Source organism: Flavobacterium sp. CFBP9031, assembly GCF_034044945.1.
In the GTDB taxonomy this organism is placed as follows: Bacteria; Bacteroidota; Bacteroidia; order Flavobacteriales; family Flavobacteriaceae; genus Flavobacterium.
In genome coordinates this window covers 287,690-345,360 of the sequence record NZ_JAXCWF010000001.1, presented here as the reverse complement: position 1 = coordinate 345,360, position 57,671 = coordinate 287,690, and the positions used below count along the sequence as shown (strand labels likewise).

Genomic DNA, 57,671 nt, shown 5'->3' with positions numbered 1-57,671 from the left:
TGTAAAAAATGAATTCACTAAAGCAGATTTGTCTAAGATTGAAATCACAGAAAATGTTCCAGTAAACTTATTGGAAAATGTTAAGATGAGATACTTCACAAGAAAATTTATTATAGCAAGTAATGACAAAGCTTTGTTATTTGTGAATGGAACTTTTGTGAAAGAATTGAAATCAGGGACACATTATTTCTGGAATAACGCCATTACAATCGAAGTGAAAACGGTTGATACTAGACAGCAACAATTGGAAATTTCTGGTCAGGAGTTGTTGACTAAAGATAAAGCAGGATTAAGAATTAACTTTTTTGTGAGATATCAAGTGGTTGATATTATGAAAGCTTTGACTGAAAATAAAGATTTTGAAAAACAATTGTATGTCGCAATGCAACTGGCTTTAAGAGCTTTTGTTGGCGGATTAACTCTAGATGAATTATTGTCAAAGAAGGATGCGATTGCCGATGCTATTTTAGAAGAAGCAAAAACTAAGATCAAAGATTTAGGTTTAGCAATTTCTGATGCTGGAATAAGAGATGTAATTCTTCCAGGAGATATGAAAGAAATCATGAATCAGGTTTTGGTTGCTGAGAAAAAAGCGCAGGCCAATAGCATTATGAGAAGAGAAGAAACTGCAGCAACAAGAAGTTTGCTTAACACAGCAAAGCTGATGGAAGAAAACGAAATGTTGTGGAAGTTGAAAGAGATGGAGTACGTTGAAAAAATCGCTGATAAAATTGGTGAAATCACCATTTCTGGCGGCGGAAACGTAATTGGTCAATTAAAAGAAATCTTCGTAAAGTAAAAGAACCATTAGCAGTAAATGTTGATCGTTTAAGTTTAATAATAAAAATTTAAGGATGAATCAAGAAATAGGATTTGCGTCGGGCCATAAAGGTCAAACGGATACAGTGGAGTTAAGTGAATCTTCGTTTGCCTCAATTAAAGGAGCAGATTTAGAATGCATTAGCCTATGGAATGAAAAGGTAAATTTTCGGGAAACCCTATATATCATTTAGAGATATTTCTCTAGTAAAGCAAGCGTGCTTTTAAACTTTGTGATATTGGATTTCCCAGAAAAGCCTTTGATTTCCTGAGATTTCCAAGAATTGCAAAAGAAAAATATCATGCAAAACAATACACTAGAAAAATATAAAAAAGCAATTAGAAATAAATACGAGATAGAAAAAGGCGGCAAATACTTTGATTATTTGTACAAGCCTTCTCGTGGAAAACTTCGTGATTTGTGCTGGCTTATTTTCGAAAATAACCCAACTCAAGATGATTTGAATGTTTTTAAAAACCTATTAGGGCTAGATTTCGATCATGCGAAAAAGAACAAGTTTAAGGAAAAGAAAGACAAGTTCAGACCTATCGAAACTTTCTTAAAAGGAGAAACAGATCCATCCAATATTGATGCTATAAATATGGCAGCTATTTTGGTTGATTTTGAGCCACGTCCTTTCAAAAAGTTTTATGAAACTTCTAAAAAAGAAGAGATAAAACCAGTTAAAAAGCTTGAGAAAGCTAAAGCTGTTTTTGAAAAGAAGAATGCTGTAAAAAAAGAAAAGTCTGAAAAAAAGTCTAAGAAAAGAAGTTTCTTTCTAGATTTTAAAAGCATGTTTTTCTGATAAAAACAGAGAAAACACAACAGAAACCATCAGTATAAAATTGGTGGTTTCAAATTAAAAAATTAATGAATCAAAAAATATTTTTTACGTCTGATCATCATTTTGGTCATACGAATATAATTAGGTTTAGTGAACGACCTTTTGCCTCGGTAGAGGAGATGGATCAGGAACTCATTAAACGTTGGAATGAAAAGGTGAGTCCGAGAGATATTGTCTATCACTTAGGTGATATTTCTTTGGCGAGACCAGAACGAACAAAAGAAATTTTAGATCAATTAAATGGTTCTATTTTTCTCGTAAAAGGCAATCACGATAAATCGGCGTTGAGTTACGCTAAACGATTTGAGTGGATTAAAGATTATTATGAATTAAGTGTTGAAGATGGAGATGCACCAAACGGAAGGCAGAAAATAATCTTGTTTCACTATGCAATGAAAGTTTGGAGAAGTTCATTTAGAGGAACATGGCACTTATACGGTCACTCTCACGGTCATTTATTTGATGATGAAACTTCTCGCTCGTTTGATGTTGGTGTTGATTGCCACAATTATGAACCTCTTTCTTATGATGAGGTAAAGGCCCGCATTTTAGCGAAAGCTTGGAAAGCTCCTTTTGGAGATAGGGAATTGTAAATTTTAAAAAAAATTAAAAAAATGAAAACTACAGATAAAATTATTATTATCGATTTAGAAGCCACATGCTGGCAAGGCGCGGTCCCGAGCGGGCAGCAAAATGAAATTATAGAAATTGGTTTGGCTGTGTTGGACACAGAAACGGGAGCAATTTCTAAGAATAAAGGGATATTGGTAAAGCCGCAACGCTCAACCGTTAGTTTGTTTTGTACAGAATTGACCACCATTACTCAGGATTTACTTGATAAGAGCGGAGTTAGTTTCGAAGATGCTATTAATGAGCTTATCGACGAATATAATCCCGATTTCTACACTTGGGCAAGTTACGGTCAGTACGATTTGAATATGCTGAAAAAACAATGTAAATCGTTTGGTGTTTCCTATCCAATGGGAGAGGAGCATATCAATGTAAAAGAGCATTTTGCCGAAAAGTTTGGCTTGGTTAAACCAACAGGAATGAATGGTGCGCTTGCATTGCTGAATATTCCGTTAGAAGGAACACATCACCGCGGAATTGACGATGCCAAAAACATCGCAAAGATTTTGAATTGGTGCCTTAAAAATTAGAATTTAATTTGTTAATAATAGCTATCAAAATGCATGGTTGATAGCTGTAGAAGGAAACTGCAGTTGTTGCAGCTGTAGTTTCACTTTCTTGTTAAAAACAATTGCAAAAGCTAAAACGAATATTTGCGCAAAGGTTCGGATTTAATAATATATTTGTTAATGTACAATTTTTCGTATGAGACGGAAGATTGTTCTATTAAGAAATAAAATCCGATTCAGAAAGGTATAATTATAATACTATGGAAAAAATAAAAACGCCTTTTTTGGATACTATTTATCATCTCAGAACCATTGAACAGGTTATTTTGTATGATAAACTAATTACAATAGCCCAAACAGAGGAAAAAGAAGCCGTTTTGTTTCTGGAAACAGAATATGAAAAGGAAATTTTAGAATATCCAGGAACTGCCCCCGACTTTAATGGAGAAGCTGCTTTATGGTCTGCCAGAACGTTATATTTGGCCACGCAACTTTTATTGCACAGAGAGCATAAAATGAGTGATGTAAAAGAACTTTTACCTTTTTATAAAGGCACAATAGATGCTTCGGCAATTATTTCATCAGATCTTTGTCTGCGTTTTTTACCTCAGATTATAACAGAAATTAGGAAGATTGATCCAGAAGATTTGATTATTGATATTTTAGAAAAACATTTAATTCAATTTCATTATTCTGCTATTGGGTCTGATCTGGATTCGGAAAATGTAAATTTTGAGATAATCGCAGAAAATGATTGTTTACTGCAACTTTATATTGACCGAGTGGTGCAAAGAAAATCTATAAAATGGGCACAGTCTGATTTTATAAAAAAACAATTGGAAATAGGGTTTGGAGACTACCAAAAGCTATTCTGGGCTCAACTTTAAAAACAAACGAATTATTAAAAAATAGAAGTAAAATAATGAATGCTACAGCTAAATTAAATGCCGTTTTAAAACATATCAAAGAAACTTTTGTTGGTAAAAATGAAATTATCGATCTATTAGGAATTGGATTACTGGCACGAGAAAATGCTTTTTTGCTTGGACCTCCGGGAACTGCAAAAAGCGCCATTGTCAGATCGCTTTCTAAAGGAATCGAGGGCGACAAAAATTTTGAATATCTGTTGACCCGTTTTACAGAACCTAATGAGATTTTTGGACCTTTTGATATTCGAAAACTAAAAGAAGGAGAATTGATTACCAATACTGACGGTATGATGCCTGAAGCTTCTATGGTTTTCCTAGATGAGATTTTTAACGCCAATTCGGCTATCCTGAACAGTTTGTTGATGGCGCTTAACGAAAAAATCTTTCGCCGTGGTAAAGAAACTAAAAAATTGCCAGCATTGATGTTTGTAGGTGCAAGTAACCTTATGCCAGAAGATGAATCGTTAAACGCTTTGCTTGACCGTTTTTTGATTCGTATCAAATGTGATTATGTAGAACCAGATTTATTGCATCAGGTATTGCTTGCTGGATGGAAACTGGAAAGCTCGGTGACTGAAGAAGTGCCAACTATTTCGGCAGATGAGGTTCGCGAATTGCAAAAACTTTGTCGTCAGGTAGATTTGAGTGCTACACGAAACGAATATGTAGATATTATTCATAGTCTTCGAAATACTGGCATCAAAGTTTCTGACCGACGTGCCGTAAAACTTCAGAACCTTGTTGCAGCAAGTGCGCTAATGTGCGGAAGAAAAGAATCAATTGTGTCAGATTTTTGGGTGTTGAAATATATCTGGGATAACGAAGAGCAAATTGAAATTCTGGAAGGAATCATTAATAAAATTATCGAAAAAGATACTTCTACAGAAGCCCACCCGCAAGCGATGTACAATAAGACGCCGGATGCTGAAAGTGTAATGAAAGAAGTAAATTATCTGATCGAGAAATGGCAGGATGATAGCCTTTCTTTTGAAGAGCAAAACGTGATCAAAGATAAATTGAGATATATTCAAACCCGCTGCGATTGGATCAAAGATGCAGAAAAGAAAAAATACATTCAGGAACATATAGAATCTTTGTGGCAAAAAATTCTTCAAACTATTTAACATGTACTTTTTAGAAATTAATAAAGAGCATAAAGATTTTCTTGGTGCAATACGACATTGGGAAAATCTCAAGATAGCTTTTGAGACCAATACAATCTGGATAAAAGAGTTCACGGACGATCAAATAGGCTCCACTGAACTTCTACAGATTCCGTATACCAAAATATATGAGTTAAAAGAAAATTTGTTGTTCGAAAAAGGAAAACAATTACCTACCAAAAAACTGCCTTCGGGTTTATTATGGTCGCCGGTTTTGAGAGGTTTGCCTATTTCACTGCCAAATTTCAATCATAATTTTTTCGGTATAAGTGATACACTGCAGATTGCATTAAAACGATCGGAAGATGTAAAAGAAGCATACGCTTTATTGGTAGAATATCAGGAACTGAAATCCTATATCGAATTTGCACCAAAATTTAGACTTGAACCTTTGCAATGGGTTGTAATCAATAATAAAGCATTGATTATCGGGAAGCCTTTATTGCCTTTAAAAGGAAATACATTTTGGTCTAAGAATGATTTTTTAATCCCTACAGGGTATGATTTTGAATGGCCTGTTTTGACCCAAACACTTAAGGATAAATTAAATCCTTTCGATAAAAATATAATACTATGGAATAAGGATAATAGTTATTCTTCTATTCCCAAACAAAATGTAAAACCACTATCAATTAGTTCATTTCGCTTAACTTTTTCATAAATTAAAAATGGAATTTCAAAGATATTTTCAATCGTTTACAGACTATTTTTGGGAATGGGAAAATCAGGTATTTTCTCCAGATAGCGTATTTGAGACGATCTCAATTCCGAATGGACAAACTATCGGTTATGAGAAATTTGTCTTTGAAATTTTAGAAGCGCTTTCTGATAGTAATTTTCCACCATTCGGAACTCTTTTATTAGCCATTACTGCTACCAATAATGATAGTAAAGAAGCTATTGACAGAATTCAGGAGTGGGCAAAAGGCATAGAAATAACCAAATCATTTCCTATAGAACATTCGTTTAGATTAGGCGCCAGTATTGGTTTTATGAGACAGCTTTCAGCTTTGCCAGATGAATATAAAACTGGTGAAAAAAGGATGAAAATGTTTCAGACTATTTTTGATGGATGTCATAACAGAATTTCTACTGAAAAGGCCAAAAAGATTCTCGAGGAATACAAAGATAAAAGACATCATTTGGTGCGAGCTGGTGTAAAAGAGCCCTTTAATGATGCCAATTTTATAAAAGATTTTAGAACTCTGGCTTTACTAAAAAAGAATTTTCCAACTGTGGAGTCCATTTTGCATGCCATGGAAAATAATCCGCATGAGGATTTAAAGGAGAAGCTGCAAGAGGAAATTTTAGAAGAGGAAAATCTTATCGATGCAGCAACTTTTGTGGAACAACTTATAAATGATGATCGTACGTTTCATGTAGGAAGTCTTATCAAACGACTTTGGTCGGGGCTTCATATTCCGTTGCACCACAATCACCCAAGCGAACAGCCTTTGGGAGGAATCTCTGATTTGACAAACAAAGGTAACTTTGATAAACTGGTCATCTCTGAATTTGCGTATGACGATGACGTTTTTATGTCCAGAATAGCCAATAACGAAGCGCTTTATATTCAAAGAGAAGTTCCACCAGAAGCAGATAAGTTCGAACGTATTTTGATTATCGACAGCTCATTAAAAAATTGGGGGAATCCTAAGATTCTGTCTTTTGCTTCGGCAATTACGATTGCTAGACATCCGAAAACCGATATTAAGTGCAGAGTTTTTATAGCAGGTCAGGATTTTAAAGAAGTTCCATTAGGTAATGTTCATGATGTAATTGAGGCGTTGAGCGAGCTTAGCGGTAAACTGGATTGTTCGCAAGGACTTGAATCATTTTTTCAGCAAAATAAAATTAGCAGTAAAAATCAGGAAGTATTTCTTTTTTCCTCAGAAGACAGTTTGAAACTGACGGCAATGAAAAATGTGATAAGTACTTATTATACTGAGATTAAGTATGTTTTTGAAATGGAGATAGAAGGCATCAAAGTCTATAAAAATCAGAATAAAGGCAGAAAAATGCTTCAGCATATTATAATGCCACTGGATGAACTGTGGGAAAAAGAAAAGCGAGATTCTCCACGCCGTAAGTATTCAGAAACAGACTTAGATAATATACCGCTTTTATTTCCATTAGAAAGAAGCTATCAGAATATCTTTTATTATGGTACCGACTTTTATACCTATCTAAACGGAAATTTATTCTGGTTTGTCAGTAATGAGTTCAACAAAGGATTTAAAAGAATAGATTCAAATCTTCCTTTTGACAAAGGAGAATTTGCTATAAAAACCAATGGCAAAGGCGAGAGATTTCTGTTGTGTTATGTAAGCGATTCGATACCAAAAATTAGTATTTATAATATTGATAAACAGGAGTTAAAAAGTAATTTGGTTTCTAATGAAGAATTTAATGATTTAAAAGTTAATGTTTTTGGATATAAGAATGAGTTTTATTTGACTGATGGTACAAGCTATTGGCGTGTCGATGATGGTTTAATAAAAATGAAATCTGAGTTTAGTAATTTGATTAATGATGCTTTTGTGAACTATAGCATGAAACAAAATTCTTTTGTTAGGGATTTTATGAATAGTAAGTTCAAATACAGCGTCATAAAAAAACTAAAAGGATTGTCAATTGTAAATGATAGTATTGAAATTAACGGATTTAACTTTACGCACTTAGAGTTTTCTAAGAGAGGTTATTATTCTACTGACTGGAAACACCCAGCAATACAATTTTACGAAAAAGTAAATCTTATTTTGAAAAATAGGGGAGCATCAGCTATTAATCTTGTTAAAATAATAAAACAAAATACAGGTAAATCTTTACTTGAAAGTAAAGCTGTTGTAGATGAGGATTTTGGAGTTGTTTTAAATGATGTAACAAGACAGGAGGCTGAAGTATTGAAGAATACTATAGAAAGTAACGGTGCTGTTTGTTATATAGAAACCTTGTGTTTTGAGTCTAAGGACGGAAGTAGAGTAACTAATAAGGATGGAATTCTAATATTTGAAAGCAGTAAGGAGGACATCTCCAAATTTTATATTCCTTTTATTGTAAACGGCAGAACAATTATGGCCTCCGAAAGTGAATATTCTGGTAACGATTATTTTATAACAGATTCTTTTCTGACGAGTGTAAAGGAGAAAGATTTTTTGGAAAAATATCTGGATCCGTTTATAAAAAATGTAAGACAAAATGGAACTTAAACTTAGCATAAATTCTAAAAATACATTTCCTAAAGGAGGTGTTTTCATAAAAAGCAGATTGCCGAAAGTATGGCTTCAGGAAATTCAGAATATGGGATTAGCATTCCATTTGGTCAAAACTTTCCCAGTTCCTGCCGTAAGGGCAAATGAGTTGTTTGGATGTATGTTGGTTTTTGATCAGAGTCTGATTAAAACGGATCGTATCGGAAAGAATTATTTCTGCCAATTGATAGAAAATAAATTATTTATTCCCGAAAATACAATTGTGACCCCTCAGCTAACAAAGGCTGAGTGGCACAATTTGTTTTCAGAGCACTATCATTTCATGCATCCAGATATTGGATTAGTAGAGTTAAAGGAAGAAGTTTCGTGGATCGATTTAATTGAAGTGCCAGTTTTAAAAGAAATCGATATACTGGAACCTTCCAAAACAGTTCATATTCCGCAGTATATATCATCATTACGTTACGAAGCAAATACAGAAGATATTCTAGAAGCGCTTGAAAAGCCATTTTCACAAGAAGATTTACCAGATGAATTACCATTTGATATGGAGGAATTAATGAAGGGAAATCAAAAGGAAATGGATAAGTTTTTGGCCTTTCTTGATAAAAATCCTGAAATGGCTTTACAATTGGCTATTCCTCTAGATACTTTAGGAACTGCTAGAGGAGGATTTGATGGAAAATTTTCTTTTGAAGGAAATGGCTCAGGTTTCTCTGGAGGTCGCTCTTTTTCAGGAGGAAGCAGAAATAAAATGAATGAATCTGAATTTGATGGTAAGCCTTTTTTAATTGTTTTTAAGATAATTTTTGTACTCATCATTCTATTTAATCTGAAGAGTTGCAATTTCAGCAATACAAACCTGGGAACTAATTCGTCTCTAGCTTTGATTGTGATTGTGTTTGCAATTGGACTAATAATAGCACTGGCACTTTTGAATAGCAGTTCTTCGAGTTCTTCTTATAGTTATTCACCACCACGTCAGCCATCGCAATCTGGAGGAGGAGGCTCGGCTCTGATAGATTCGGAGCGTTTTTCTACAATACAAAGCAGATATGAAAAAATGGCTGAAGAATTTAAAGAAAAGAAAGATTATGCAAAGGCAGCCCATGTGTATATGAAACTGCTTAAAAATCATTACAAAGCTGCAGATGTTTTGGAAGAAGGGGAGTTGTACAGTGAAGCAGCAGCAGTCCATCTTAAATATTGTAATAATAAAAACAAAGCGGCGGAGTGTTATGAAAAAGGACATGTATACAAACAAGCAATTGAATTATACAGAGAACTCAATCAAAACGAAAAAGTGGGAGATTTGTATACGATTCTAAAAGACAAACCGGAAGCCGATAAGTTTTATGGTAAAGTGATAGATGACTATAAAGTAAATAACCAATACTTAAAAGCATCTTTTATTTATAAAAATAAAATTAAGAATATAAATGGAGCACAAGAGGTATTGATAACGGGATGGAGAAATAATAAAGATGCATTCAATTGTCTGAATAATTATTTTGCAAATATTGAATCGACAGAAAAATTATCTGGAGTCATAACCTCAATTTATGAATCGGATGTTTCGGCGGAGAATTCAGATTTGTTTTTGCAAGCCATGAAACATGAGTTTAAAAAGCATGAGGATTTAGAAGAAATTACTAAAAATATTGCTTACGAGATTGTAGCCGATAAGATTATGATTAAACCTGATATAGCCTCAGAGTTGGTTGCTTTTAATGAAAAAAACAAATCAATGCTTAAAGATGTTATGAAATATAAATTAAAAGGAAGAAAGTAAATCTAAATCTAAATAAAATGGGTATATCATTCAATTGATTATGCCCATTTTTATTTTGAATCATTCAAATCCATTCTCCAGCAGCATTGTAATCATCTGGAAGATAAGTAAGATATTGAACCATTCTTGGGCTTTCTCCTCTGTTAGGTGTTGCGCAGTGTGGCAATGTATTGTGCCAGATTATAAAATCGCCTGCATCTCCTGTAATTGGTTTTGGTTGTAACGTTTTTAAAGCTTTTTCTCTTGGATTTTCATGTGGTTCAAGTTCGTCGAGCCATTCATCGATTTGATTGTGAAAACCTGGAACGCAATGGAAAGCTCCATCATTTTCTCTGCATTCAGTTAAATAAAATAACCCTTGAAGACCATAAGTAAGCGGTTTTTTTAAGCTCATATCCCAATGAAGCGGACTTCCAAGAAAGGTGAAATGATCTGTTTCGGGCGGATTAAAACTTACTTTATCTATAGTTTTGTAGATATTTGTAGTTCCATAAAGCTGTTCGTAAGCCTTTTTTACTCTTGGCGAAAAGCGATTACGATTTAAAGTTTCATGATCCGAAAAATTAAGCATAAGTCCTTTTTGTTCTTCGTGACGCTTGTACCAGCTTTCTTTTTCATTCGGATTCATTTTTAAATATTCCCAAATGGCTTTTTGTGTGGCTTTGCAATCTTCTTTTGAAATAGCATTTTTAACCACAACATAACCGTTCCGATTCCAAAATTCAAGATCCTGCTTAGACAAGACATTTACAGTTAAATCCTCAATTTCTTGATCAGTATTTCTTTTTCTATTATTAATCCATGTTTTGAAAGTTTCAAAATCTGGTTTTTCAGAATATAGAAAATACAAAGTATCTTCCATGCCAATGCCTAATTGATATAGTGTTTTAATCTGGTTATCCCAATTGGTATGGTCTGAATTCGCATTTTTGGAATCTAAAGTACGTTTCCATAATTGTTCGAGAACTGTCCAAGGCATATTATTTTGTTTTAGATAAAAGAAAACCTAAAAATACGCGATTTATAGTTTGGTATTTAAAGTAAAAATACCCTTTTTGTAATAGTAAAAAAGGCTATCTCAATGAGACAGCCTTTTCACTTTGGTTATATTATCTTGATTTATTAATTGTTTCCGTAGATTTTTGCATAAAGATCTTTGTAAATTTCTTTGATGATTTTACGTTTCAATTTTAGAGTAGGAGTAAGCTGTCCGCCGTCAATTGACCATACATCTGGTGTAAGTTCAAAACGTTTTACTTGTTCCCAATGTCCGAATTTTTTGTTGATTCCTTCTACTTCTTCATCGATTCTTTTGATAACATCTGCATTAGCGCTGATTTCTGCATCAGAACTTCCTAAAGTAATTTTATGGATTTTTGCCCATTCTTTTACAAATTCAAAGTTTGGCTGAATAAAAGCACCTGGCATTTTTTCGCCTTCACCAATAACCATTATCTGTTCAATAAAACGAGATTGTTTCATGGCATTTTCGATCATTTGCGGAGCAATATATTTACCCCCAGAAGTCTTGAACATTTCTTTTTTACGATCGGTAATTTTTAAGAAACCTTCGCTGTCAATTTCTCCTATATCTCCCGTATGAAAATAACCGTCAATTACAGCTTCAGCCGTTTTCTCAGGATCTTTATAATAGCCTAACATTACGTTTGGCCCTTTTAATAAAATCTCTCCGTCCTCAGCGATTTTAACTTCTACGTTACGAATCGGCTTTCCAACAGTTCCAATTTTAAATCCTTTGTTTCTTTGGTCGTTTACAGCAATTACCGGAGAAGTTTCCGTTAAACCGTAACCTTCCATTACCGGAATTTCTGCTGCAGCAAAAACTCTTGTCAAACGCGGCTGTAAGGCAGCACTTCCAGAAACCATTAAATCTAAGTTTCCTCCCAAACCTTCTTTCCATTTACTGAAAATTAGTTTACGTGCAATCTTTAATTGGAATTCATACCAAGCACCATTTGCTCCGTATGGTTCATATCTTAAACCTAAATCGATAGCCCAGAAAAACAGTTTTTTCTTGATACCAGTTAATTCAGCTCCTTTCGCATAAATTTTATCGTAAACTTTTTCTAAAAGTCTTGGTACAGCTGTAATTACAGTTGGACGGACCTCTTTTAAGTTATCGCTGATTTTATCAATAGATTCTCCAAAATAAACCGATACACCATAATATTGATAGATATACAAAATCATTCTTTCAAAAATATGACAGATAGGCAAGAAGCTTAATGCGGTGCTTTTTCCTGGATCAAATGGGATTCTTGGTGAGCTGTCTAAAACATTTGACACAATATTTTTGTGCGAAAGCATAACTCCTTTAGGTCTTCCTGTTGTTCCAGAAGTATAAATAATAGTAGCTAAATCATCTGTTTGAATACTGTCTTTTTTAGCTTCAACTTCGCTTTGATTGCTATCATCTTCGCCTAAAACCAATAAGTCTGACCAATGTTTACAGCTATTAATTTCATTAAAAGAATATACTTCTTTCAATGTTGGCACATTGGCTTTAATTGCATTTACTTTTTGTAACACTTCATCATCAGAAACAAAACAGTAAATACTGCCACTGTGGTTTAAAATATATTCGTAATCTTCTTCTGCAATAGTGGGATAAATTGGAACATTTTGCGCACCAGTCTGCAAAATACCAATGTCCATTATATTCCACTCGGTACGGTTATTTGAACTAATTAAAGCAATTTTATCATCTTTCTGAACGCCCATACGCAATAATGCTCTCGAAATAGCATTTGCTTTTGCAATATATTCTTCACTGGATGTTTTTTCCCAGACTCCATTTTTTTTGGTTGCGAGAGCAACTGGAAGGTTGTAAGTTTCTTGTTGATAATAGGGAAAATCAAAAAGGCGTGTGATTGAAACCATGTTTAATATATTGAATTTTATTGCAAATTAAATAAAATTTGGGTATGATTTTCAGTTTTATAAAATTTAATGGGAAAATTTATAAAGACTATTAAAAATCAACGAAAACGTTTTCTTTTTCGCCGTTAAATTTCTAAAAAATCAAGAAAAATTTAATTTGAAGACGTTTTTTAAAGGCTATTGTACGTTATAATCTTCGTATACTTTTACTCTTTCGCCCATTAAAAACATTTTTTTCTTAGCAAAATGAATAGAGAATTGAGAATAATACCATTCATTACTGTCATTTGGTCTGTACCAGAATGTGTAAGAAGCACTATTGAATCCTTCTTTAAAAACAGGAACACCTTCTTCAGTACATTCAATTCCCCAATTTATTTTTTGTTTGCTTAAATCTTCAGCTTGAATAAAACCGGTTCCGTCTGGATTTAAAACCGTAATAGGCTCTTTTTGGTTTAAAGGAGCATAAGTTCCAGGCACTGGATAGCCAATTGTAGTAGTAATATAACGCTCTTTTGAATTATGGGTAATCTGATCAACTTGAACTTGCGAATGCGATTGAAAGGCAGTAAAAAATAGTGTTACCACTAATAAATGTAATAATTTCATTCTATGTAGGATTAAGTGTTTTTGGGCTTAAGAAATCTGTCGAGCTAATTTCTTTTGGCGAATATAATCCAATTTTTTAATAGAATTATTGCTTGAAAATACAAGAATGAAATTTTTACATTTTTATCATTTTAGGTCCGTTTTTATTCTGTTGAAAACTGATTTTCTAGTAGTTTTTCTTTAAAATCAGATCTAAACGTATATGCAAATGTAACCATCAAAGCTCTTGTGTCAGATTTTGAAGTTCTGCTGTTTTTAAATAATAAGGTATTGTTTTTATAACCGCTTTCTAAAGTGTCAAATATATCGGTTACAACCAAACCTAAACGGGCATTTCCTTTTCCTAATTTCTGTTGAAATCCCATATCAACATTATAAATCGGAATTCTTTTTCCTTGGGGAGTGGCAACGGCCGAATTATAGTTTCCGATAATCTGAAGTTTTCCGCCTTTCCAAGGAACAAAGTTGTTAATCACTTTTCCGTACCAGCTGAAGGCACTGCTTACAATATCATCGGCCTGCGGTAAATTGTCAGCATTGATGTTTTGCTGAAAAGCGGTTAAACTAATATTAGCATCATAAAAACCAACTGGTTTAAGAGTGAAAATGGTTTCTAAACCATAAGTAACCGTGCTTCCAATGTTTTGGGGCTGAAGTAAAACCACTCCATTGTCCAAAAGTTGTGCATATTGTCTAATTGCGTCAGTTGCATTTCTGTAAAAAGCATTGGTCGAAAAAGAGTAGTTTTTCCAGTTTTTATTATAACTCATTTCGGCAATATGAATGATTTCGGGTTTTAAATACGGATTTCCTCCATGCGGATTTAACGCATCGGTAATGTCAATAAACGGATTTAAATCATCCAGATCAGGGCGGTTAATTCGTTTGCTATATCCTAACTTTATAAATTCATCTGGTTTTAAATTCAATTGTAAGGAAGCTGACGGAAAGAGTTTTAAGTAATTGTTGCTAAATCGGTCGCTATTGTTTTGTGTTGCCCCAGTATTGGAAACATTTTCTGCACGCAAACCTAAATTGTATTTCCATTTTGGGTTTTCGCTATCGCCAATAGAAGAATTCATCAGACCATAAACGGCATTTATCTGTTCGTTAAATTTGAAACTATTACTAGCTAACGGATTCACGATATATTCACCATTAATTAGATCAGCACTTTCAAAATCGGACTTAAAAAATCGGAAAGTTCCTTTGTAACCTGTTTCTATAATCGATTTTTCTGAAATTGGAAAAGCGTAATTTACAATGGCATTCGAAATATTCTGATTTTCATAATTGTGTGTTCTCTGCAGTAAAGCCTCACCAATCTGTTGCTGATATTCATCGTAATTATAAGTGTCAATATCAGTATTTTCTTTATGTTTTCCAAAAGAAGAAGTAATAGAGGTATTCAGACTTTTTCGTTTGTCATCAAATTTACGATCATAGGTAAAAGCAAGTTCGCCAACTTTTGAATGTTCCAGCTCTAATGAATGTCTTCTGTTATTGGAGAAAAAGGCGTTGGCACTTGTGTTTACCTGCGTGTATAAAGTCTCGTCATTGTCTTGATTTTCTAGATTTCCAAGTGCTTCAAATGAAAAGCTATTTTTGTCATTTGGAGAAAAATCAATATTTAATTTCAGATTCTGAAGGCCTTCAGTTCGTTCATCGTTTCGATTTTGATGAATATAATGTTCGTCATCAATAAAATAATTGGTTCGGTCGGCATTTATTTTCTTTGTTCTTCCAGCAAAGCGATTGTCATAGCCTAAACCAAAATTCCATTTTTCTGTTTTATGATTGAAAAGAACAGAACTATTTACTCTTCCTTTTGCACCAAAACCTGCGCCCAATGCTACAGCACCATTTGTACCGCTGAGGTTGTTCTTTTTGAGTTTTATATTAATGATACCGCTTTCGGCATTTGCATCATATTTAGCCGTAGGATTACTAATTACTTCAATACTTTCAATACTGCTCGCAGCAATCTGATCCATATTGGTAATAGCCGAATTTTTTCCGTTGATCAAAATCATTGGCGATTTTCCTCTTAACGTAATACCGCCTTCGGCATCGACGGCAACAGTCGGAATGCTTTTTAGCATATCTGTAGCAGTTCCGCCCGTTTGCGAAATATTCGAAACAGCATTAAAAATAAAGCCTTCGTTTGTTTTCTGAATCTGTTTTTTCTGTGAGTTTACCACTACAGTATTAAGCTGGTTGGCATCTTCTTGCAAAGTGATCGTTCCAAGTGAAATAGCTGTACCGGTATATTTTATTTTTTTAGTATTGGTTTTAAAACCAATTAATTTAAACTGAAGCAGATATTCTCCAGAAGTTACATTTTCTAATGAGAAATTTCCAGAAATATCTGTAACGGCGTAATTAGCAGTTTTGGTTGAATCGGCTGTGTTTTTTAAAATTACATCAACAAATTCTATAGGATTTTTTCCGTCTGTGATGGTTCCTTTTATAGCTGTTTTTTGAGCAAAAGAAAATTGGCTTAAAGTAAATAAGAGGATTGCGAGGTATATTTTGCGTATAATATTTTTCATGTAGCAAAGATATTTACCAGAATGTTTACGCTTGCTTAAGCTGTCTTAAGATACCATTAAATTAATCTTAGAATAGTTTTAAATAGTTTTTTATCCTCCCAATAATAATTAAGATAAAGTTTGTCATTCCGAGGAACGAGGAATCTCCACAAGTAGCTCCGTCCAGAAAAGTTGACAATCTTTGTGGAGTCTCTTGCGGAGATTCCTCGTTCCTCGGAATGACAAGATTGCGTAAGAGTTGGAAATAAGCTAATTAGTAAAGATTAGCGTAATTCGTGGCTAAAAAAAACGCCCGATATAATTCGGGCGTCTTTAGTAAAAATATATTTTTAGATTTTCTCAATCCATTTTCTCGCGTTAACAAAAGCTTCATGCCAAGGCGAAACTTCGTCGTTTCTGTCTTTTGGATAATGAGCCCAGTTCCATTGGAAAGTCGAACGCTCAATGTGAGGCATCATAACCAAATGTCTTCCTGTTTTATCACACATCATAGCCGTGTTGTAGTCAGAACCATTCGGGTTTGCAGGATAACCTTCGTAAGCATATTTAGAAACAATGTTGTATTGGTCTTCTGCATAAGGTAATTTAAATTTACCTTCTCCGTGAGAAACCCAAACTCCTAAAGTGCTTCCAGCTAAAGTCGATAACATAACCGAATTGTTTTCCTGAACTTTTACAGAAGTAAAGATACTTTCGTGTTTGTTACTTTCGTTATGGTGCATTTTTCCGTGAACTTCGTGTTCTGGATTAATCACTTCCAATTCCATAAACAATTGGCAACCGTTACAGATTCCAACAGATAAAGTATCTTCTCTTTTGAAGAAATTGTCTAGAGCTGTTTTTGCTTTTTCGTTGTATAAGAAAGCCCCAGCCCAACCTTTTGCAGAGCCTAAAACATCAGAGTTAGAGAATCCTCCAACCGCGCCAATAAACTGAATATCTTCAAGCGTTTCACGACCAGAAATTAAATCCGTCATGTGAACGTCTTTTACATCAAAACCTGCTAAGTACATAGCATTTGCCATTTCACGCTCAGAATTACTTCCTTTTTCACGAATAATAGCCGCTTTTGGTCTTGGTTTAGAATTGTCAATTTCGGGTTTCTTTCCTGTAAAGTGTGCAGGGAAAGTATAATTTAAAACCTGATTTTTATAGTTTTCAAAACGTGCCTGAGCTCTTCCGTTTTTAGATTGTTTTTGATCTAATAAATAAGAAGTTTCAAACCAAATGTCTCTGTACTTCGCAATATCCAAATTGTAAATTCCAAATTCCAAACTTGGTGTACTTTGAACTGTACCTAATTTGAAGAACTCGATATTGTTTGCATTTAATTTTGCTTCAACAGCTGAATCAGATTTAGCCTGGAAAACGATTCCGATGTTTTCAGCGAAAAGGATTTTCAATAAGTCTTTTTCCGCGAAAGCGCTGAAATCAATTTTTGCTCCTAAATTTACATCAGCAAAACATAATTCTAATAAAGTCGTGATTAAACCACCGCTTCCGATATCGTGACCCGCTAAGATTTGGCTTTCGCCGATTAATTCCTGGATTGTGTTAAAAGCATTTTTGAAGAAAGAAGCGTCTTTTATAGTAGAAGTTTCGTTTCCGATTGTGTTTCTGATTTGTGCAAAAGAGGAACCTCCTAATTTGAAATCATCCTGAGATAAATTGATATAATAGATAGAATCTCCGTTTTTTTGTAAAACCGGTTCAACTACTTTTCTAATATCTGTACAGTTTCCTCCAGCCGAAATAATAACCGTTCCCGGCGCGATTACTTCGTCATTTGGATATTTTTGTTTCATCGAAAGTGAATCTTTTCCTGTTGGAATATTGATTCCCAATTCGATTGCGAAATCTGAACAACCTTCAACAGCGGCATATAAACGAGCGTCTTCACCTTCGTTTTTACAAGCCCACATCCAGTTTGCAGATAATGAAATTCCTTTTAAACCATCTTTAATTGGCGCCCAAACAATGTTTGATAACGATTCTGCAATAGCATTTCTAGATCCTGCAACAGGATCAATCAAAGCAGCGATAGGAGCGTGCCCAATAGAAGTTGCAATACCTTCTTTTCCTAAATAATCCAGAGCCATAACTCCAACATTATTTAAAGGTAATTGCAATGGACCTGCATTTTGTTGTTTAGCTACTTTTCCTCCAACACAACGGTCCACTTTGTTTGTTAACCAGTCTTTTGAAGCAACAGCTTCTAAACGCAAAACATCTTTTAAGTATGATTCAAAATCACCTGCGTTGTAAGCAACATCAGCATATTTTCTGTCTATAGTTTTGTCTGTCATAACCGTTTTTGGAGAACTTCCGAAGAAATCTTCTAAAGCATAATCCATCGGTTTTGAACCATTTGATTTTGATTCGAAAGTAAAACGGTGATCTCCCGTTACATCTCCAACCTGATACATTGGTGAACGCTCTCTGTCGGCAATTCTTTGCAATGTATCGATATCTTTTTGACCAATAACCAATCCCATTCTTTCCTGAGATTCGTTACCGATAATTTCTTTTGCAGAAAGAGTAGGATCTCCAACTGGTAATTTGTCTAAATCGATTAAACCTCCAGTTTCTTCAACCAATTCTGAAAGACAGTTTAAGTGTCCTCCAGCTCCGTGATCGTGAATAGAAACAATTGGGTTATTGTCGCTTTCTACTAAACCACGAATCGCGTTTGCAGCACGTTTTTGCATTTCAGGGTTTGAACGCTGAATTGCATTTAATTCGATTCCTGAACCGAAAGCTCCAGTATCTGCAGAAGAAACCGCAGCACCACCCATTCCGATTCTATAATTTTCTCCACCAAGAATTACGATTTTATCGCCTTCTTGTGGTTTCTTTTTGATAGATTGATCTAGTTTTCCGTATCCAATTCCGCCCGCTTGCATGATTACTTTATCGTAACCAATTTTACGGTCGTTTTCTGAATGTTCGAAAGTTAAAACTGAACCTGTAATAAGCGGCTGACCAAATTTATTTCCAAAATCAGAAGCTCCGTTTGAAGCTTTAATTAAAATATCCATTGGTGTTTGGTACAACCATTTTCTTTCTTCAACAGCATTTTCCCATTTACGATCTTCTTTCAAGCGAGAGTAAGAAGTCATGTAAACCGCAGTTCCAGCTAAAGGCAATGAACCTTGTCCACCAGCTAAACGGTCACGAATTTCTCCTCCAGATCCTGTTGCAGCACCGTTGAAAGGCTCAACAGTTGTTGGGAAATTGTGTGTTTCGGCTTTTAATGAGATAACCGAATCAAATTCTTTTATTTCGTAAAAATCAGGTTTATCGGCCGATTTTGGTGCAAATTGCTGCACTTTTGGTCCTTTTACAAAAGCAACGTTGTCTTTGTAAGCAGAAACAATATCGTTAGGATTTTCCTGTGATGTTTTTTTGATTAATTTGAAAAGAGAAGTTTCTTTTTCTTCGCCATCGATAACAAAAGTTCCGTTGAAAATTTTGTGACGGCAGTGCTCTGAATTCGCTTGTGAGAAAGCAAAAATTTCAGAATCAGTTAACTTTCTTCCTAATTTAGTCGAAAGATTGTTTAAATATTCTACTTCTTCTTCGCTTAAAGCTAAACCTTCTACTTTGTTGTAAGTTGCAATATCATCAATATCCAAAATTGGTTCTGGCTGAATGTTGATAGTGAAGATTTCTTGATCTAATTCGTTGAATTTTTGAGAAAGCATTGGATCAAAATCAGTAAAATCTTCCGTTGCAGGATGAAATTCTTCGATTCTGATAATGCCAGAAATCCCCATGTTTTGAGTAATTTCTACAGCATTTGTACTCCAAGGTGTAATCATGGTAGCGCGAGGACCAACAAAGAAACCTGTCAATGCAGATTTTTCGATCTTATTCGCGTCGGCAAAAAGCCAGTTTAATTTTGAAATGTCTTGAGCTGAAATTTCGTTTTGCGTTTGTACTGCAAAAACAGTTTTGCTTTGGTTTTCAAAGAAATGGATCATTTGTGTAGTTTGTTGTATTGAGGTGCAAATTTAGTCAATCTAAACCGAAAAAAAAAGCAACAATAAACGCCTTTTTAATTATTTATTTTTGCCCTTTTTTGCCCTGAAAATGCAATTTTTTTGCTAGTTAAAGTGCCCAAAATTTAACATTTTTAGATCTTTAATTTTTGCCTGTAAACGTTTGTTGTTTTTCAAATTTCAATCAAAAAACTACTTCATAAGAACAAGGGAATTCTTAAAATTTAATTACAAATTTTTCTAAAGGAAATCCGAGAAATTTGCAGAATGGGTAAAATTTAATCTCGCAAAGACGCAAAGTCGCAAAGATTTTTTTTAGTTTTCTGACTTAAACTTGGCGACTTTGCGTCTTTGCGAGCAAAATTTATAATCAAAATTCTTTAAAAAAAACTTAGCGCCTTCTTGGCAAAAAAAAAAGTTACTTAGGAAAATCTTGACTCTGATAAGCTCCCAAATCTGGTGGCGAAGTTCTTGTAATTCCTAAAATGTCGGTTGGAATCATAAAGACGGGATCTCCTTTCGCGAAAGCGGCAGAAGTTTTATCAATATTAAATTTATTCTGAGACACATTATAAAATTTCGGATTTTCATTCAGAATTATATTCGTATAATGTTCGGTGTCGGTCTTGAATTGATAATTAGGATCTTTAGTCGAACTGCTGAATTTCAGTAGGCAATTATTTAATTGATAGACAAATGGCGCATTTGGATTTTTGTCCAAATTGAATTCGTTTGTAGCCGAACCATAAATAATGCAATTATTAAAAATAGCATTGGTTAAAGGATTGGTTTCTGGAGTTGCTCCAGCTAAAGAGTTACTTAAATTTACTGCAACTTGAGAACTGCTTGACCAATTGTTGTTAAAGGTGCAATGCGTAAAGTTGTAATTTCCACCATAAACGCAGGATAGAGAAGCTAAACCTGCATAGTTTATGACAATATTGCTAGCAATAACATGAGTATCTCGAGCTAAAATTCCGTATTCGGCACAATTATAAATTTGAGTGTTTTTAATTTCGAATGTATTATAAGGACTTTGCAAATCCAAACCAATAACCGCATTTTTCAAAGTTAAATGATTGATGGTGTGATTGGCACTTCCATTAGAAAAAATAACCGATTTCCATTGTCCAGGAATATCAGAATAAAGTGATTCTAAACGATCCCCTTCAAAAATCACTTCATTTTCAAGTTTATCAGTTGTAGAGGTTGTTCCGTTAATTTGTAGAGAAGCGTTATTGCCAACATACAATCCAGAATTGGCATGAAAATGAACTCTTGCGCCAGCTTCAAAAGTTACGGTTTTAAATTCTGGAACTCCTGCGTAGCCATAAATTACGTATGGTTTTTCATTTGTAAAAAGAAGTTCATTTCCGTTTGCAGGATCATTTTCGTTTAAATAAAATCCGTCAACATCTTTGCCATCAATTTTAATTTTTTCTTTGGTTCCGTCAGGATTTTGATTTGGATATAAAAACACCGCATCTTGAATTAAAGTAACCAAAGCTACTTCTTGCAAATTTGCTCCACTGTCAAACTGAATTTCGTCGGTATATAAAAAATCATCGGGATTCGCATCTGTAATATCTGCCGTGGTTTCTATAAAAATGTACAAACTGTCTTTTGCTAAAAGTGTAACATCTTTAAAAATTTTCCCGTTGTTGCCCGTCATTCCGTCAACAGTCATTCTATATTTAGAATCTAAGCCTTTTTTAAATTGTACAATCGGAATCGAAATATCATTTTTACTCTGATTGTATATTTTCAATTGGTAAGTGCTTGAACCAATGTTTTTAAAAACAGTATCCAGATAAACAGTGTCTTTCGAGAACTTTAAATTTCCAGAACTGGCAACAGTATCAAAATCAGTTCGGCAAGAACTAAAAACTAAAATTAAACCAATAATGGAAAGTGCAAAGTATTGACGCATTTGAATGTTTTTTTTTTTTTTAGCCACAGATTAAAAGGATTAAAAAGATTTTTTTCGCCACGAATTTCTCGAATTTCCACAAACTAAATTGAAATAAAATTCGTGGAAATTCGTGTAATTAGTGGCTATATTTTTAAAATCCTTTAAATCTGTGTAATCTGTGGCAAAAAAAAAGCCAAAGATTGATTTTGATTGTTTTTGTAAAAATAGCAAAAAACTGACAAGTTCATAATTGATTTTTAATTTTAGAATCCGATTTTTAGATTTATGTCTTATCTTTCTTTAATTTTACGATTTTAAAGTTTATTTTAATGAATTATACAAAAGAGCAGATTTTAGCGCGCTGTAATGAGTTTTCTAAAAACACATTGATGGAAACGCTAAAAATAGAATATATCGATGCCGGAGAAGATTTTTTAACTGCAAAAATGCCTGTAAATCCAAGTGTTCATCAGCCAATGGGATTATTGCACGGAGGTGCTTCTGTAGCTTTGGCAGAAAGTGTTGGGAGTGCAGCTTCTTTCTTTTTTATCAATCCGAAAGAACAAGAGGTAAGAGGTATTGAAATTTCGGCAAATCATCTAAAAAGTATTCGCGAGGGTTATGTTTTCGGAACAGCTCGAATTATTCACAAAGGAAGAAGTCTTCATCTTTGGGAAATCAAAATTACCGATGAAGCAGGAAATTTGGTTTCACTTTGTAAACTGACGAATATGGTTTTGGATAGAAAGAAAAGCGAATAAATATGAATTCATTTTTCTTAAAAATTAAAAATCATAAAGAACAAAATTTACCTTTTGTACTTTATTCAAAACCCAATACAGAAATTTATGTTGCGATTTTACAGCAAAATAATATTTTAAATACCGTTTCGGATTACAGCGAAAAAGGATTTGTTTTTGCTTCTTTTGATGAAAAACAATTAATTTTAATTCCTGAAAATGAGTCGGAAATTATTACGGTTCAAAAAGAAAAGACTTCATTTGAACCCATTGAAATTGACGATTTGAGTTTTGATGCTGAAGCTAAATTTCAATATGAATATCTAGTAGCGCAGGGAGTTCAAGCCATTAAAAATGAAGAATTCAAAAAAGTGGTTTTATCACGAAGTGAAGAAGTTCCTTTGTCTAAATTTGATTTTATCGAAACTTTTCAGCACTTGGTTCAGCTATATCCAGCCACTTTCTGCTATTGTTTTTTTCATCCGAAAATTGGACTTTGGATGGGGGCGACTCCAGAAAAACTGCTAAAAGCAAACGGAAATGTTTTTGAAACGATGGCTTTGGCAGGAACACAAAAAGATAATCAAGAAGTAGAAATCGTTTGGCAGCAGAAAGAAAAAGACGAACAGCAATTTGTTACTGATTTTATTGTAAAAAGACTTCGAGAATTTACAGCTTCTGTTGTGGTTTCTGAGCCTTACAGTTTAAAAGCAGGATCGATCTGGCATATTAAAACAGATATTTCTGGAGTTTTAAAAGATAATTCGACTTTAGAAGAAGTAATAGACACGCTGCATCCAACACCTGCTGTTTGCGGACTTCCAAAAAAGAAATCGAAAGCATTTATTTTAGAAAATGAAAATTACAATAGAACTTTCTACACTGGTTTTCTAGGTGAACTAAACAGCACTTTTGCAGGAAATAATGCAAGTTCTGATTTATTTGTAAATTTACGATGCATGCAGATTCAGAACGAAAAAGCGATCTTATACATGGGCTGCGGTATTACAAAAGAAAGTGTTCCTGAAAGAGAATGGGAAGAAAGCGTTAATAAATCAATGACGATGAAAAAAGTTTTGAGAAAAAGTTTATAAATTGTTTCAAGTTTCAGGTTTCAAGTTTCACGTTCTGTTGACAACTTGAAACCTGAAACTTGAAACTTGAAACAAAAAATAATGAAATTAGACATATTGGCCTTTGGGGCGCATCCAGACGATGTAGAATTAGGTTGTGCTGGAACAATTTTAAAAGAAGTTTCCCTTGGGAAAAAAGTAGGTATTGTAGATTTAACGCGTGGTGAATTAGGAACACGCGGGACAGCAGAAATTAGGGATCAGGAAGCAAAAGATGCAGCTAAGATTTTAGGAGTTGTTGTGCGTGAAAATTTAGCAATGCGTGACGGATTTTTCGTTAATGATGAAAAACATCAATTAGAAGTCATTAAAATGATTCGTAAATACAAGCCAGAAATTGTGTTGTGTAATGCAATTGATGATCGCCATATAGATCACGGAAAAGGAAGCAAATTGGTTTCGGATTCTTGTTTTCTTTCAGGGTTAATGAAAATTGAAACTTCGATTGATGGAGTGCCACAAGAAGCGTGGAGACCCAAAGTGGTTTATCATTATATTCAATGGAAAAATCTAGAACCTGATTTCGTTGTAGACATTACAGGATTTGAAGAAAAGAAGATTGAAGCGATTATGGCGTACAAAACTCAATTTTACGATCCGAATTCAAAAGAACCTTCGACGCCAATTACGAGTAAAAACTTTTTTGAAAGCTTAAATTATCGCGCGCAGGACTTAGGAAGGTTAGTTGGGAAAGATTTTGCAGAAGGTTTTACGGTTGAAAGGTGTTTGGCAGTCAATAGCTTAGAAAATTTGATTTAATTTTTATGAAAATTTTTCATTTTTTTCTTTGTAGAACTCAACCTTTGTTCTATATTTGCACTCGCTAAGCAGAAAAATGGTGGTTGTAGCTCAGCTGGTTAGAGTAGCGGTTTGTGGTGCCGCGGGTCGCCGGTTCGAACCCGGTCAGCCACCCAGATAAGAAGCCTTGAAGAAATTCAAGGCTTTTTTTGTTTTCGTCAGAAAACAAAAAAAGCAAAATTCCAATAAAAAAATCCAAATTCCAAAAGTAGAACAACTTGGGATTTAGAATTTTTTTAAAGAAAGCTTAAATTAAAAACTTAGTATTTCAAAATATAGCCCGTGGTTTCAACCGCGGGGACGATGAGGATATGCGTTGTGGTAATGTTGCGTTCCAGAGGTTGAAACCGCTGGTTATGTTTTTATATGCTGATGAATAATTTAAGGAGAACAAGGATTTTTTTTTTGTAATTCTTTAGTTCTTCAATGGAATTAAAGATTGGAATTTGGAATTTTTTTTATTGGAATTTCATTAAAAAGCCCAACTGCTAAGTTGGGCTTTTTTTGGTGGTTATTATATTTGGTTTATGTATTAACGAATTTCTTCAAATGTATTGCCTTGATTTATATCTCCAGTTTTAAAGCCTTTTTTAAACCAGTACATTCTTTGTTCTGATGTTCCGTGAGTAAAAGAATCGGGAACAACGTGACCTTGCATTTTACTTTGTATTGCATCATCTCCAACTGCATTTGCTGCACTTAAAGCTTCATCAATATCTCCAACATCAAGATCTTTCTGGTTATCATGTGCCCAAACTCCAGCATAAAAATCAGCCTGTAATTCTAATGCTACAGATAATTTATTAGCTTCGGCGTCACTTTTTCCTTGCTGCATCTGACGCATCTTAGAAGATGTTCCCATTAAAGTTTGAATGTGATGGCCAATTTCATGCGCAATAACATATGCAATGGCAAAATCGCCTCCTTTTGCGCCAAATTTAGTTTTTAATTCTTCAAAAAAATCTAAATCCATATATACTTTGCGGTCACCTGGACAATAAAAAGGGCCCGAAGCAGATGATGCTCCACCGCAGGCAGTTTGTACAGCGCCTTTAAAGAGAACTAATTTTGGCTTTTCGTATGTCATTCCATGCTCTGCAAAAATCTTTGTCCACGTATCTTCATTGTACGCTAACAAAGTTCGTACATAATTTCCCATTTCTTCGTCTTCCTTGCTTAACGGAGCTGCAGCTTCAGTCTGTTGTCCTTGTCCGCCTTGCATTTGTTCTAGTATTGGCGCTATTTGCTGACCTGTTTCGCCGCCAAAAACATTTAGAAGCAAAACAATGATCCCAATAACTCCTCCGCCAATTATTGCTTTTCCTCCACCAGAAATTGATCTTCTGTCTTCGACATTATCACTTTGCCTTCTTCCTTGCCATTTCATATTGAATTGTTTTTTAACTTGTTATTTAAAACGTTGTACGAATTTATAGATTTTTTATGATAAATTTTACAATTGAAAGGTTTATGTTTTGTTGTCAGTCGCAGTTTTCAATTTAAGATTGTTTGCTGAAACTGAAAACTGCGACCGAGACTGAAAACTAAAAATTACCCTAGCCATTTAACTAGTGCTTCTTCAACACTTCCTTTCATAATTGGTTTAGAAATGTAATCATCCATTCCGGCCGAAATACATTTGTTTCGTTCTTCTTTTTCCGCGCCAGCTGTAACGGCGATTATAGGAACATCACGGCCTTTTTTAGTGTTTCTAATTGCCTTTGCAGTTTCATAACCATTCATAATTGGCATCTGGATATCCATAAAAATAATGGTCGGATTAATTTTTTCAAATTGCTGAATGGCTTCATATCCGTTTTCACATTCAAAAATGAAAGCATTATTATACAAGTTTTTTATAATTGTCTTTAGAAGAAGCATGTTTACTTTATTATCTTCTACAATTAAAAAGGTAATATTGTTGTCGTTTGTATCAATTTCATCAGAATCTAAGTCAATATTCAAACTTTTAAGCTCGGCATTATATTTATCATTAATGCTGTGATTGCTTGTTTTTAAATTTAAATCAAAGAAAAAAGTACTTCCCTCGTCAATTTTACTTTCCAGCTGTAAACGGCTTTCCATTAAAGCAAGCAATTGGTTCGATATGGTTAAGCCTAATCCTGTTCCTCCAAATTTTCTTGTTGTTGAGCTGTCTTCTTGCAGAAAAGCGTTGAATATTTTTTTCTGATTTTTTTCAAGAATTCCAATTCCGGTATCAATTACAGCAAAACGGATAACGCAATGGTTGCCATGGTTCTTTTCTAAAACCGAAACGTTTAGTTTGATGGAGCCTTCTGTTGTGAATTTAACCGCATTTGAAAGTAGGTTTATCAAAATCTGTTTGAGACGAACAATATCTGTCCAGATATATTTAGGAACATCGGGATCAATGTTCAATTCGAGTTCCAGATTTTTTTTATTAGACTCATAAACAATTAAATCGAAAACTTGCCCTAAGATTTTTTTTATGTCATATAGATCAATAAAAAGTTCTAGTTTTCCTGCTTCAATTTTTGAGAAATCCAAAATATCATTTATAATTTCAAGAAGGGAATGAGCCGACTGATTAATTGTGGTCATGTATTTTTCTTGAATTTCCTCCAAATCCGTTTTCATTAATAAGTGTGTAAAACCAATAATTCCGTTTAGAGGAGTTCTAATTTCGTGCGACATATTAGCCAAGAAGTCAGATTTTGATTTGTTTGCCGCTTCAGCAAGCTGTTTGGCTTTTATCGCGTCTTCTATTTCTTTTTTACTTGTAATGTCAAAATAGATTCCGCCCACAAATTCAATTTCATCGTCTCGCTTAATTACATCTCCAAATTCTTCTATCCAGATAAATTCGCCACTTTTGCGCTGAATGCGATACACGTTATGTAAAGGCATTCCGTGCTGTAGATTATCGATTTGATTGTTAATTACTTCTTCTTTATCATCAGGATGAATTAACGATAGAAAAGACAAATTATTTTCAATGAATTCAGATTTTGAATATCCGGTAAGATTTAAAACTTCATCGTTTAAGAATATTTTAGTCGAGAAAGCATCAAATTTTGATAAATAAACGGTTCCAGGAATATTGTTTGCAATCAGTTTAAATTTCTCTTCGCTTTCAATAATTTTAGTTTCATTTCGGTTTCTTTCTAACGCCGATGAAATATTATTTGCCAATACCTGAAAGATGTTTATTTCATCTTCAGTCCATTTTCTTTCCGTTGTACAATCATCAAAACCAATAAAACCTGTAAAAAGATCATTAATATAAATAGGTAAAATTAAGATAGATTGTATTTCATTGTCGATGAGAAGTTTTTTGAAAAAACCTTCATTAAGATTTCTTGTAAATATATTTAGGATTTTTCTTTGTGATGCCACATCATATATTTCTTGAAGATTTTGTTCTGTCATATGATGCAAAGGGGTAATTTGATGGACAACCCCCTCTCGTGACCATTTATATTTTTGACTTACAGTATTATAGATCGCATCTTTTTCGTAATAATACATATGATCTACTTTGGCTGCTTTTCCAATAATATTGAACGTTTCCTGAAACATTTGATGAGTCGTTTTGCTGAGCAGAAACTTCTCTGTACATAATGAAAGTGCAGATAAAAGCTGGCTTTTAAGTTCCAATTTTCTTTCTGCCTCTAAACGCATTTGTGAAGAAATGGCAAGAGAAATCACATCCGATATGGTTCTCGCATAATTAATGTCTTCATTGTCCCATTCTCGCTTTTGTTCTGTGCTTTCAAAACAAGCAACACCTGCTAATTGCCCTGTTAAAAAAATAGGCACGTCCAGCATTGATTTGATTTTGTTTTTTGTAAAATAAAGCTTTTGAAACTCAGATGTTTCCAATTTGTTGAATACGTCTGGTGCGTTAATAATGGCCTTATTGTTTAAGGTTTCAAAATAAATAGGATAGGACTCTTTATTTAAAATGTTTTTGTCGCTTAAACTTTGATTGTCAAGGCTAAAAAGATTTTTGCAAGTAATTAAATCATCGTCATATTTCCAAAAACTTACGCGGTTAGTGTTGCTTATAGAGGCAGCTTCTTTTAATATTAAATCGATGACAGTATTTAATTCGTTGTACTTGCTAAAATCTGTCGTGGATAATTTTTTGGTTGAATTGTTATAGGCTTCAATTTTTTTAAGACGTCTTTTTTTCTCGTTTTCGATATTTTTTTTCTCAGTAATATCTCTTGCAATTCCAGAGAAGCCAATTGTTAATCCTAATTCATTTTTGCGGACAATAATTTTTTGAGACATCCATATTTCTTCACCATTTTTCTTCAAAATAGGAATTTCAATAATGGGATAATTGTTTTCATTGAGAACCAAATTTTCGTAAAAATCTACAGCACTATTGATGTAATTATCATGAATAAAATTGGAATAGTGTTTTTTGATTATTTCGTTTTGAGAATATCCAAGAGCAGAAATACCAAATTCATTTATAAAAGTAAAATGACCTTCTGCGTCTATTTCAAAAATAATATCGGTGGCCGTTTCAATTAGGTTTTTGTATTGATCCTGAACGATAACTTGTTCGGTAACATCTTGCCCAATGCTAATGATTAAATCGTCTGAAAACTTTTTATCTTTCCACTGAATGTATTTGTATTCGCCGTTTTCGGTTTTTAATTTTCTAATATAAAGCTTGTTTTCTTGGTCTCTAACAGGATTGAATTTTTCGTCAGATTCTAAATCATGGGTTAATTCCCAGAATTTCAATCCCATAACTTGATCGGGTTGGTATCCTAAAATAGGAGTTACGGTTTCGCTGCAGAAAAGTATTTCACCTTTTTGATTGGATGCTATTGTAAGTGAATTTCCTTTATGAACAATTTCGTTTGCAAATCTAAAATTGTCGCGATTGTTTAATAAAACTGCATATTTTACTTGATTTATAATAAAAATTAGAATGCAGAAATTAAGCAGTAAGATGGAAGATTTTATTGGAATAAGTTGAAGTGCTAACGTAGTAATTAGAAAGGTAAACGTTAAAGCAACAAAGGCCCAATAAATTTTTATGGGTTTAAGGATGCTGTACGAAAAGAAAAAAGAAATCAGGAAAACAATAATGGGTACAACATCATTTTTTAGTGTAACAATGTTGTAGGCTACGTAACTGATGTAAATAAAAAAGCTGGAAATAAAAATCTGCTGGATTTTATCTCTTATCCATTTGATTCTTTCGGTTATCGTATAAATGATAAGTACCAAAACCCCAATTGAAACATTTACAATTAAGAGGCTTTTGGGTCTTATTTTGAAAATTTCATTTATGATTTCGATTACAATTACCGCAATACCAAAAAATAAGATATAAAGCTGGTATTCTCTTCCAACAGCATCTTGTTCTCTCTTCTTTTCGATGAAATATCCAATTTTGGCTTTAATTCTAAAAAATTGATAAACTAAGAGCGAAAGGAAGGCAAAAAGCGATAAACCTAAAACAAAAAGTTTATGGTTGTTATAGTAAATAATATCGGAATTAAACACATACCATCCAGTCATAATTGATTCGAAGGTACTCCCAATAGTGGAAATTCCTGAAATAACCGAATTGAAAAAACTATAGTTTGCGACCATAGAATTTGGGGTATGTTGGTTTAGTAAATAGTCTTTTGAAAATTCTTAAAAAGAAGTGGTTAAGTTCTCGGTAAATAAGAATTTTCGGTTTTAATCTACATTGTATTTTCCGATTGAATCAATTGAATCTTCTTCCTCAGATTGTGTTCCAAAAATGGCGAAATAAGTCGCGTAAATCATAGAGCTGTTAAAAACAACCGTAAATATGATTCCGACGCAACAGCCAATAAAACCAACCATGGAACCAAGGAAACCTATGATAAAAAAAGCAAATATGTTAAGCGGATTTTTTGTAACGATAATGATACTAGATTTTATAGCATCTATAGCTTTAAGGTTTCCAAAAACAATTAATGGAATAGAAAGATACATAAAGTAAGAAACCATAAACGAAATGATGTTTCCAACAAATACAATTCCTGAACTTTCGATTAAATTGGCAATGGCAGTTCCTAAAATTGCTGGAATAAAAGCTGCAACAAAAATTTGTGCAAAATAGGGTGCTTTGTAATAAGTGAAAATAGTAGAAACATTGAACTCAATATCTTTGTCTGCAGAATCGGCCATTTTTAGGAAACCAGCACCAAAAGGAGCTGTAATTCCTGCAACCAAAGAAACAGCAACGGTTTGAATTACGAGTTGAATTGAAGTGAATTGTTGATTCTCAAAATTTTGAATGAAATCTTTCGTCATCGCCTCGGCACCAAAATAGGCAATCATTATACCCATAAAAGCGACGGCTGCAATAATTGAAAAAACTAGGATGATAAGTCCTGAGTAAAGCGCTATTTTTTTATAATTTTCGAAAGCGTGATTAAAAACCGTAGCAAAATCAAGGGAAAAGCCATTTTTTTTAATGTCCTCAATTTGGTTAAGTGTAGATTTCATTTTTATGTAAGATTGTTTTATAGACTTGTAATATTTGAAAGGTATCTTGACGTAAATATAATATTTTTAATCAATTCCGTATAAAAATCTACAAAACATTCCGAAATGTTTTTGACTGCAGCTATAGCCATTCTAAAATTCGTTTTATTGGGCCCAATTTTTCTTTGTAAGGAGCGTAGCGCATAGGCAAATCAAGCCAATTGCCTTTTTTTACAATTGCTTTATGGTGAGAAAATGTGTCGAAGCTTCGTTTACCATGATAAGCACCGATTCCACTATATCCGACACCGCCAAAAGGCAGTCTGTTGTTAGAGAAATGAATAACGGTATCGTTGATACATCCGCCTCCGAAAGAGTATTTCGAAATTAATTTCTTTGCAAAGGAATTATTTTCGCTAAAAATGTAAAATGAAAGAGGTTTCTCATAACGACTCACAACATTTTCGATGTCACTTTCATTTTCGTAAACAAGAATCGGCAAAATAGGGCCAAAGATCTCTTCTTTCATAACGGCACTGTCCAAATCTGGTTCTTCAAGAAGAGTAGGCGCAATATAAAGTTGGCTTGCATTGCTTTCTCCGCCAAACAAAATGTGCTCACCTTGAATCATATTGGTCAAGCGATACCAGTTTTTGGTATTTATAATTCGCGCAAAATCGGGAGATTTGTCAATTTTCTTTCCGTAGGCTTTTATGATTTCTTCAATCATATAAGAAATGAAATTGACTTTCATGTTTTTCTGAATTAGAATATAGTCGGGTGCAATGCAAGTTTGTCCTGCGTTGATAAATTTTCCCCAGACAATTCGTTTGGCAGCCAGTTTTAAATTGGCTGTTTCATCAATAATACAAGGATTTTTTCCGCCTAATTCAAGAGTAACCGGAGTTAGATTTTCGGCTGCCGCTTTTGCAACAATTTTACCAACAGCAACGCTTCCTGTAAAAAAGATATAATCCCAGCGCTGCGCCAATAGTTTATTAGAAACATCAACACCGCCTTCAAAAACTTCTACGTGCTTAACGTGAAACGTTTTTTCTATAATTTTTGCAATTATGGCAGAGGTATGAGGGGTAAGTTCAGATGGTTTTAAAACGACTCTATTTCCTGCAGCAACTGCAGCCACGAGAGGACACAAAGCAAGCTGAAAAGGGTAGTTCCAAGGAGCAATGATTAATACATCTCCATAAGGTTCTTTATAAAGATAATCGGAAGAGGGAAAATTAAGCAGAGATGGAAAAACACGTTTTGGTTTTGCCCATTTATTCAGGTTTTTAATCGTATCCTTAAGTTCCGAAATAACGTAATTCGTTTCGGTTAAAACAGCTTCGAACTCTGGTTTTTTAAAGTCATCATATAAAGCTTTTACAATTAAATCTTCGCTTTTTTGAATATTATACAATAACTTTTTTAGAGTTTCTTTTCGATATCCGATGTCGCTTTTAAAGTCCATTTTTTCGATTTGCTTGTTTTTTCTCTATGCAAGTTAATCGATAAAATTTAAAAAATTAACAATTAAATCATAAAAATCAGACAGCATTCCAAATAGGATCATCTGGAGTAGGGGCAATAATTGTGATATTCTCTTTTGAAACAGGATGAACAAAAGTTAGTTTTCTTGCATGAAGATGGATTCCTCCATCGGGATTGCTTCGGTCTGCGCCATATTTTAAATCTCCTTTAATTGGCGATCCGACGGCACTTAATTGTGCACGAATTTGATGATGACGACCCGTATGTAAATTGATTTCCAGAGCGGTATAATTCTGAAGTTCTTTTATTATAGTGTAATCTAAACTGGCTAATTTGCTATCTGGCACTTCTTTTAAATGTGCTTTTGAAGTGTTGTTTTTTTCGTTTCTTTTTAAATAATGAACCAATTTTGCTTTTTCGTCTTTTGGTTTATTTTTGACAACAGCCCAATATGTTTTTTGGGTTTCGCGATTACTGAACAATTCATTCATACGCGATAAAGCTTTACTAGTTCTAGCAAAAACAACAATTCCGGTTGTAGGTCTATCTAGACGATGGATAACACCCAAGAAAACATCTCCAGGTTTATTGTATTTGGCTTTAATATATTCTTTCACAACATCAGACAAAGGTTTGTCGCCCGTTTTATCACCTTGTACAATATCGCCCACACGTTTGTTAACCACAATAATATGGTTGTCTTCGTGAAGAATTTGGAGATTGTTTTTGTCTGAAATAATTTTCATTTTGAAGTGAAATTTTAAATTGAAAAAGTTTGGCTAAAGCCTTTAACATGTCTTAAAAATAAACCTCCAGCTTTAGCTGGAGGCAATTTATAAAAATCTCTGAACCTTTGTTGCTTTGTCTCTTTGAGCCTAAAAACTTAGAACCTTAGCAACTCAGAACCTTAGTATCTTAAAAATTAGTATTGTTCCTTTTCGTTCGGGAAATCACTAGCCTTAACATCTGCAGCGTATTGACCAATTGCTTTAGTCATTTCGTCGTAAAGATTTAAGTAACGGCGTAAGAAACGAGGGCTGAATTCATTGTTCATTCCCAACATATCGTGAATTACTAAAACTTGACCGTCAACACCGCCTCCAGCTCCAATTCCGATTACTGGAATAGAAATGCTTTCAGCTACTTTTTTAGCCAGATCTGCTGGGATTTTTTCTAAAACAACAGCAAAACAGCCTACTTTTTCAAGCATTTGAGCATCTTCAATCAATTTTTCAGCTTCTTCTTCTTCTTTAGCGCGAACACTGTAAGTTCCGAATTTGTAGATAGATTGAGGTGTTAAACCTAAGTGCCCCATTACAGGAATACCAGCATGTAATATTTTTTTAATGGATTCTTTAATTTCTTTTCCGCCTTCTAATTTTACAGCATGAGCCCCACTTTCTTTCATAATTCTGATAGAAGAACGCAAAGCTTCTTTTGGGTCAGATTGGTAACTTCCAAAAGGCAAGTCAACTACAACTAAACCTCTTTCTACAGCGCGAACTACAGAAGAAGCATGATATATCATTTGATCTAAAGTAATTGGCAAAGTCGTTTCGTGACCAGCCATTACATTTGATGCCGAATCACCAACTAAAATTACATCGATACCAGCGGTATCAACAATTTTTGCCATTGTATAATCATACGCAGTAAGCATAGAGATTTTCTCTCCGTTGCTTTTCATTTCAATTAATGACTTTGTTGTGATTCTTTTATAATCTTTTTTTGCTACTGACATTTTAATGTTTTTTTGATGTTGTAAAAGTATTGAATAATTGTAAAAAGGGAATTAGCAATTATAGAATATTTCGAGAGAAAATGGTTTTCGGTCTTTTAATTCTAATAGAAATTGACTGTTTTCCATTACAATAGAAGTAATTGTGTAGTAATTTTTGAGGTTTTTGACAAAGATTAAAGGTTTTAAGAAGGATTTTTTATCAGTCTAAAACCTTTGATCTTTGGCAATAATTATTTTAAGTTTTAGCAATCAGCCATGTTTACAGCAATTGCAAGACCTCCTTCAGAAGTTTCTTTATATTTTGAATTCATATCTTTTGCTGTTTCCCACATAGTGTTAATCACTTTGTCTAATGGAACTTTAGCATTTTTAGAATCGGTTTCTAAAGCTAATTCAGCAGCGTTTATGGCTTTAATGGCACCCATTGTATTTCTTTCGATACATGGAATTTGAACTAAACCGCCAATAGGATCGCAGGTTAAACCTAAATGATGTTCCATGGCAATTTCAGCAGCCATAAGAACTTGAGCAGGAGTTCCGCCCATTAATTCGCAAAGAGCAGCCGCAGCCATCGAAGACGAAACGCCAATCTCAGCTTGACATCCGCCCATTGCTGCAGAAATAGTAGAACCTTTTTTAAAGATACTTCCAATTTCACCAGCCACCATCAAAAATTGTTTGATTTCTTTTTCGCCTGCATTATGGTTTTCAATAACCATATAATACATTAAAACAGCAGGAATTACACCAGAACTTCCGTTGGTAGGAGCAGTAACCACACGGCCTAAAGAAGCATTTACTTCATTAACGGCAAGGGCAAAACAGCTCACCCATTTTAAGATTTGACGGAATTTAACTTCAGTTTTTCTAATTTCTTCCAACCAGCTTTGCGGGTCAGTGTAATTAGATAATCCAATTAAGTTTTGGTGCATATCAAAAGCTCTTCTTCGTACGTGAAGTCCGCCTGGAAGAATTCCTTCAGAATGGCAACCAATATACATGCATTCCAACATCGTATTCCAAATACGCATTAATTCAGAATGCACTTCGGCTTCTGGACGCATCGAAATTTCATTTTCGTATACAATTTCAGAAATCGATTTATTTTCAGTAACGGTATAATTCAATAATTCTGCCGCATTTTGAATGGGATAAGGAAAGGCACATTTTATAACCTCTTTCAGTTTGGCATTTGTACGTTCTTCTTTTACCACAAAGCCACCACCTATAGAATAAAAAGTCGATTCGTATTCTGAATCGTCAGATTGGTAAGCCGTAAATTTCAGTCCGTTTGCGTGAAACGGAAGAAAGTCTTTATTAAAAACAATGTCTTGAAGAAAAAAGAATGGAATCACTTTTTGGTTACCCAAATTGATTTCGTTTGTGGTTTCGATTTTTTTAATAATTCCTGCAATGTCTTCTACAGGAATATATTCAGGATCTTGTCCGCTTAATCCTAACATTACCGCAAGATCTGTTGCGTGGCCTTTTCCAGTTAAAGAAAGCGAGCCATATAAATCGACTTTTACCCTTGTAATATCGTCTAAAATTGCTTCTTCTTTCAATTCTTCTAGAAAGCGTTCCGCAGCGCGCCAAGGACCCAAAGTGTGTGAGCTTGAAGGGCCAACGCCAATTTTAAGCATATCAAAAACAGAGATACATTCTTCCATTGTTCATTTTTTGTTAAGACAAAGATAATCGAATAATGCAATGATGATTTCTTTTTTAATGTTAATCTTGCGTATTTGTTAAAATAAATATTAAAATTTAATAATTCGGCAACGAAATAAATTTAAAACCTTAATATGCACTTTCCGTAAAAAGTTCGTGTTTTTTAGGTATTTTTGTAAAAGAACGACTTGTATTACTCGAGTCTTTATTATTAATACTTCATGGATTTTGTTTTAATTCTGAAAACGTCTTTTTACAAATAATAATGCCACAAGAAGATAAAGTTACCCTATGATAGAATTTTTCAGACATCTATTACAAGAATTCGAATTACCACTAAGCAATCCAGTATTGATTTTTTCATTAATACTATTTATAATCCTGCTTTGTCCCATTTTACTAAAAAAAATAAATATTCCTGGAATTATCGGACTTATTATTTCTGGTGTTATCATTGGTCCGCATGGATTAAATATTCTGGCTAAAAACTCCGCAGTAGATTTATTTTCTACAATCGGGCTTTTGTATATCATGTTTATTGCAGGTTTAGAATTGGATATGAACGAGTTCAAGGCCAATAGAAATAAGAGTTTGCTCTTTGGCTTTTTCACCTTCATTCTTCCGCTTTCAATTGGATTTCCAGTTTGTTTTTATTTGTTGAAATATGATTTTAATGCGAGTTTCTTGACGGCAAGTATGTTTGCTACACACACTTTGGTCGCGTATCCGATTGTGAGTAAATTAGGAATTGCTAAAAATCAAGCTGTTGCCATTACCGTTGGAGGAACTATTTTGACAGATACTGCCGTTTTAATTATTCTGGCAGTAATTATGGGAAGCAGTCAGGGAAATCTAAATCAGGCATTTTGGGTTAAATTGATTATTTCATTGGCAATTTTCTCTGCTATAATGTTTTTGATTATCCCTCGTGTAGCAAAATGGTTTTTTAAGAAGTTGGAAAGTGAAAAACACGCCCATTATATTTTTGTGCTTTCTGTCGTTTTCTTTGCCGCTTTTTTGGCTGAAGTGGCAGGAGTAGAGCCTATTATTGGAGCTTTCGTTGCGGGTTTAGCTTTGAATCCGCTTATTCCGCATTCTTCGGCTTTGATGAATAGAATTGAATTTATGGGGAATTCGTTATTTATTCCGTTTTTCCTAATTTCTGTTGGAATGCTAGTGGATGTAAGCGTTATTTTGAGCGGACCAACAGCTTTAATAGTGGCTGGAACTTTGAGCGTTGTAGCGATATTTGGAAAATGGATTGCAGCGTTTTTTACTCAAATTGTTTTTAAATATACCCGAACAGAAAGACAGCTTATTTTTGGATTGAGTAGTGCGCACGCCGCGGCAACTTTGGCCGTAATTTTGGTCGGATTTAAAGCAAAAATATTAGATGAAAATATTTTAAACGGAACCATTATCCTAATTCTGATTACGTGTATTGTAGCTTCTTTTGCCACTGAAAAAGCGGCGAAAAAAATTGCCATCTGCGAAGAAGAAATTTCACATGAAGACGCAGACAGAGATCAGATCTTAGACGAACATATTTTGATTCCGTTGGCAAAATCGTCTGCTGCAGCAAGTTTGTTGGATTTTGCGCTTTTGATCAAAGATAAAAAATCATCAAATCCGGTTACTTTATTGACTATTGTTCCAAACAATAATCAGGCGGAAAAGAACATTTTAAAATACAGAAAAGCCGCCGATAAATTTGTAATTCAAGGATCGGCTTCAGAAGTGAAAATTAATACTATTGCCAGAATCGATCACAATCCTGCGAGCGGAATTGCAAGGACTTCTAAAGAAATCATGTCGGATATCGTGATTGTAGGCTGGCCAAGAAAGACTGGATTTATTGATAAAATCTTTGGAGAAAATGTTGATTCGATTATCAATAATGTAGATAAGACTTTGTTTATCTGTAGGTTTCAAAAGAATTTTATTGAAGAAAAAAGACTGGTTTTTATTTGTCCGCCATTTTCAGAAAGAGGAATTGGTTTTCATTTGCTAATGCAGAAAGTGAGCCGTTTGGCGCAGGAATTAAGTATTCCGATTGTGATTTACGGCGAAGAAAGAACCTATCAGGCTATTCAGCAGATTGCTTCTAATTTAAAACTGAACAGCAAATTTGGTTTTAAAAACATTTCGGATTGGGAAGATTTTGAAAGCATCTCTGATGAAATAAAACCAACCGATTTAGTGGTTGTCAATTTATCTCGAAAAGGTTCTGTTTCGTATCAGTCTATCTTTGATAAATTACCAACGAAGTTTGAAAAATATTACGACAGCAATAATGTAATGCTTGTTTATCCGCAAGACGATAGGAAAGAAAGTGCAATGGATGCTTACGAAGATTTTACCGCATCGCCTTTGGCAAAAGGTATAGAAGCTATAGAACAAATTGGGCGCGGTTTGGGAAGTATTTTGAAGAAAAGCTAAAATCTAATCTTCATGAAAATCTCAACTATTTTAAGTGTTTTGGCTGTTGTTTTTATTTCTGTAAATTGTAATAAAGTAAAAGAAGAGACGAAATCAAACTCTGAAATTGCTATTAAAAGTGATAGCATTGTAAAACTTATAGAAAAAGAATTGCCTGAGAATTTTGACGAGTTCAATAAAAAATTTCATTCTGATTCAATTTTTCAGGTTTCAAGAGTTGATTTTCCCATAGAAGGAAAACATGTTTCTGGTTTTGAGCAATATAATTGGACAAGAAAGAATTGGGAGTTTCAAGTTATTCCTGTTGCTGAAAAAACAGAAATTGAAGAATACCAGCATTCGTTAGTAAAAACAGACACTTTAATCACAGAAAAATTTTGGATTCCAGATAGTGGTTTTGAAGTAGAGAGACAATTTAAACTGATCGATAATAAATGGTTTTTAATTTATTATAACGATATAAATCTATAGTAAATGAATCACGGAGCTAAATCTATCCGACCTTTTATAGGTGCTAAGAACTTTGAAATCTCAAGAAGTTTTTATCGCGATTTAGGATTTGAAGAAACGGTTTTAGAATCTAATTTTTCGGTTTTTAAAACGGGAGAAATCGCTTTTTATCTTCAAGATTACTACGATAAAAATTGGATTGAAAATACTATGATTTTTCTGGAAGTGGATAATGTCGAACGGTATTACAGCGAACTTTTAGCTCTAAATCTTCCTTCAAAATATGAAGGAGTAAAACTGACTCCAATAAAATATTTAGATTGGGGAAGCGAATGTTTTTTGCACGATCCGTCTGGAGTTTTATGGCATTTTGGGAAATTCAAGCAATAATTTTTTCTCACTCAAAAACCTTGTTCTCCATTTCATAAATGGCTTCTCAATTATTTGATGTAGCAGATATGCGGCTCCTACACAAGTAATAATGCAAATTAGCATTGAAAATGTACTACTTGTATCAATGTTTAAAGAAGCGAGAAATTCCTGAGTAATATGAATAATTCCTTTGTGCGTTAAATATATTCCATACGAAAGCCCTGCAATAAAAGTAGTTTTTTTAGAATTCCATTTGTATAAAACGCTTTCAGGAGATATTGCGCCCATAACCACAAATCCATAGCCGAGCCCAATTACCGGAAATCCGAAAAGTGATGCGTAAAAAGATCTTTCTTCAATGCAAAGAATATAAGCACCAAACAATATTAGAAGTCCAATTATAAGTAAAAGATTTCCGTATTTTGAGATTTTTTTCCAAAATTCAGGTAGAAATTGATAAAAGGCAGCAATTGCAACCCCAATCAAAAGTCCGTCCAAGCGATTGTATGTTGGGTAGTAAATATACTTGTACCAATAAAGCCAAGAATTATCATTTTCAATAAGTGGAATATATAATCTTTCCCAGCTATAAAATCGAAAAACAAATCCTAACAAGATAAAGGTAAGCAGCAACCAATAGGATTTGCTGAAGAATTTCGTGTTGAGCAAAAAGTACAGAAATAGAGGTAAAAGAAGATAAAAATGTTCTTCTACACAAAGTGACCAAGCATGAGAAAATGTACCAAAATCTTGAAGGTTTAAATCGAAATTTTGAGTAAAAGTGAGTAGCTTCCATAAAGGAGGAAGCGCTTCTCTTTCTCTAAAAAAAGGAAAAAGATAATAGATCGCTGTCACGAACCAAAAAGCAGGAAGAATTCTAAAAAAGCGTTTTACAAAAAAGTCTTTAAACGAAATTTCGATGCCATTTTTAATTTGAAAAAACAGCTGAGAAGAAATTAGAAAACCGCTTAAAACAAAAAACAAATCGACTCCTGTCCAGCCAAATTTAGCAATTGCAGGAAGCCATTCTGGGTAATCAAAAACAGGAACTTGATAATGAAATAAAAAAACAAAACAGATTGCAAAAGCACGTAAATGATCTAGGCCGTAAAGTTTTTTATCCACCGTTGTAAGTTTGTATAATTTGGTTATTTTGAACCCAAAGGTAGATGTATTTGTAAAGCTTAAAACTCGAAAATAGAAGTTTTATTAACAAAATTTATTCTGGTTTTAAGTAATTTATCTCAATCCAAAATCTCCCAAAACACGAGTAGTATTTTTACGCTGATACCAGTCATTGTAAACCAATTCGATACTTTTTACATCAAATTCTCCGAAATCATAATCACGAAATTTTGCTGCTATTTCTATTAGTTTTTTCGGATCGTGGAGCTTTTCCTGAAAACGCATTATAGTTGAATGCGCTGTCGATATAGAATAACGGCTATCTATGCTTTGCTGTAATCCGGAATTTTTGAAATTTTCGCGAAGTCTGTTTCTTAAATTATTCAAGGTTTCATCACTTGGAAAACCTTGAATCATAATTGCCGAAGGGGAAGCAGTTATACCTTTAAAATGAATTTTGATTTTCTCCACATCTACAAGACTTCTGCAGATTACCTCGATATATTCGTTTGGCGAAATTTGATCTAATGTAAAAGCTGAAGAACAAGAAATAATCGACATAACGGTAATATGAATGTCTGAATCTGGGTAAAAATATTGCTCAGGTTCTGCTTTTTTTAATTCATTAATGAAAGTCTGAATATTAGCTTTAATTTCATCATTTGGGCGAATAAGTAACGTGATTCCAAAACGAGAATCAGATTCGTTTTTAAGTTCAGAATCAATAGAATATTTGCCTGCTGAAATAATTTCAGAAGATGTTTTGTAAAGCTGGTCGTAATGTTTGGTTAAATTCATTGTGGTTTATTTCTTTTTTGCTTTTTCCAGATTTTCTTTGACTCTAAATTTGACAATTTCAGTAATCAAGTCATAAGGCATTGCTTCTTTTAAAGGAAATTGAACAGAGCCTTTTCCTGATTTGTATTTAGAAAGTTTTTCTGCAAAAGCTACGTGTCCGCTTGGTAATGCATAAAGTCCAATATGTTTTTTAAAAGCCGCAAAATAAACTACAATTCCGTTCTGTTCAAAAGCTGGCATCGAATAACTGATTTTTTCTTTGGCATCTGGCGCCGCCTTCTGAATCGTCATTCTTACTTTTTCCAAAATTTCTTGTACATCATTAGGAAATGCTCCAATGTATTCGTCTATATTTTCGGGTTTCTTTGTTTCCATTTTTTTTTATTTTTTCAAGTTCCTATTGGAGTACAAAATTTAAAAAGTGTCTTTCATTTTTACCGCAAAGAACGCTAAGATTTTTTAGTAAGAGTTCTAAACAGAATGTATATTTTAAGTTCGCAAAGCTTTGTGAACTTTTCATTTTAATGATTCTCAAAAAAAACTTCGCGCACTTTGCGTAAACCTTTGCGTTCTTTGCGGTTAAAACAAAGATTACGCTAGTCCCTTTGGAAAACGATCTAATACCAAATTCAATTGTAAATTATGCTCTAAATAAGCTTTTGCTCCAGCCAAAACCAAAGTAAAACCTTCAGTCGAATTACGAACCTGATCAATAATTTTATCGGTGTCTCCATGAAAACCAGAATTGGTGACACTCACAAAAGTTTCATTTTCATTCAGCGGACTAAAAACCCATTCTACCAAAGTGATTTCATCTGGATTTCCCCATTCAATTACAATCTTTTTGTTTTCTTGAAGAACAAGTGTAGTAACCGAAAGCGAAAAGCCATACATTTCCCAAGTCCATTCTGTTTTTTTATTTTCTTCTAATTTTCCAGATCCCTTTGTAAACCAAAATTTACTTGTAATATGAGGATCAATAAAAGCCTGAAAAACTTCTGAAACAGGTTTTCTTATCAGCATTTCGGCCTTTGCATATTTGTTGTTTTCTGTTTTCATTTTTGTTGGTGAGATGTTATTTGTGAATTGTAAAATGTAAAAAAAGCTTCGTTTGTCATTTCGACGAAGAAGAAATCACACCCGATGATCTACAACGATTGGCGACATTCTGTAACGAGCTTCATGTGTGATTCCTTGTTCCTCGGAATGACAAGATTAGGTTTAAAACTGATACTTTTTTCGAAGCTCTAATTTAATAAAAAAAATCCACACAAGTTTTTGGACTTATATGGATTATAATCTAAAATCTACTCTCTAATTGTAGTTTTATCATGCAGAGCGATTTCGGCAATTTCATCTTTTCGTTTAAAACTTACACCTTTATGCTTTTGCATATATTTGATGAGATCATTTGCTGCTTTTACCATTTGCGGAGTCCCTCCAATACGGTCATGAAAACTAATTGACATTTGTCGGCGTTGTGTCTCACTTTCAGCGTATAATTGGTCAAATTCCATTTTAACTTGTTGGAAGAATTGATCTGCCGAAAAGTTTTTCCCTTCAATCAAAACAATATCATTACATCTAAGCGTATAAGGGACGACTGCAAAATCTTTATTTTTTATCTGAATAATAAAAGGTTCATCACGGCTAAGATCATCGATATGATATTTAAAACCAAGTTCCTGTAAAATATCCAGAGTATTTTGTCCTCGGCGTAACCAGTTGGCATTGTAACCAACAGGAGTAAAGCCTGTGACTTTTTTTATGGCATCGACACCGTCTTTTATAAACTTTTTTTCTTCGTCATACGGCATGGTGTATTGCGTGCTCCAGCTCATTCCGTGTGCGGCAGCTTCGTGGCCTCTTTGTACAATTTCTTTAGCCAGTTCGGGATTTTTTAAAACGGCGGTTCCAACCATGTGCGAAGTTACTTTTACGCCCAATTTGTCCCAATTATCAAGCATACGCGGAATGCCTTCTTTATATCCATATTCGTACCAGGTTGCAGAAGGAAGATCAATAAAACCTTTTTGTATATTTTGCGGAAACGGACTTTCGGCATTTTGAGGCTGTCCGCCAGCTTCAAATTGCATTGAGATCGAAACCACTAATCTAGAACCATCTGCCCATTTTGTTTTTTGTGGGACGAAAAGAGGTACATTTTTCGAAACTTCCGAAAAAGTTTCAATGGGATTCATCATGCCAACCATTCCTATTATTCCAGTTTGTTTAATAAAATTTCTTCTTGAGCTCATGCTGTTTATTTTTTAATTAAAGTATCAATTGCCCAGCTGTTGTAATCTGCAAAATGCAAAAGCAAAGCAAAAAAAGCGATGTGAATTAATTGTGACGGAATAGATTCCCAGTTCTCAATCATCGAAGTGCCAAACAACAAGATGAGCATAACGATTGCTCCGGCAATTAAGGATGGTTTAGTAAAGATGCCTAATAATAAGAAAAGACCAATTGTAAATTCGGCTATAGGAAGAATGTAACTAAATGGTGTTACGATGATTTTTGGTAGCATCGAATTTTCAAAACTGCCAACCATCCAATTGCTGAAAGTTGCAAGTTTTGGCAAACGGACTAATCCGTGGCCAAACATACTGATGGCGATTGCAATACGTAATAATAAAAATGAGGTTGTTTCCATATTGATGTGATTTTATAGTACAAAGTTGCAGATAACGACTTTTATAAATTTGTACAATCATTGGAATAATTTGTATTTTTGGAAGATGGAAATTAGAAACTTACACCGTCCTTTTGAACTTCAGTTTTTAGAAGTTTTGGAATATGAACCGAAAGAACGTAAAAATACTTTCTTTGAAATGGTGTTTGTTCTAGAAGGAAAAGGAACTCAAATTATCAACGATCACCGACTGCCGTATAGTAGTGATAAGTTTTTCTTGATTTTTCCTCAAGATACACATAGTTTTGAAGTCACTGAGAAAACGAAATTTTTCTTTATACGCTTTAATGACAGTTATCTTAAAACACAAAACAGCGATTGGATTCAGAAATTGGAGTTTATTTTCCATAACCACAATCATATGCCGGGCTGTATTTTAAAAACTATAATCGACAAACCTTTAATAAGAGCCATGATAGAAGCGCTTATTAGAGAAGAAAAAAGCCAGTTTCCGCAGCAGCAAGAAGTTATAAAGCAAATTCTAAATACGATTATAACAATAGCAGCGAGAAATATTTCGCTTATGGCTCCTCTTAGTATAAATGAAGTTAATGCAGTGCCAAGTTTGGATTTATTGAATTATGTTCATCAAAATATTTATCGTCCCGATCAATTAAGGGCATCGAATATGGCGTCAGCATTTAATATTTCGCCCAAATATATAAGTGAGTATTTTAAAACCAAAACGGGGCAAAGTATACAGGAATATACAATCGCGTACAAAATAAAACTAATTGAAACACGACTGAAATATACCAATATGCAAATCAATGAGATTGTATATGAATTTGGTTTTAGCGATGCAAGTCACTTGAATCGACTGTTTAAAAAACATAACGGAGTAAATCCAAGTGACTATAAAAAGCAGTTTAAAAATGTTGATAGAGTGTAACGCTGAAAACTAAGATTGTGCTTTGTCAATCCATTTTCCGACAGTTGGCGCAGTGTAATTTTGCATTTGATGCAATAAATCATCAATCGAATCACTAACTAAAAGCATTTTCTGATTAACCTCTTTCAGTAAACCTTTTTCGGTCATGGTTTGCAGTAATGCGATAAGTGAATCGTAAAAACCATTTATGTTTAAAATAGCGATTGGTTTTTTATGCAAACCTAATTGCGCCCAAGTCAGCATTTCAAAAAGTTCTTCTAGTGTTCCAAATCCTCCAGGAAGTGCAATTACGCCATCGCATAAATCGTTCATTTTGGTTTTTCTTTCGTGCATGCTTTCTACCAAAACTAATTCGGTTAAACCTAAATGAGCAATTTCTTTTGATCTTAAAAAGTTTGGAAGCACACCGATCACTTTTCCGCCAGCGTTTAAAGCGCCGTCTGCTACAGCGCCCATCAAGCCGACATTTGCACCCCCATAAACTAATTCTATATCTTGTTCGGCTAATGCCTTTCCAACTAAAATCGCTTGTTCTTCGTAAATTTTTTCAGTGCCAAAACTAGAAGCACAGAAAACGGTTATTCTTTTCATTTTTGTTTTTTTTAATTTTGAGAAGTAAGAAGCAAGAGGTAAGATAATTTAGAAGGTCAAAATCTTTCCTCTTGCTTCTTATTTCAAGTCTCATTCTTTCTTCAATTCATATTCAAAATACGGCACATCGGCACCATTAACAGTAAATGTCAGTTCATTGATTTTTTCTGCTCCGAGTTTTAAAACAGCTTTTTGCGAACGGAAATTTTCTGATCCAATATGAAAAAGTACTGAATTAACATGCTGAAAAGCATAATCAATCATTAATTTTTTGTTTGATTTATTATATGGTCCGCCCCAATATTTTCTAGTAATAAAAGTGTAGCCAATTCCAATGCTCGATTTTTCTGGATTGTAATCGTAGAAACTCGTTGTTCCCATAATTTCGTTGGTTTGTTTATCGAGAATTAAGAACGGACTTTTTGTAATAATGATATCAAAATAAGTTCTAAAACCTTCTCTTGTATATCGGTCTTTTACAGGATTTTGTTCCCAGATCAATGGGTCAGAAGCTGCTTCAAATAATGCTTCAAAATGTTTTTCTTCTAACGGAATTAACTGTGAGATTTCATTTTCTAAGAAATCGGGCTGTAGATTGAAGTTTGATATTTCCATTTTTTTGTTTTTTTATGATTAGTTTTTGCCTAATTAGACAGAATGTTAAAAATAAAGCAAGAAATAAAATCTGCTATAATCAGCAAAATCTGCGTGAAATAAAAAAATCAAATCTGCTTAATCTGAACACAAGAAACGTTTTCCATTTTTATCTCTTTTCCTATTTTCTTTAATAATCCAGTTTTAGAATCTCTTTTAAAAACAACAACATTGCTAGTCAATACATTTGATGCTACTAAAAATTTTCCGCTTTCGTCAAGGGCAAAAATTCTAGGATGTTTTCCTAAAGTAGACTGATAGCCAATGCTTTTAAGCAAACCGTTTTCGTCAATAGAGAAAATCGCAATATTGTTTTCTTTTCCGCGATTTGTAGCATATAAAAATTTACCATCAGGTGAAATATGAATATCAGAGCTTTCAAAACCTTCTTTTATTTTATCGGAATGCGTCGCAATACGCTGAATTTTATTTAAAACACCATTTTCGTAATTGTAGACGCTTATTTGTCCAGCCATTTCTTCAATACAATATCCCCACTTTTGATTTGGGTGAAAAGTTAAATGTCTTGGACCAGCTTCTAAATCGGTTTTCGTAAACGGATTTTTAGTTTCTGTTAAAGGCTTTTTTAGATTTTCATCAAAAGCATAACAGCGTATTTTATCTGCTCCTAAGTCGGGTAAAAACAAATAATCGCCTTGTGGAGAAAATACTGCTGAATGTACATGAGATCTAGTTTGTCTGTCTTTATTTACGCTTCCGTCCATGTATTGAAAATTCTGAGCAATCGAATCGATTTTACCGTTTTCCAAGAGCGGATAAACCGAAACGCTTCCTTCGGTATAGTTGGCGTTGGCCAGCCATTTTCCGTTTTTATGCACGCTGACATAAACAGGATTTTCGCCACCACTTCGCTGACTGTTTAAAAAAGTCAATGTTTTTGCTGACGGATTAAATTCAAAACTGCTTACGCTTCCTGCATTTGGAGTTTTGGTGTCTGTACAAGCATAAACATATTTCCCGTTTGGCGATACCGTTAAATAAGACGGATTCACAATATTCTTAACCGAAGTAAATTTGGTCAATTTCCCGCTCAATGTATCCAATTGATAAACTTGAATAGCTTCAGCTGTTTTATCACGATTATAAGATCCTAAAAATACATAGGTATTTTGGGCGAATAGATTTATTGTTAATAGAAAGATAATTGCGAAATAGTATATTTTTGGTTTCATTTTTTGGTTTCAGGTTTCAAGTTTCAAGTGTTGTGCTCGTTGTCAGGCTGAGCGAAGTCGAAGCCCAAGTGCTAATTGGAACGCCCTTCGACTTCGCTCAGGGTGACATTACAGTTATCAATTAACAATTAACAATTAACAATTAACAATTCATAATTAATTAACCCCTTTCCACCACTGTTTAAACTCTTGTTTATCATTTTTCAATTCAACAATTTCGCCAATCATTGGTGTTATTAATGGAACTGGATTTTCTGAATTTGCATTTAATTCAGTCACTTTATTTAAAGGTTCATCCCAAGAATGTAGCGATAAAGCAAATTTTGATGAGTGCACCGGAAATACGCGTTTTGCTTTCAGGTCTTTCATTGCTTTTATTACATCTTCAGGCATATTATGAATGTATTTCCATTTTTCATTGTATTGACCGTTATCCAATAAAGCGATGTCAAAAGGCCCATATTTTTCACCAATTGCAGCAAAATGAGAATCGTAACCGCTGTCGCCTCCCAAATACATCTTAAAATCTTTAGTTTCCAAAACAAAAGAAGTCCAAAGCGTATTGCATCTTTTAAAACTTCTGCCAGAAAAATGTCTTGAAGGCGTAGTATGAATCGTCAGATTTTCATCTAATTTGATGGTGCTGTACCAATCTTTTTCGATAATCTTTTCTGATGGAAATCCCCAAAACTCAAAATGTGAACCCACTCCAAGAGCCGTGATAATCTTTTTTGTTTTAGGTTTTAATTTTAAAATCGTATCGTAATCCAAATGATCATAATGATCGTGTGTAATCAATAAATAATCAATTTCTGGAAGATCATCAACGGAATAAATATCAGAACCTTTGAAAGATTTTGTTGTGCCAGGAATAGGAGAAGCGTTTCCGCTAAAAACGGGATCAATTAAAAATCGTTTTCCTTCCAACTGAATAAAATAAGACGAATGTCCAAACCAAACTAAAATATCCTGATAAAGAGGAAGTTCATGCAAATTGGTTTTTATAGACGGAATCAAATCGGTTGGAATTTTTCTTTCTACTTTTTTGAAGAAAAATTCAAACAAAACCCCAGCCATACTTTCTCCTTCTGCAAGATCGGGTGTAAAAGATTGATTTTCGAATTTTCCGTTTTTATATTGAGGAGAATTTTGAATCAAAGTTAATCTTTCGCCAGAAGGAGCTTTTCCAAATTTTGGATGCTCAAGAAATCTGTAAAGGGCAAATAGTATTAAAAATGCTAGAATTAAGAATGTAATCATTTTATTTTGAGGGATATAATTTTTGAGTGTATTGTTTAGAAAGCAAAATTATCTTTTTTAAGATTTCGATATCGACATCAGCTAATTTTTTGATGTAAATGCAAGCTTTCGAAGAGGTGTGTTTTCCTAGTTTCGATAAAAGTTCTTCTCTTTTTTCTTCTGGTAAATAGAAATAAACGGTCAATGCTGTTTTTCTTGGCGAAAATCCAGCTAATGGTGCATCGCCTTCATGTCCGCTGTCATATTTATAATGATAACTTCCAAAACCAATAATGCTAGGTCCCCACATTTTGGGTTCAAAGCCTGTTGTTTCCTCTATTATTTTAAGAAGTTCAAAAGCATCGTTTCTTTTAGCTTCATTTTCGACAGCGTTAATAAAATCAGTAACACTGTTTTGAGTTTCTGTAGTTTTATTTTTTGCCATTTTGTTTACTTTTTACTTAATAAATTGCTTTTTAGAAGGATGTTTTTGATTTTGAATTCAGAAGCATAAAACAAATTGGCATCTTCGGGCATTTGATTTTCTAGAATAATCAGACTAACATCACTTTCTGGGAAATACAAATTTACGCCAGAAAATCCGTCTCCTAAGCCTGTATGTCCAAGATATTTAACTGATTCTTCTTCTACAATTCGAATTCCGTATCCATAAGGCTTTTTTTCTTTTCCGAAGAAATTATGCTGAGATAAAATGGTGTTTTTAGTTAATAACTGATACGATTCGGGCTTTAATATTTTTCCTTTATGAAGATTATTGTTCCAAATAGCAAGATCAGAAACGGTTGAAATAATGCCGTCTGCACCTAAAGTTTCATCTGTAATTTGTCTTGTGGTATCAGTCTCCAGCTGATTTTTTACATTATAATAACCCGTTGCCAGATTTTGTTCTTTATCTTTTGAATAACAAAAAGTGTGATTCATTTTTAATTTCTTAAAAAGCGATTCGGCAACTTCTGTATAACTTTTTTTAGAGCTGAATTCGACAATTTTTGCGACCAGATTAAAACTTAGATTTCCGTATTTAAAATCGGTTCCCGGTTTAAAAGCCAATGGTTTTTGTAAATCGATAATTCCGTGCGAGTGGTTTAAAAGCTGATGAACTGTTACAGAATCGGCCCAAGTTTGTGTCAGTTCTGGTAAATACTTTTTGATTGGCGTATTCAAATCTACTTTTCCTTTTTCTACTTCCAACAAAAGCAAAACGGCGGCAATTAATTTACTGTTGGACATGATTTCAAATTGGGTATTCATTTTCAAAGGTGTTCTAGTTTCAAAATTAGAAAAGCCTTGCGCTTTAGAATACAATGTTTTTCCATTTTGAGAAATCAAAACCACACCATTAAATTTTGGATTAGAATTTTGAAGTATACTGTCGATACTTTTTTTATAATCCTCTTTTTTCTGTGCCGATGAATTGCAAGAAGTGAAAATTAGAATTGTTAATAAGGAAATTTTGGCGATGAAGTTCATTTGATTGTTAGTGGTGAATTTTTTAAGGGTTCAATTTTCAATTCTCGGTTTTCACGTTTTGTAGGTAACTTGAAACCTGAAACGTGAAACAAAAATTAAAACATTCCATTTGTATTAATAGAATCTTTTGGAACGGGTTGGCCTAAATCCCAGAATTCCACGATTTTGTCGTCTTTGAATTTTAGAATATGCACAACGGCAAAACCAATGTCTGAAGGCGTTTGTTTAAGATGTGAATGCACAGCAACCAAGTTTCCATCTTCTAAAACATGATGAATTTTAAAAATCTTATTCGGATTTGTTCTAGCAGATTCTTCCATGGCAAGCATTAAGGTATCTGCATCGCCTTTGAAGTAGGCGTTGTGATGTTTGAAATTCTTTCCGACATATAATCGAAAACCTTCGTGAGAATGTCCTTTTGCTGCCAGTTTCAGGAAGTTTTTAGCGATTTCTTTCTTAGTCATGATTCAAGATTTAAAAGCAAACTAAGTTATGAAATAAAGTGCTACAAATTTTGTAGAAAAGAAAAGGAAATTTATAAAATTAAATGGCTTCCGATTTGATTTTGCTAAGATCAATACCAAGTTGAGCAAATTCTTTTTCACCCAATTCTGTTATGTAAAAATGCTTCTCTTCGGGATTATTTTTGGCAATCCATTTTTTGTCGGCAAAAGTTTCTAGAAGCAATTCTCCCAATTTACCCCCAAGATGTTCATAGCATTTTTTGGCTGGTTTTATCTTTTTTTGATTTTCCATGATTTCATTTTTTTACAGCAACTTTAGAAGCTAAATACGCCATTGGAATATAAGCAAAAACTAAATCGACTAAACCAAACCAAAGAGGAGTAGGTAAAGTGAAAATTGTAACAAGACCACCAAATAAAAAGAAACCTCCAATGCCGAAAGCCAGTTTTGTTTTGTGTGTAATTGCAGCAATAGCGGTTGTCAATGCTCCTGCAAAAGTTCCGAGTGCGTGCGCCAAAAATGGGAAAAGAAAATGCTTTGGCTCAAATAAATGCATGTTTGCTTTTAAACCTTCAGCAGTAGTAACGTCTGCACCATTTGGCGCTGGAATTATAGAGCTGCTTACTAAAATGATGCTCATGTTGACAATACTGCCAATAACAAGACCTGCAATTACAGCCAAAGTATTTCTTAAAAATGGATTCATGATTTTCGTTTTTTACCTAACGAATGTATGAAAAATAAAACAATTAGTTAAACGATTGCCTGAATTCTAAAGGGGAAGTGTTGGTCTTTGTTTTAAATAATTTACTAAAGGATTGCTGGTGCTCAAAACCCAGTTCAAATGCAATTTCGCTGATAGATAGAGTAGTAGTTGAAAGCTTTTCTTTTGCCTTTTCAATCAATTTATTATGAATATGCTGTTGCGTGCTTTGACCCGTATGCGTTTTTAATAATGCGCTGAGATAATTGGGAGAAACATTTAGGTTTTCGGCAATAAATTGAACTGTTGGAATCCCTTTTTGTTTTAAAGTGTCGTCGGTAAAATAGTCTTCCAAAAGTTTTTCTAATCGTGCGAGAATCTGATGACTGCTTATTTTTCGGGTAATAAATTGTCTGTTGTAAAATCGTTCTGCATACGTGAGAAACAATTCAATTTGTGCAATAATAACGTCTTGACTGAATTTATCGATATTGGATTGGTATTCCTGCTGAATATTTTTGATAATATCAATGAGCATATTCTCTTCTTTATCAGAAAGATGTAGCGCTTCATTGACCGCGTAACCAAAGTAGTCGTATTGTTTGATTTTGTGAGCAAGCGGCGTATTCCAAAGAAAATCAGGATGAATCAATAATGACCATCCTGTGTGTTGCATTTCGGCATTTCCTTCAATAGAAAAAACTTGTCCTGGCGAAAGAAAAATTAAAACACCTTCTTTAAAATCGTATTCCTGTTGGCCATATCGCATTTTTGCGTTGGCATTTCTTTTTAAAGCAATCGAATAAAAATCCAGCATTAAGCTTTTTGGTTCTTCGTTATTTAGATATTTTAAATCTTCAAAATTGTAAACGCTTACCAAAGGATGTTCGGGTTTTGGCAAATCTCTAAAATCATGAAATTCGCTTATTGTCTTAAATCGAAGTGGTTGCTGATTGGCCATACTACAAGGTAATTAATTTTGATTGAAAACAGCAATAAATTCTTTTGCATAATCTGCCAGTTTTGTTTTTCCTAAAACGGCAGGTCGATTTTGGTAATAATCTTCACTTAGCAAACCACTGTAAAGTGCAGCATACATTTCTACCAAACCTTGTGCTATTTTGGGCTGCATCCCAACAGCAATTAATCCGTTTAGTGTTTCCTCGTCAGATATTAATTTCCACTTCAAATCTGGATTTCCGATGGCATCGCCTAAAATTTTTGCCGTTTCATCTCCAGAAACTTCTTCGCTCGCAACATAACGTATTTTTTTTCCGTCAAGCGGAGTTGTAAGTTCTTCTGCAATTGCTTCGGCTATATCGTTTGGAGAAACCCACGGAATCAATTGGTCCGCTCCATAATTAGCAGCTATAATGGCTTGGTTTTTAATCATCGGGATATAAGCCAACAAATTGTAGTAAAAAGAAGTTGGACGCATAAAGGTAATCGAGACATTTGAAAGTTTGTTCAGAACCGCTTCGATTTCATTATAACGCTGAATAATTCCAGAACCTTGTTCTAAATGTGCGCCAATACTGCTTAAAAATACTACTCGTTTTACGCCAGATTTTGCGATCGCTTCTGCATAATTATTTCCAATTTTACGAGTAAAAGCATCTAAATCGAGATTCGGATCAAAATAGTTCGCGCGTGGAATCATGCAATATACGGCATTTGCTCCTGTAAAAGTTTGAGCCAAAAAATCGACATCATTTACAGATCCAATTGCGGCTTGAGCTCCAAGATTTTCGATTTCCGATTTTCTTTCACTACTGCTTGTAATTATTGTAATTTGATGGTTTTCTTTTAATAAAGCTTTCGCTAAAGGCTTGCTAATGTTCCCTAGAGAACCTGTAATTATAAGTTTCATACTATTATTTTTTTGTTGATACAAAGTTGCGAAGCATTAGCAAAATAGATTTAGCCAAATCTATGATTGACGTAGTCTAAAATAATAGTATGAAATGTGGTTTTATTTTTCGGATAATTTTCTTTCGGTTTCAATTTGGGGTTTTCCTGTAGCATTTGGCAGACCTTTTCTTGTTTCAATTAGTTTTTTCAAACTATTCTCAATGTAATTGGTCCATCCTGCTTTGCAAACTTCAAAACATTCATATTCTGGCACTAACCCCACATGTGTAAAATTGAGTTTCGTTTTGTCATTTTCTTTCGAAATATCAAAAACAGCAGTAGTATTGGTCCATTCTGTATCGTCTTGGGTGAAGCTGAAATAGTTTTCTTCAATAAGCCAAACGATTTTCTGATTCGGAATTACTTCAATCAGTTTTATTTTACAACGGTGAACGTCTTCATAATGGTATTTAAATTCGTCTCCTTGGTTGGCTGTTTTTCCTTCAATTTCTTCAGACCACCAGCCGCGAACGTTTTGTATGGCTTTAAAAACTTCTTCTGGCGATTGACTGACAAGTATTGTTGTGGTAAAATCTTGAGTATTCATAATCAATTGACTTTTAAATTAGTAAAGTAAATTTACAATCTAAAAATCAATTGGTTAAGGTGTTTAAAAGACAATCTTAAGGGGTGTTTCAGACAAGAAAAATTATTAAGCATTTTCGGTTAATAAGACTACACTAATTATGATTCCGAAAAAAACAATGATGCTTAACAAACCAATCAAAGTGACTCTCCATCCTCCAAAAGTTTCACCTCCATTTTGAATATGTTTTTGAATATTCTGTTCTTGGAATTTTTTCAAAAAATAAGAAGAGACCGTTAAATAAAGTAACGGAAAAAGGAAACTAGGAAAATTATCTGGAATAATAAAAATAAGCGGAATAATTGCAATCATGGATATGATGGTTATAATCCAAGTGTTTTTGGCTTTTTCAAAGTCATTAAAAACTTTAAAATTTTCTGAAATGCAATACCCAGCAACTAATGGACCAGCAAAAAATGTTCCTATTCTTATGGCTTTTTCTGAGTATATTTTTTCTGTTGGGATTTCTTCAAAAACTGATTTTTCTGCATTATTTTCTAGTTCCATTTTTTATAAAGTAAAATTTAAGGTTTATAGTATTGCTTTAATTTTTTGAGGAATTTTATTTAAAAGCTCAAAATGTATTGACATAACATTTTCTAGCTCCAATGTTCCGCCTAGAATAATCATTTCTTTATGCGTAAAACGTTTTCCAAGTCGGTCTTCCAGCATAATTTTTTCCATGCTTTGTGCAATTTCAATTTCATGCAAGAATTCATTCGGATGACCCGCTGTGCAAAGTACAAGACCGTACGGAATGGTTTTCATTTTTCTAGCCGTTTCGCTTTGTCCGTACGCATATCCAACAGAGTAAACACGATCAAACCAACCTTTTAATTTTGCAGGACAATCGCTCCACCAAACAGGGTACAGAAAAATAATGCAGTCTGCTTTTTCTATTTTTTCTTGTTCTGCTAAAACATCTGTAGAAATAGGAAGTTCTGTTTTGGCAAAACCTTCTCGTTCGTATTCTTCCTCAGACATATCACCCACAAAATTAGACGCATATAAATCGGAGATTTCTACATTCCATTTTTCAGTATTCAAGACTAGTTTCAATCTTTCTAAAACTTGAAAAGTGTACGATTTTTTGCTCGGATGTGCGTAAACAATTAGAATGTTCATTTTCAGATTTTTTAGATTTATAATTGTTTTGAAATTTCAATCTGATTTACACGAAAATACAAATTAAATCGAAATGAAATTATTCTTCAGAAAATTCTAAAATATCGCCGGGCTGGCAATCAAGAACTTTACAGATAGCTTCTAGCGTACTGAAACGAATTGCTTTTGCTTTGCCAGTTTTTAGAATGGAAAGATTAGACAAGGTTAAATCTACTTTTTCTGAAAGTTCGTTTAATGACATTTTTCGCTTTGCCAACATGACGTCTAAATTTACTATAATGGGCATAATTTTTTGTTTAAATAGTTAAGTCAATTTCAGATTGAATTTCGATTCCTCTTTTAAAAATCTGTCCTACCACAAACATTACAATGGCCATAAATATCCAAATGCTGTGGCCTTCAAGATTAAGTGATTCCAAAGAAGGAAGTTTTACGCCTTTAATAATTAACCAATTGTTGAATTTGAAGGCCCAGAAGGAAAACAAACCAATTCCGAAAGCGAGATAAGAAAGATAAGATATAAAACGCCCCATTTCGGCAGTAAAAGGCTGTTCGATGTTTAGTTTTTTCTCATGCAACATTTTTACAATCAGATAAAACATAATGGCTTTTAAGATGGCCACAATGCTGATAAAACATATTTCTTGAATATAAAAACTAGGACTGTAATTATATAAGTCAAGCAAATGAAGAAAACGAGCATTATAGGAGTTTATCGTCATAGTATAAATTCCGTTAAAAAGATACATACCAGCTTCTACACATAAGCCAATAAAAATAATCCATGATAAGATATTCAGGATTTTTAGAATCTGCGGTGTTCCAATTTTAATTTCCATGCTATTCAAGATTATAAGTTATGCTGCTAAAATAATAAAAATTTATTGATAAACAATAAATAAATAGTTTTTATCAAAAAAAAAGCTTCAACATTAAAATTTGCTGAAGCTGTGGTATTCTGTTTTTAAAATTATGTTAGCGAAGCATTTTCTTTTCGTTTTCAAGCATTTTTTCGATGTTAAAATAAATACCGTCTACATTATAAACGCCTTTCTCGAAGCTCAGATAATCGCAATTATCAACGAGCGATTGTCCTTTAGATTCAATTTCAAAAAGATTGAGCAAAATGTATTCGTGTTCGACCATTATGACATGAAAACCAGTTTCGCATTTTTTTCCGTCGCCAGAAGAAAGTATGACATTCATAATGCTGTGAAATCTAAAAGAAGCAATTTTTGCAGATGCTTCGTCTCCTTTTAAGTGATAAACGTAAGTAAGGAAATTGAGCTGTTTTAAGTCAAATGGGAATTCGCTTAAGGTATGATTGGACAATTTGATTATTTCATCGTAATCTGAAGCTTCGAGTTCTTCTTTGTCATAATATTTGCGAAGCTGTTCCTCGTCTGGCGATTTCCAAAAGGCATTGTATTTGGGTTGAAAAACATAGCCTAAATACAAATGGCGGTATTCGTCATACGATAAAAGCGTATCATTTTTCGTGAGTCTTTCCATTAATTTAGGATAGAAAAATTTTGAATTTTTGTCGTTGATTTCTTTTTCGATGGATTTATAATCTGGAGTTGTAAAACCAATTTCTTGTGAATGCACTTGAATTCCGAAGCAAAAAATAAGAAGGATAAAAATTTGTTTTAGCATGATGTGGTGTGTTTTTGGTTGTAGTTCTGATCTTACTAATGTACAAATTATATAAGAACAAAAGTGTTCTTATGGATGCCAGATGCGTGAAGGATGAGAGCGGCATCTCCCGATTTAGAAAAACAAGGCTTTTTAGCCGTAGTTTTTGTTAATCGGGAATATAGCGGACAGCCTGACCCGGAGGGACACGCCCTAGTAAGTAAGAATTTTATTTTCTACATTATTCGGTAATCCATTTTCCTTTTTCTTTTGCAATATCGATTGCTTTCTGACCGCGTTCTGTCATTAAATTTTGCTGAATCATACGTTCGGCTCTTTCAATATTGGGTTTGCTCCATTTGCTGGTTTTCGGATTTCGGTGTGAGAAGGTAAGATAATAGCTTTCGGCATCGCGTTTTTTGCAGAGACTGTCAATCCAACCAAAACAAAGTGCTTCTTCGGTTGCTTCGATTAAATTTACGCTTTCTGTCTGACTTTTTTTATGATATAAGATTAACCAAACCGATTTTTCTGTCTGGCTATTTGTCTCAAGCCAATTGCGCCAATCTTGTCTATTTTGGGCATAAACGGCTAATTTTCCATCTTTAGTTTCCATTTTTTTAGTTTTATTTTATAAAGGTAAAATGCCTTTGTGACAACAGTATGTCAGTAGTAAAATTAAAGATAAAATATTGAAAATTAGATAATTGATTTTTTTAAAGTGGCTTTATTCGAAGCAGTTCGCCTTTTCGTTTGACAATGTTTTTATAATCCCATTGAATTTCTCTGCTTTTTTCTAGCCAGCGTTTTAAGTCTTGTTCGTTTATTTGATTGCTATTTGTGTAGCGCATTTCGGCAGCTTTAAACGAACCTTCGTTTTGAAGTTTTTCTTCGTCAAAAGATTGTCCGCTCCAGAAAAGCAATCGAACTGAATCTTTTAATTTGCTATAACCCACAACCGGATTTCCGTCTAGGAACCAAACAGGATGCGCATGCCAGATTTTGCTTTCGGCATCAGAAAGATTTTCATTTATAATCGCCAAAAGAAGATCGCAGATTTCTTTGTTTTCTGCTGTCTGAGAATTGTTGTAATCTTGAATCTGGCTCATGTCTTCAGCATTTTAGGGTTATTTTACTTCTTTGGTCAACTCAAATAAAATATAAGTTCCGTTGCTCGAATTTCCTCTCGATTTTTCTACAAATCCCTTTTTTCCATAAAATTCAACTGCTTTAATGTTGCTTGTAAGGCATTTTAGGGTAATTGGAAATGAGGTTTTTAAGATGGCTGCTTTTAATAATTCTGTACCAAGATTTTTTCCTTGATGTTTAACATCAACGTAAAGATGATGAATGAAATTGTTAGGCATCCAGATCGAAATAAATCCGAC

At 33.7% G+C, this 57,671-nt stretch carries 55 protein-coding genes and 1 tRNA gene (2 of these 56 running past the window's edge); 17 read left to right on the top strand and 39 right to left on the bottom strand.

Annotated elements, in window-relative coordinates:
- From SOM12_RS01480 to SOM12_RS01440, 9 genes are all read left to right on the top strand, one after another.
- Positions 1-799, top strand: the 3' portion of a protein-coding gene (locus tag SOM12_RS01480; protein ID WP_320492142.1) for a slipin family protein. 299 nt of this gene lie to the left of the window's left edge; only the last 799 of its 1,098 coding nucleotides appear in the window; its start codon lies off the left edge, out of view; it ends in the stop codon at positions 797-799.
- A 322-nt stretch (positions 800-1,121) separates the two neighbouring features.
- On the top strand, positions 1,122-1,625 hold the full coding sequence (locus tag SOM12_RS01475; RefSeq protein ID WP_095928888.1) for a hypothetical protein: 504 nt from the start codon (positions 1,122-1,124) through the stop codon (positions 1,623-1,625).
- A 65-nt stretch (positions 1,626-1,690) separates the two neighbouring features.
- Positions 1,691-2,257 carry a metallophosphoesterase gene (locus SOM12_RS01470; protein ID WP_095928887.1) on the top strand — a complete coding sequence of 189 codons (567 nt, stop codon included), beginning with the start codon at positions 1,691-1,693 and terminating at the stop codon, positions 2,255-2,257.
- Between the two features lie 21 nt (positions 2,258-2,278).
- Complete coding sequence (locus SOM12_RS01465) at positions 2,279-2,824, top strand: 3'-5' exonuclease (RefSeq protein ID WP_095928886.1); 546 nt, start codon at positions 2,279-2,281, stop codon at positions 2,822-2,824.
- A gap of 239 nt (positions 2,825-3,063) precedes the next feature.
- Positions 3,064-3,690 carry a hypothetical protein gene (locus tag SOM12_RS01460; protein WP_095928885.1) on the top strand — a complete coding sequence of 209 codons (627 nt, stop codon included), beginning with the start codon at positions 3,064-3,066 and terminating at the stop codon, positions 3,688-3,690.
- Between the two features lie 35 nt (positions 3,691-3,725).
- The gene (locus SOM12_RS01455; RefSeq protein ID WP_095928884.1) at positions 3,726-4,856 is read left to right on the top strand and encodes an AAA family ATPase; all 1,131 of its coding nucleotides are present in this window, start codon (positions 3,726-3,728) and stop codon (positions 4,854-4,856) included.
- A 1-nt stretch (position 4,857) separates the two neighbouring features.
- Complete coding sequence (locus tag SOM12_RS01450; RefSeq protein ID WP_320492141.1) at positions 4,858-5,556, top strand: hypothetical protein; 699 nt, start codon at positions 4,858-4,860, stop codon at positions 5,554-5,556.
- 7 nt (positions 5,557-5,563) lie between these two features.
- Positions 5,564-8,104, top strand: a complete 2,541-nt coding sequence (locus SOM12_RS01445; RefSeq protein WP_320492140.1) for a ribosomal protein L7/L12 — start codon at positions 5,564-5,566, stop codon at positions 8,102-8,104.
- The gene (locus SOM12_RS01440) at positions 8,094-9,899 is read left to right on the top strand and encodes a hypothetical protein (protein WP_320492139.1); all 1,806 of its coding nucleotides are present in this window, start codon (positions 8,094-8,096) and stop codon (positions 9,897-9,899) included. Before SOM12_RS01445 ends, SOM12_RS01440 begins: the two co-directional genes overlap by 11 nt.
- 64 nt (positions 9,900-9,963) lie before the next feature.
- On the opposite strand, the gene SOM12_RS01435 is transcribed toward SOM12_RS01440, so the two are convergent.
- The 6 genes from SOM12_RS01435 to SOM12_RS01410 all read right to left on the bottom strand — a co-directional run bounded on the left by SOM12_RS01435 (position 9,964) and on the right by SOM12_RS01410 (position 21,892).
- Positions 9,964-10,878 (bottom strand): phytanoyl-CoA dioxygenase family protein, encoded by a 915-nt coding sequence (locus SOM12_RS01435; protein WP_095928880.1) that lies wholly within the window; start codon positions 10,876-10,878, stop codon positions 9,964-9,966.
- 143 nt (positions 10,879-11,021) lie between these two features.
- A complete protein-coding gene (locus tag SOM12_RS01430) occupies positions 11,022-12,800 on the bottom strand; it encodes an AMP-dependent synthetase/ligase (protein ID WP_320492138.1) in 1,779 nt (592 codons plus the stop codon).
- Between the two features lie 177 nt (positions 12,801-12,977).
- The gene (locus tag SOM12_RS01425; RefSeq protein ID WP_095928878.1) at positions 12,978-13,409 is read right to left on the bottom strand and encodes a hypothetical protein; all 432 of its coding nucleotides are present in this window, start codon (positions 13,407-13,409) and stop codon (positions 12,978-12,980) included.
- 143 nt (positions 13,410-13,552) lie between these two features.
- A complete protein-coding gene (locus SOM12_RS01420; protein WP_320492137.1) occupies positions 13,553-15,961 on the bottom strand; it encodes a TonB-dependent receptor domain-containing protein in 2,409 nt (802 codons plus the stop codon).
- A 329-nt stretch (positions 15,962-16,290) separates the two neighbouring features.
- Positions 16,291-19,944: a phosphoribosylformylglycinamidine synthase gene (purL, locus tag SOM12_RS01415; RefSeq protein WP_320492136.1), complete on the bottom strand. Its 3,654-nt coding sequence runs from the start codon at positions 19,942-19,944 to the stop codon at positions 16,291-16,293.
- Positions 19,945-20,380: 436 nt separating this feature from the next.
- Positions 20,381-21,892: a hypothetical protein gene (locus SOM12_RS01410; RefSeq protein WP_320492135.1), complete on the bottom strand. Its 1,512-nt coding sequence runs from the start codon at positions 21,890-21,892 to the stop codon at positions 20,381-20,383.
- A 311-nt stretch (positions 21,893-22,203) separates the two neighbouring features.
- Between SOM12_RS01410 and SOM12_RS01405 the strand changes: the two genes are divergently transcribed.
- The 4 genes from SOM12_RS01405 (at position 22,204) to SOM12_RS01390 (ending at position 24,659) form a co-directional block, all read left to right on the top strand.
- Positions 22,204-22,635 carry a PaaI family thioesterase gene (locus tag SOM12_RS01405; protein WP_095928875.1) on the top strand — a complete coding sequence of 144 codons (432 nt, stop codon included), beginning with the start codon at positions 22,204-22,206 and terminating at the stop codon, positions 22,633-22,635.
- A 2-nt stretch (positions 22,636-22,637) separates the two neighbouring features.
- On the top strand, positions 22,638-23,708 hold the full coding sequence (locus SOM12_RS01400; protein ID WP_320492134.1) for a chorismate-binding protein: 1,071 nt from the start codon (positions 22,638-22,640) through the stop codon (positions 23,706-23,708).
- Between the two features lie 81 nt (positions 23,709-23,789).
- Positions 23,790-24,506 (top strand): bacillithiol biosynthesis deacetylase BshB1, encoded by a 717-nt coding sequence (bshB1, locus tag SOM12_RS01395; RefSeq protein ID WP_095928873.1) that lies wholly within the window; start codon positions 23,790-23,792, stop codon positions 24,504-24,506.
- Positions 24,507-24,585: 79 nt separating this feature from the next.
- Positions 24,586-24,659: transfer RNA gene (locus tag SOM12_RS01390), tRNA-His, on the top strand.
- A 418-nt stretch (positions 24,660-25,077) separates the two neighbouring features.
- Here the strand turns inward: SOM12_RS01390 and ypfJ are convergent.
- The 7 genes from ypfJ to SOM12_RS01355 form a co-directional block, all read right to left on the bottom strand.
- Positions 25,078-25,932 carry a KPN_02809 family neutral zinc metallopeptidase gene (gene ypfJ, locus SOM12_RS01385; RefSeq protein ID WP_095928872.1) on the bottom strand — a complete coding sequence of 285 codons (855 nt, stop codon included), beginning with the start codon at positions 25,930-25,932 and terminating at the stop codon, positions 25,078-25,080.
- A 164-nt stretch (positions 25,933-26,096) separates the two neighbouring features.
- Positions 26,097-30,149 carry a PAS domain S-box protein gene (locus SOM12_RS01380; RefSeq protein WP_320492133.1) on the bottom strand — a complete coding sequence of 1,351 codons (4,053 nt, stop codon included), beginning with the start codon at positions 30,147-30,149 and terminating at the stop codon, positions 26,097-26,099.
- Positions 30,150-30,239: 90 nt separating this feature from the next.
- The gene (locus tag SOM12_RS01375) at positions 30,240-31,037 is read right to left on the bottom strand and encodes a hypothetical protein (protein WP_320492132.1); all 798 of its coding nucleotides are present in this window, start codon (positions 31,035-31,037) and stop codon (positions 30,240-30,242) included.
- A 121-nt stretch (positions 31,038-31,158) separates the two neighbouring features.
- A complete protein-coding gene (locus SOM12_RS01370) occupies positions 31,159-32,487 on the bottom strand; it encodes an aldehyde dehydrogenase (RefSeq protein ID WP_320492131.1) in 1,329 nt (442 codons plus the stop codon).
- Between the two features lie 76 nt (positions 32,488-32,563).
- A complete protein-coding gene (locus SOM12_RS01365; protein WP_320492130.1) occupies positions 32,564-33,253 on the bottom strand; it encodes an RNA pseudouridine synthase in 690 nt (229 codons plus the stop codon).
- A 176-nt stretch (positions 33,254-33,429) separates the two neighbouring features.
- Positions 33,430-34,248, bottom strand: coding sequence for a 3-methyl-2-oxobutanoate hydroxymethyltransferase (gene panB / locus SOM12_RS01360; RefSeq protein ID WP_095928867.1), 819 nt, complete (start codon positions 34,246-34,248; stop codon positions 33,430-33,432).
- Positions 34,249-34,490: 242 nt separating this feature from the next.
- Complete coding sequence (locus tag SOM12_RS01355; protein WP_320492129.1) at positions 34,491-35,918, bottom strand: L-serine ammonia-lyase; 1,428 nt, start codon at positions 35,916-35,918, stop codon at positions 34,491-34,493.
- A gap of 292 nt (positions 35,919-36,210) precedes the next feature.
- Between SOM12_RS01355 and SOM12_RS01350 the strand changes: the two genes are divergently transcribed.
- From SOM12_RS01350 to SOM12_RS01340, 3 genes are read left to right on the top strand one after another with little or no spacing between them, the layout of a single operon-like run.
- Positions 36,211-38,358: a cation:proton antiporter gene (locus tag SOM12_RS01350; protein WP_320492128.1), complete on the top strand. Its 2,148-nt coding sequence runs from the start codon at positions 36,211-36,213 to the stop codon at positions 38,356-38,358.
- A 12-nt stretch (positions 38,359-38,370) separates the two neighbouring features.
- The gene (locus tag SOM12_RS01345; protein ID WP_320492127.1) at positions 38,371-38,829 is read left to right on the top strand and encodes a hypothetical protein; all 459 of its coding nucleotides are present in this window, start codon (positions 38,371-38,373) and stop codon (positions 38,827-38,829) included.
- Positions 38,830-38,832: 3 nt separating this feature from the next.
- A complete protein-coding gene (locus tag SOM12_RS01340; RefSeq protein ID WP_320492126.1) occupies positions 38,833-39,198 on the top strand; it encodes a glyoxalase in 366 nt (121 codons plus the stop codon).
- On the opposite strand, the gene SOM12_RS01335 is transcribed toward SOM12_RS01340, so the two are convergent.
- From SOM12_RS01335 to SOM12_RS01310, 6 genes are all read right to left on the bottom strand, one after another.
- Positions 39,169-40,305 carry an acyltransferase gene (locus SOM12_RS01335; protein WP_320492125.1) on the bottom strand — a complete coding sequence of 379 codons (1,137 nt, stop codon included), beginning with the start codon at positions 40,303-40,305 and terminating at the stop codon, positions 39,169-39,171. The two genes, SOM12_RS01340 and SOM12_RS01335, sit on opposite strands and share 30 nt — an antisense overlap.
- A 114-nt stretch (positions 40,306-40,419) precedes the next feature.
- The gene (locus tag SOM12_RS01330; RefSeq protein WP_320492124.1) at positions 40,420-41,103 is read right to left on the bottom strand and encodes a 2'-5' RNA ligase family protein; all 684 of its coding nucleotides are present in this window, start codon (positions 41,101-41,103) and stop codon (positions 40,420-40,422) included.
- Positions 41,104-41,109: 6 nt separating this feature from the next.
- The gene (locus SOM12_RS01325; RefSeq protein WP_320492123.1) at positions 41,110-41,478 is read right to left on the bottom strand and encodes an iron chaperone; all 369 of its coding nucleotides are present in this window, start codon (positions 41,476-41,478) and stop codon (positions 41,110-41,112) included.
- 216 nt (positions 41,479-41,694) lie between these two features.
- The gene (locus SOM12_RS01320; RefSeq protein WP_320492122.1) at positions 41,695-42,162 is read right to left on the bottom strand and encodes an SRPBCC family protein; all 468 of its coding nucleotides are present in this window, start codon (positions 42,160-42,162) and stop codon (positions 41,695-41,697) included.
- 248 nt (positions 42,163-42,410) lie between these two features.
- Entirely contained in the window at positions 42,411-43,361 is a 951-nt protein-coding gene (locus SOM12_RS01315) for a polysaccharide deacetylase family protein (RefSeq protein ID WP_320492121.1), read from the bottom strand.
- A 5-nt stretch (positions 43,362-43,366) separates the two neighbouring features.
- The gene (locus SOM12_RS01310; RefSeq protein WP_320492120.1) at positions 43,367-43,759 is read right to left on the bottom strand and encodes a DoxX family protein; all 393 of its coding nucleotides are present in this window, start codon (positions 43,757-43,759) and stop codon (positions 43,367-43,369) included.
- Between the two features lie 85 nt (positions 43,760-43,844).
- Between SOM12_RS01310 and SOM12_RS01305 the strand changes: the two genes are divergently transcribed.
- A complete protein-coding gene (locus tag SOM12_RS01305; RefSeq protein WP_320492119.1) occupies positions 43,845-44,690 on the top strand; it encodes an AraC family transcriptional regulator in 846 nt (281 codons plus the stop codon).
- A gap of 9 nt (positions 44,691-44,699) precedes the next feature.
- Here the strand turns inward: SOM12_RS01305 and SOM12_RS01300 are convergent, their stop codons facing one another.
- The 20 genes from SOM12_RS01300 to SOM12_RS01205 form a co-directional block, all read right to left on the bottom strand.
- On the bottom strand, positions 44,700-45,281 hold the full coding sequence (locus tag SOM12_RS01300) for a TIGR00730 family Rossman fold protein (RefSeq protein WP_320492118.1): 582 nt from the start codon (positions 45,279-45,281) through the stop codon (positions 44,700-44,702).
- A gap of 90 nt (positions 45,282-45,371) precedes the next feature.
- Positions 45,372-45,896 (bottom strand): GNAT family N-acetyltransferase, encoded by a 525-nt coding sequence (locus SOM12_RS01295; protein WP_320492117.1) that lies wholly within the window; start codon positions 45,894-45,896, stop codon positions 45,372-45,374.
- Between the two features lie 107 nt (positions 45,897-46,003).
- Complete coding sequence (locus SOM12_RS01290) at positions 46,004-47,128, bottom strand: lactonase family protein (RefSeq protein WP_320492116.1); 1,125 nt, start codon at positions 47,126-47,128, stop codon at positions 46,004-46,006.
- A 156-nt stretch (positions 47,129-47,284) separates the two neighbouring features.
- Positions 47,285-48,388 (bottom strand): MBL fold metallo-hydrolase, encoded by a 1,104-nt coding sequence (locus SOM12_RS01285; protein ID WP_320492115.1) that lies wholly within the window; start codon positions 48,386-48,388, stop codon positions 47,285-47,287.
- A 1-nt stretch (position 48,389) separates the two neighbouring features.
- Positions 48,390-48,812: a DUF1801 domain-containing protein gene (locus SOM12_RS01280; RefSeq protein WP_095928854.1), complete on the bottom strand. Its 423-nt coding sequence runs from the start codon at positions 48,810-48,812 to the stop codon at positions 48,390-48,392.
- A 5-nt stretch (positions 48,813-48,817) separates the two neighbouring features.
- Complete coding sequence (locus tag SOM12_RS01275; RefSeq protein WP_320492114.1) at positions 48,818-49,858, bottom strand: serine hydrolase domain-containing protein; 1,041 nt, start codon at positions 49,856-49,858, stop codon at positions 48,818-48,820.
- A 95-nt stretch (positions 49,859-49,953) separates the two neighbouring features.
- The gene (locus SOM12_RS01270; RefSeq protein ID WP_095928852.1) at positions 49,954-50,322 is read right to left on the bottom strand and encodes a nuclear transport factor 2 family protein; all 369 of its coding nucleotides are present in this window, start codon (positions 50,320-50,322) and stop codon (positions 49,954-49,956) included.
- 79 nt (positions 50,323-50,401) lie between these two features.
- Positions 50,402-50,614: an ArsR family transcriptional regulator gene (locus SOM12_RS01265; RefSeq protein ID WP_095928851.1), complete on the bottom strand. Its 213-nt coding sequence runs from the start codon at positions 50,612-50,614 to the stop codon at positions 50,402-50,404.
- Positions 50,615-50,618: 4 nt separating this feature from the next.
- Positions 50,619-51,029, bottom strand: coding sequence for a hypothetical protein (locus tag SOM12_RS01260; protein ID WP_320492113.1), 411 nt, complete (start codon positions 51,027-51,029; stop codon positions 50,619-50,621).
- Positions 51,030-51,072: 43 nt separating this feature from the next.
- On the bottom strand, positions 51,073-51,987 hold the full coding sequence (locus tag SOM12_RS01255) for a helix-turn-helix domain-containing protein (protein WP_095928849.1): 915 nt from the start codon (positions 51,985-51,987) through the stop codon (positions 51,073-51,075).
- A gap of 12 nt (positions 51,988-51,999) precedes the next feature.
- Positions 52,000-52,896: an NmrA family NAD(P)-binding protein gene (locus SOM12_RS01250; RefSeq protein WP_320492112.1), complete on the bottom strand. Its 897-nt coding sequence runs from the start codon at positions 52,894-52,896 to the stop codon at positions 52,000-52,002.
- Between the two features lie 102 nt (positions 52,897-52,998).
- Entirely contained in the window at positions 52,999-53,484 is a 486-nt protein-coding gene (locus tag SOM12_RS01245; RefSeq protein ID WP_320492111.1) for an SRPBCC domain-containing protein, read from the bottom strand.
- 105 nt (positions 53,485-53,589) lie between these two features.
- Complete coding sequence (locus SOM12_RS01240; RefSeq protein ID WP_095928846.1) at positions 53,590-54,030, bottom strand: hypothetical protein; 441 nt, start codon at positions 54,028-54,030, stop codon at positions 53,590-53,592.
- A gap of 24 nt (positions 54,031-54,054) precedes the next feature.
- The gene (locus SOM12_RS01235; RefSeq protein ID WP_320492110.1) at positions 54,055-54,648 is read right to left on the bottom strand and encodes an NAD(P)H-dependent oxidoreductase; all 594 of its coding nucleotides are present in this window, start codon (positions 54,646-54,648) and stop codon (positions 54,055-54,057) included.
- Positions 54,649-54,727: 79 nt separating this feature from the next.
- A complete protein-coding gene (locus SOM12_RS01230) occupies positions 54,728-54,934 on the bottom strand; it encodes a helix-turn-helix transcriptional regulator (RefSeq protein ID WP_320492109.1) in 207 nt (68 codons plus the stop codon).
- A gap of 10 nt (positions 54,935-54,944) precedes the next feature.
- Positions 54,945-55,487: a DUF2975 domain-containing protein gene (locus SOM12_RS01225; RefSeq protein WP_320492108.1), complete on the bottom strand. Its 543-nt coding sequence runs from the start codon at positions 55,485-55,487 to the stop codon at positions 54,945-54,947.
- 136 nt (positions 55,488-55,623) lie between these two features.
- Positions 55,624-56,304, bottom strand: coding sequence for a DUF4919 domain-containing protein (locus tag SOM12_RS01220; RefSeq protein ID WP_095928843.1), 681 nt, complete (start codon positions 56,302-56,304; stop codon positions 55,624-55,626).
- 220 nt (positions 56,305-56,524) lie between these two features.
- Positions 56,525-56,899 carry a hypothetical protein gene (locus tag SOM12_RS01215; RefSeq protein ID WP_320492107.1) on the bottom strand — a complete coding sequence of 125 codons (375 nt, stop codon included), beginning with the start codon at positions 56,897-56,899 and terminating at the stop codon, positions 56,525-56,527.
- A gap of 100 nt (positions 56,900-56,999) precedes the next feature.
- On the bottom strand, positions 57,000-57,392 hold the full coding sequence (locus SOM12_RS01210) for a DUF1801 domain-containing protein (protein ID WP_320492106.1): 393 nt from the start codon (positions 57,390-57,392) through the stop codon (positions 57,000-57,002).
- Between the two features lie 18 nt (positions 57,393-57,410).
- Positions 57,411-57,671, bottom strand: the 3' portion of a protein-coding gene (locus SOM12_RS01205; RefSeq protein WP_320492105.1) for a GNAT family N-acetyltransferase. The gene runs 174 nt beyond the window's last position; 261 of the gene's 435 nt are visible here — the last part of the coding sequence; the start codon falls outside the window, past its right edge; the stop codon is at positions 57,411-57,413.

What these genes read in the sequence shown, in the direction of transcription:
- purL (WP_320492136.1), bottom strand. Translation starts at nt 19,944, where the DNA reads ATGATCCATTTCTTTGAAAACCAAAGCAAAACTGTTTTTGCAGTACAA.
- SOM12_RS01220 (WP_095928843.1), bottom strand. Translation starts at nt 56,304, where the DNA reads ATGCTAAAACAAATTTTTATCCTTCTTATTTTTTGCTTCGGAATTCAA.
- SOM12_RS01275 (WP_320492114.1), bottom strand. Translation starts at nt 49,858, where the DNA reads ATGAACTTCATCGCCAAAATTTCCTTATTAACAATTCTAATTTTCACT.
- SOM12_RS01320 (WP_320492122.1), bottom strand. Translation starts at nt 42,162, where the DNA reads ATGAAAACAGAAAACAACAAATATGCAAAGGCCGAAATGCTGATAAGA.
- SOM12_RS01465 (WP_095928886.1), top strand. Translation starts at nt 2,279, where the DNA reads ATGAAAACTACAGATAAAATTATTATTATCGATTTAGAAGCCACATGC.
- bshB1 (WP_095928873.1), top strand. Translation starts at nt 23,790, where the DNA reads ATGAAATTAGACATATTGGCCTTTGGGGCGCATCCAGACGATGTAGAA.
- SOM12_RS01370 (WP_320492131.1), bottom strand. Translation starts at nt 32,487, where the DNA reads ATGGACTTTAAAAGCGACATCGGATATCGAAAAGAAACTCTAAAAAAG.
- SOM12_RS01315 (WP_320492121.1), bottom strand. Translation starts at nt 43,361, where the DNA reads ATGAGCTCAAGAAGAAATTTTATTAAACAAACTGGAATAATAGGAATG.
- SOM12_RS01420 (WP_320492137.1), bottom strand. Translation starts at nt 15,961, where the DNA reads ATGAAAAATATTATACGCAAAATATACCTCGCAATCCTCTTATTTACT.
- SOM12_RS01325 (WP_320492123.1), bottom strand. Translation starts at nt 41,478, where the DNA reads ATGGAAACAAAGAAACCCGAAAATATAGACGAATACATTGGAGCATTT.
- SOM12_RS01475 (WP_095928888.1), top strand. Translation starts at nt 1,122, where the DNA reads ATGCAAAACAATACACTAGAAAAATATAAAAAAGCAATTAGAAATAAA.
- SOM12_RS01375 (WP_320492132.1), bottom strand. Translation starts at nt 31,037, where the DNA reads ATGAAATCTACACTTAACCAAATTGAGGACATTAAAAAAAATGGCTTT.
- SOM12_RS01260 (WP_320492113.1), bottom strand. Translation starts at nt 51,029, where the DNA reads ATGAATCCATTTTTAAGAAATACTTTGGCTGTAATTGCAGGTCTTGTT.
- SOM12_RS01305 (WP_320492119.1), top strand. Translation starts at nt 43,845, where the DNA reads ATGGAAATTAGAAACTTACACCGTCCTTTTGAACTTCAGTTTTTAGAA.
- SOM12_RS01290 (WP_320492116.1), bottom strand. Translation starts at nt 47,128, where the DNA reads ATGAAACCAAAAATATACTATTTCGCAATTATCTTTCTATTAACAATA.
- SOM12_RS01280 (WP_095928854.1), bottom strand. Translation starts at nt 48,812, where the DNA reads ATGGCAAAAAATAAAACTACAGAAACTCAAAACAGTGTTACTGATTTT.
- SOM12_RS01460 (WP_095928885.1), top strand. Translation starts at nt 3,064, where the DNA reads ATGGAAAAAATAAAAACGCCTTTTTTGGATACTATTTATCATCTCAGA.
- SOM12_RS01225 (WP_320492108.1), bottom strand. Translation starts at nt 55,487, where the DNA reads ATGGAAATTAAAATTGGAACACCGCAGATTCTAAAAATCCTGAATATC.
- SOM12_RS01210 (WP_320492106.1), bottom strand. Translation starts at nt 57,392, where the DNA reads ATGAGCCAGATTCAAGATTACAACAATTCTCAGACAGCAGAAAACAAA.
- SOM12_RS01310 (WP_320492120.1), bottom strand. Translation starts at nt 43,759, where the DNA reads ATGGAAACAACCTCATTTTTATTATTACGTATTGCAATCGCCATCAGT.
- SOM12_RS01440 (WP_320492139.1), top strand. Translation starts at nt 8,094, where the DNA reads ATGGAACTTAAACTTAGCATAAATTCTAAAAATACATTTCCTAAAGGA.
- SOM12_RS01410 (WP_320492135.1), bottom strand. Translation starts at nt 21,892, where the DNA reads ATGCGTCAATACTTTGCACTTTCCATTATTGGTTTAATTTTAGTTTTT.
- SOM12_RS01345 (WP_320492127.1), top strand. Translation starts at nt 38,371, where the DNA reads ATGAAAATCTCAACTATTTTAAGTGTTTTGGCTGTTGTTTTTATTTCT.
- SOM12_RS01425 (WP_095928878.1), bottom strand. Translation starts at nt 13,409, where the DNA reads ATGAAATTATTACATTTATTAGTGGTAACACTATTTTTTACTGCCTTT.
- SOM12_RS01470 (WP_095928887.1), top strand. Translation starts at nt 1,691, where the DNA reads ATGAATCAAAAAATATTTTTTACGTCTGATCATCATTTTGGTCATACG.
- SOM12_RS01405 (WP_095928875.1), top strand. Translation starts at nt 22,204, where the DNA reads ATGAATTATACAAAAGAGCAGATTTTAGCGCGCTGTAATGAGTTTTCT.
- SOM12_RS01430 (WP_320492138.1), bottom strand. Translation starts at nt 12,800, where the DNA reads ATGGTTTCAATCACACGCCTTTTTGATTTTCCCTATTATCAACAAGAA.
- SOM12_RS01450 (WP_320492141.1), top strand. Translation starts at nt 4,858, where the DNA reads ATGTACTTTTTAGAAATTAATAAAGAGCATAAAGATTTTCTTGGTGCA.
- SOM12_RS01455 (WP_095928884.1), top strand. Translation starts at nt 3,726, where the DNA reads ATGAATGCTACAGCTAAATTAAATGCCGTTTTAAAACATATCAAAGAA.
- SOM12_RS01445 (WP_320492140.1), top strand. Translation starts at nt 5,564, where the DNA reads ATGGAATTTCAAAGATATTTTCAATCGTTTACAGACTATTTTTGGGAA.
- SOM12_RS01295 (WP_320492117.1), bottom strand. Translation starts at nt 45,896, where the DNA reads ATGGAAATATCAAACTTCAATCTACAGCCCGATTTCTTAGAAAATGAA.
- SOM12_RS01340 (WP_320492126.1), top strand. Translation starts at nt 38,833, where the DNA reads ATGAATCACGGAGCTAAATCTATCCGACCTTTTATAGGTGCTAAGAAC.
- SOM12_RS01435 (WP_095928880.1), bottom strand. Translation starts at nt 10,878, where the DNA reads ATGCCTTGGACAGTTCTCGAACAATTATGGAAACGTACTTTAGATTCC.
- SOM12_RS01380 (WP_320492133.1), bottom strand. Translation starts at nt 30,149, where the DNA reads ATGGTCGCAAACTATAGTTTTTTCAATTCGGTTATTTCAGGAATTTCC.
- SOM12_RS01230 (WP_320492109.1), bottom strand. Translation starts at nt 54,934, where the DNA reads ATGCCCATTATAGTAAATTTAGACGTCATGTTGGCAAAGCGAAAAATG.
- SOM12_RS01215 (WP_320492107.1), bottom strand. Translation starts at nt 56,899, where the DNA reads ATGGAAACTAAAGATGGAAAATTAGCCGTTTATGCCCAAAATAGACAA.
- SOM12_RS01255 (WP_095928849.1), bottom strand. Translation starts at nt 51,987, where the DNA reads ATGGCCAATCAGCAACCACTTCGATTTAAGACAATAAGCGAATTTCAT.
- SOM12_RS01350 (WP_320492128.1), top strand. Translation starts at nt 36,211, where the DNA reads ATGATAGAATTTTTCAGACATCTATTACAAGAATTCGAATTACCACTA.
- SOM12_RS01355 (WP_320492129.1), bottom strand. Translation starts at nt 35,918, where the DNA reads ATGGAAGAATGTATCTCTGTTTTTGATATGCTTAAAATTGGCGTTGGC.
- SOM12_RS01330 (WP_320492124.1), bottom strand. Translation starts at nt 41,103, where the DNA reads ATGAATTTAACCAAACATTACGACCAGCTTTACAAAACATCTTCTGAA.
- SOM12_RS01245 (WP_320492111.1), bottom strand. Translation starts at nt 53,484, where the DNA reads ATGAATACTCAAGATTTTACCACAACAATACTTGTCAGTCAATCGCCA.
- SOM12_RS01300 (WP_320492118.1), bottom strand. Translation starts at nt 45,281, where the DNA reads ATGAAAAGAATAACCGTTTTCTGTGCTTCTAGTTTTGGCACTGAAAAA.
- SOM12_RS01400 (WP_320492134.1), top strand. Translation starts at nt 22,638, where the DNA reads ATGAATTCATTTTTCTTAAAAATTAAAAATCATAAAGAACAAAATTTA.
- SOM12_RS01240 (WP_095928846.1), bottom strand. Translation starts at nt 54,030, where the DNA reads ATGGAACTAGAAAATAATGCAGAAAAATCAGTTTTTGAAGAAATCCCA.
- ypfJ (WP_095928872.1), bottom strand. Translation starts at nt 25,932, where the DNA reads ATGAAATGGCAAGGAAGAAGGCAAAGTGATAATGTCGAAGACAGAAGA.
- SOM12_RS01235 (WP_320492110.1), bottom strand. Translation starts at nt 54,648, where the DNA reads ATGAACATTCTAATTGTTTACGCACATCCGAGCAAAAAATCGTACACT.
- panB (WP_095928867.1), bottom strand. Translation starts at nt 34,248, where the DNA reads ATGTCAGTAGCAAAAAAAGATTATAAAAGAATCACAACAAAGTCATTA.
- SOM12_RS01250 (WP_320492112.1), bottom strand. Translation starts at nt 52,896, where the DNA reads ATGAAACTTATAATTACAGGTTCTCTAGGGAACATTAGCAAGCCTTTA.
- SOM12_RS01285 (WP_320492115.1), bottom strand. Translation starts at nt 48,388, where the DNA reads ATGATTACATTCTTAATTCTAGCATTTTTAATACTATTTGCCCTTTAC.
- SOM12_RS01270 (WP_095928852.1), bottom strand. Translation starts at nt 50,322, where the DNA reads ATGACTAAGAAAGAAATCGCTAAAAACTTCCTGAAACTGGCAGCAAAA.
- SOM12_RS01365 (WP_320492130.1), bottom strand. Translation starts at nt 33,253, where the DNA reads ATGAAAATTATTTCAGACAAAAACAATCTCCAAATTCTTCACGAAGAC.
- SOM12_RS01265 (WP_095928851.1), bottom strand. Translation starts at nt 50,614, where the DNA reads ATGGAAAATCAAAAAAAGATAAAACCAGCCAAAAAATGCTATGAACAT.